Genomic DNA, 56,271 nt, shown 5'->3' with positions numbered 1-56,271 from the left:
TCCACCTTGTCGTCGACATGGAGGGAGTCGATTTCCTCGACTCCACCGGGCTCGGCGTGCTGGTGGGCGGTCTGAAGCGAGTGCGGGCCCATGAGGGCTCGCTGCGACTGGTCTGCAACCAGGAGCGCATTCTCAAGATCTTCCGTATCACCGGCCTGACCAAGGTGTTCCCCATCCACACCTCGGTCGAGGAAGCCGTAGCGGCTACCGACTGATCGGTCACCGGCCCACAGGCCGGTGGCTGAGCGGAAGTGGGGGCCGGGCCGATGGCCCGGTCCCTTCAGAGCACGCCCGTACATCCGAGGGGGATGCATGGCCACCGTCGAACTCCGATTCAGCGCGCAGCCCGAGCACGTCAGAACCGCCCGCCTGGTGGCGGCCGCGGTGGCGCGCAGGGCCGGAGTGGACGAGGCCGTGCTCGACGAGGTCAGGCTCGCTGTCGGCGAGGCCTGCAGCCGCGCCGTCGGTCTTCACCGGAGCAGCGGTATCGCTGCACCCGTTCGGGTACTTCTCACCGAGGAGGAGAAGCAGTTCTCCATCGAGGTCGGGGACGAGGCTCCGCGGAGTGTTCCGGGCGATCAGTCGTCCGGCGCGCCCGGCGGGTCGGACGATCTGGAGGCGGAGGGTGAGGACGACATGGGCCTCGCCGTCATCAGTGGCCTCGTCGACGACGTGGAGGTCACCGCGGACGAGTCCGGTGGACTCATTCGGATGACTTGGCCGACCACGCCGGCGACTCTTCCGTCCTGACGCGGTCCCCCCGGCGTCCACGCAACGCCCCCTGATTCGCCCGCCCGTGGCTCCGCCCGATGGTTCCCCCATGTGATCGTTTCTGGCTCGAGGCCCTGCAGTCACCCCGGTGAGCAGGGCCCTTTTGCATTTCCTAGATCGTCGATCATAATTGGATCAAGCCTCAATGCTTTCAGGGCATTACTGCTTCTTGTGCGCCCATCGTGTTGGACGATCATTCGCCGGGTAGTAACGGATGGCAAATTCCGTTTCTCGCGCACTGTTTTGATCAGGCGCCGCTCCCTACAATCCGTCCACATCTTGAGCTCAGCCCAAGCGTCAAGGAGGACGAATGGCGGGGCTTTCTACCCCTCAAGCGTTTGACCACCCCTCAACCTTCGCAGCCGCGGTCCTGACCGACGACAACCGCCTCATCGTCATGGTGATCGGGATCGTCGCGCTCGCCGCCCTCGTGGTGGCTGCAGTGCTCGTACGCCAGGTACTGGCGGCAGGCGAGGGCACCGACAGCATGAAGAAGATCGCGGCAGCGGTCCAGGAAGGCGCGAATGCCTATCTCGGGCGGCAGCTGCGGACCCTCGCGGTATTCGCCGTCGTGGTGTTCTTCCTGCTCATGCTGCTGCCCGCGGACGATTGGAATCAGCGAGCCGGGCGTTCGATCTTCTTCCTGATCGGCGCGGTGTTCTCGGCGACCACCGGATACATCGGAATGTGGCTCGCGGTGCGCAGCAATGTGCGCGTCGCCGCCGCGGCCAGGGAAGCAACCCCGGCGGAAGGCGAGCCGGAAAAGGATCTCACCGCCGTCTCGCACAAGGCCATGAAGATCGCTTTTCGCACGGGTGGCGTAGTCGGCATGTTCACGGTGGGGCTGGGCCTGCTCGGCGCCTCCTGTGTCGTGCTGGTCTACGCGGCCGACGCGCCCAAGGTCCTCGAAGGATTTGGCCTCGGCGCGGCGCTCATCGCGATGTTCATGCGTGTCGGAGGCGGCATCTTCACCAAGGCCGCCGACGTCGGCGCCGACCTGGTCGGCAAGGTCGAAAAGGGCATTCCGGAGGATGATCCGCGTAATGCCGCGACCATCGCCGACAACGTGGGCGACAACGTCGGCGACTGTGCCGGTATGGCCGCCGACCTCTTCGAGTCGTACGCCGTCACGCTGGTCGCCGCGCTGATCCTCGGCAAGGCGGCCTTCGGCGACTCCGGGCTCGCCTTCCCGCTGATCGTTCCCGCGATCGGCGTAGTGACGGCCATGATCGGAATCTTCGCCGTGGCGCCACGCCGGACCGACCGCAGCGGGATGAGCGCGATCAACCGCGGGTTCTTCATCTCCGCGGTCATCTCGCTCGCCCTTGTGGCCGTAGCCGTCTACACCTATCTGCCGGGGACGTATGCCGAGCTCAACGGCATCACCGACGCGGCGATCAAGGTGAAGGACGGCGATCCGCGGATCCTGGCCCTCGTCGCCGTGGCCATCGGTATCGTGCTCGCCGCGCTGATCCAGCAGCTCACGGGCTACTTCACCGAGACCAGTCGGCGCCCGGTCCGCGACATCGGCAAGTCGTCGCTCACCGGACCTGCCACCGTGGTGCTCGCCGGAATCTCCGTCGGTCTCGAATCGGCCGTCTACACCGCCCTGTTGATCGGTCTCGGCGTGTACGGGGCGTTCCTGCTCGGCGGCACGTCGATCATGCTGGCGCTGTTCGCCGTCGCCCTCGCGGGCACGGGCCTGCTCACCACGGTCGGCGTCATCGTCGCCATGGACACCTTCGGACCCGTCTCCGACAACGCGCAGGGCATCGCCGAGATGTCCGGTGACGTGACGGGCTCGGGCGCGCAGGTCCTCACCGACCTGGACGCCGTGGGCAACACCACCAAGGCCATCACCAAGGGAATCGCCATCGCCACGGCCGTACTCGCGGCCTCGGCGCTCTTCGGGTCCTATCGTGACGCGATCGTCTCCGCCGCCAAGGACGTCGGCGAGAAGGTCGGCGACGGCGGCCCGATGAACCTCGTGATGGACATCTCGCAGCCCAACAACCTGGTGGGCCTGATCGCCGGCGCCGCGGTCGTCTTCCTCTTCTCCGGACTCGCGATCAACGCGGTGTCGCGGTCCGCGGGTGCCGTGGTCTACGAGGTGCGGCGGCAGTTCCGCGAACACCCCGGGATCATGGACTACACGGAGAAGCCGGAGTACGGGCGCGTCGTCGACATCTGCACGAAGGACGCGTTGCGGGAGTTGGCCACGCCGGGTCTGCTCGCCGTTCTCGCGCCCATCGCGATCGGTTTCACGCTCGGCGTCGGTGCCCTCGGTTCGTTCCTCGCCGGGGCGATCGGCACCGGCACGCTGATGGCGGTCTTCCTCGCCAACTCCGGTGGCGCGTGGGACAACGCGAAGAAACTCGTCGAGGACGGGCACCACGGCGGCAAGGGCAGTGAGGCCCACGCCGCGACCGTCATCGGTGACACGGTCGGCGACCCGTTCAAGGACACGGCCGGGCCCGCGATCAACCCGCTTCTGAAGGTGATGAACCTGGTGGCGCTTCTTATCGCGCCCGCGGTCGTCAAGTTCAGCTTCGGGGCGGACGCGAGCCTGGGCGTACGGATCGTCGTCGCCGTGCTGTCGATCGGCGTGATCGTCGGTTCCGTTTACGTCTCCAAGAGGCGCGGCATCACGGTCGGCGACGACGACAACTCCGACCACGTATCGAAGCGGGAGGCGGATCCGGCGGTGGTTTCCTGACCCCGGGTTTCACCTGGTCAGGCACGGCCGCGAGCTCAACGGGCGGGCGGGCAGCGCGTATTGACGCGCTGCCCGCCCGCCCGTGTCAGGTGACGGTTCTTCAGTGAGGCTTATCTCTCTTGGTGCAAATGGCTACAAAAAGCCGATAAAGCACTCGTAGCGGACGTCCGGCATGCGATTGTCGCCCACTTGGCGTGTATGTTCCGGGGCCGAGAGCCATGGAAGGGACCAATCCGGTGAACAAGAAGCTTGCAGCCGCACTGTCCGGCGGTGCGGTACTGGTGCTTGCGCTGTCGGGATGCAGCAGCGACGACGGCAACGAGAAGCTGGACTCCTGGGCCAAGACGGTCTGTGACTCGGTCCAGCCGCAGGCCAAGAAGATCGAGGACGCCAACGCCGCGATCCAGAAGGAGACCTCGGACAACAGCAAGCCCGCGGACGTCCAGAGCACCGACTCGAAGGCCTTCCAGGACATGTCCGACGCCTACAAGGCGATCGGTTCGGCCGTGGACAACGCGGGCGCCCCGCCGGTCGACGGCGGCGACAAGAAGCAGAAGGACGCGGTTAAGGAGCTCAACGCGATCTCGGCCTCGTACGCGGACCTGAAGAAGCAGGTCGACAAGCTCGACACGAAGGACCAGGCGAAGTTCGCCGACGGCCTCAAGGGCATCGCGGGCGAGCTCGACAAGCTGAGCCAGAGCGGGAGCGACGCGCTCAAGAAGCTGGAGGAGGGCGACGTCGGCAAGGCGATGGCGAAGCAGGACAGCTGCAAGAGCGCGTCCGCTTCCCCGGCTCCCTCCAAGAGCTGACGCGGGTGAGCCGATCCCGGGAGTTGGCTCAGGCGAGCTGACTCCGGGGGTTGGCTTCGGGAGTTGACTCAGGCGAGCTGACTCCGGGGGTTGGCTTCGGGAGCTGGCTCAGGCGAGCTGACTTCAGGGTCTGGCTTCGGGTGCGGGCTCAGGCGAGCTGACTTCAGGGTCTGGCTTCGGGTGCGGGCTCAGGTGAGCTGACTCCGTGAGTCGGCTCTGGGGCGAGTCGGCTCTACGTAGAGCTGGCGGTGAGCGGACTCCGGGTGCTGGCTCTGGGGCGAGCTGACTCAGAGGGCTGACGTTTCCCCCGTGTCCCCGGTGCCGTCTTCACGCGGTGCCGGGGACACGTCGTATGTGGGTGGCCATCGGGGGTCCGGGGTGACAATGGGGGCGTGAGTAGCTCCAGTCTGTCCAAGTTGCCGTCCATTGACCGTGACGATGTCGCCGCCCGGCTGCGTGAGTCCCTGTTGGGGGCCGAGTTCACCGCCGACGGCCTGCTCGAGCTGCTCGGGGCGCCTGCCTACGCGGCGCTCGCGCGGAGCGAGACCGTCCCCGCCCTGCGGGCGACCCGCGGGGACAGCCCGCTGGAGACGCTCGTACGGCTGTTCCTGTTGCAGCAACCCGCGGAGTACGCGCGCGTGGCGGCCGTTCTGCCGGTCGAGGAGTGCCTGGAGAGCGGGTGGCTGACGCGCGCCGGTGACGACGAGGTCGCCGCGTCCGTCGACGTACGGCCGTACGGCGGGCCCGACGGCGAGGACTGGTTCATCGTGTCCGACCTCGGGTGCGCCGTAGGCGGCGCCGGAGGCATCGGCAGCCGCGCCGAGGGCGTCGTCCTGGGCGTCGGCGGTGCGTCCACGACGCTGTCCGGGATCACCGTGCGGACGCCCGTGGAGAGCGCACTCGACCTCGGTACGGGTTCCGGGATCCAGGCCCTGCACGCCACCCGGCACGCCACGCGTGTCGTCGCCACCGACCTCAACCCGCGCGCCCTCCACATGACGGCGCTGACCCTCGCCCTCTCCGGTACCGGCCGCGCCGACCTGCACGAGGGCTCACTGTTCGAGCCCGTGGGCGACGAGACGTACGACCTGATCGTGTCGAATCCGCCCTTCGTCATCTCGCCGGGTGTGCGGCTGACGTACCGCGACGGCGGGATGGCCGGGGACGATCTGTGCCGCACGCTCGTTCAGGAAGCGGGGGCACGACTGAACGAGGGCGGGTACGCGCAGTTTCTCGCCAACTGGCAGCACGTCGACGGGGAGGAGTGGACCGACCGGCTCCGGTCCTGGGTGCCGCGCGGGTGTGACGCGTGGGTCGTGCAGCGCGAGGTGCAGGACATCACGCAGTACGCCGAGTTGTGGCTGCGGGACGCCGGGGATCACCGCACTGACCCGGCGGAGTACGCGGCGCTGTACGACGCGTGGCTCGACGAGTTCGAGGCGCGCAAGGTGCGGGGCGTCGGGTTCGGCTGGATCACCCTGCGCAAGGCCCCGGAGGGCGTCGAGCCGTCCGTCACGGTGGAGGAGTGGCCGCACTCCGTCGAACAACCCCTCGGGGACACGGTGCGGGCGCACTTCGTGCGCCTCGACTATCTGCGCACGCACGACGACGCCGCCCTGCTCGGCGCCCACTTCAGGCTCGCGGGCGAGGTCGTGCAGGAGCAGGTCGGGCTGCCGGGGGCCGAGGACCCGGAGCATGTGGTGCTGCGCCAGCACCGCGGGATGCGCCGGGCCACGAAGGTGGACACGATCGGCGCCGGGTTCGCGGGCGTCTGCGACGGCACCCTCAGCGCCGGCCGGATCCTCGACGCCATCGCACAACTCGTGGGGGAAGACCCGGTCTTGCTGCGGGACCGCACGCCCGCGCAGATCAGGATGCTCGTCGAGCAGGGGTTCCTGGAGCTGGCTCAGGTCTGACGCGGGGGCTGACGCGATTCCGCTTTTCTTTCGGAAGATCTCGGGAGATCTTCCGAAAGACCTCAAAGGATCTCCGACGGCGCCCCGTGACATCGTTGCCAAAGGCACACCATGGCGGTCGTTCACCCGAGGTTCGCCCTGTCGTCTCCCGCGCGTGTCAGCCTCACCGGCCTGGGACCCCAGCACCGGGAGGAAAAGCCATGGAAAGCGGACCAGCGATCTTCGCCGGGACCGTGTTCACGCTGTTCGGGGCGGGACTGCTGCTGTGGACCGCGGCGCGTGTCCTGCACCGCGCACCCGTCGCCGACGGTGTGAGCCCTGTCGCATCGGCGACGCTCGCCGGCCTGGCCGCAGTGGCCTCCCTGGTGCTCGGGGTGTGGTGCTTCGGCCGGTTCTGAGCGGCGGCCCGCAGGGGGTGTCCCGGGTGAGGGCCCGGTGGACGTCCCGGACACCCTGTGGGCACTCCGGGCGGCAGGATCGTCGGTAGTCGGGTTACCGTTCGAGTGGCCGTTGCGAGCTTTTCCCGTTTGACACGGGGGCGGGAGGTACCGTCACACTCCGCAGCGACACCGCACGTACCGCAGTGCCGACCCCCACGTCCTGAGGGCGCGGGGGATCCCCAGCGCCGACCGGAGAGAAGAGCGAAGTTGTCCCCGACCAGCGAGACCGCACACGGCGGCCGCCGACTCGTCATCGTCGAGTCGCCTGCCAAGGCGAAGACGATCAAGGGCTACCTCGGTCCTGGATACGTCGTCGAAGCGAGCGTCGGGCACATCCGCGACCTCCCGAGCGGCGCCGCCGAGGTGCCCGAGAAGTACACCGGCGAGGTGCGCCGGCTCGGTGTGGACGTCGAACACGACTTCCAGCCGATCTATGTGGTCAACGCGGACAAGAAGGCGCAGGTCAAGAAGCTCAAGGACCTGCTGAAGGACTCCGACGAACTCTTCCTCGCCACCGATGAGGACCGCGAAGGCGAAGCCATCGCGTGGCACCTCCTCGAGGTCCTGAAGCCCAAGGTCCCCGTCCACCGGATGGTCTTCCACGAGATCACCAAGGACGCGATCCGCAGCGCCGTCGCCAACCCGCGCGAGCTCAACAAGCGCATGGTCGACGCCCAGGAGACCCGCCGCATCCTCGACCGCCTCTACGGCTACGAGGTATCGCCGGTCCTGTGGAAGAAGGTCATGCCGCGTCTGTCGGCGGGCCGCGTCCAGTCCGTGGCCACCCGCCTCGTCGTCGAGCGGGAGCGCGAGCGCATCGCCTTCCGCTCCGCCGAGTACTGGGACCTGACGGGCACCTTCGCGACCGGCCGCTCCGGCGACGCCAGCGACCCGTCGAACCTCGTGGCCCGCCTGAGCGCGGTCGACGGCAAGCGCATCGCGCAGGGCCGCGACTTCGACTCGCTCGGCCAGCTGAAGTCCGCGAACGTGCTGGCCCTGGACGAGACGAACGCCCGCGCGCTCGCCGCCGCCCTGGAGAACACGAACTTCGCCGTACGGTCCGTCGAGTCGAAGCCGTACCGCCGCTCGCCGTACGCCCCGTTCCGTACGACGACGCTGCAGCAGGAGGCGAGCCGCAAGCTCGGCTTCGGCGCGAAGGCCACCATGCAGGTGGCCCAGAAGCTGTACGAGAACGGCTTCATCACCTATATGCGTACGGACTCCACGACCCTGTCCGACACGGCGGTCTCGGCCGCCCGTGCGCAGGTCACGCAGCTGTACGGGGCCGACTACCTGCCGGACAAGCCGCGCACGTACGCCGGCAAGGTCAAGAACGCGCAGGAGGCGCACGAGGCGATCCGCCCGTCGGGTGATCGTTTCCGCACCCCCGCCGAGACCGGCCTGACCGGCGACCAGTTCCGGCTCTACGAGCTGATCTGGAAGCGGACCGTCGCCTCCCAGATGAAGGACGCGGTCGGAAACTCCGTCACGGTCAAGATCGGCGGCACCTCCGCCGACGGCCGGGGCGTCGAGTTCTCCGCCTCCGGCAAGACGATCACCTTCCACGGCTTCCTCAAGGCCTACGTCGAGGGCGCGGACGACCCGAACGCCGAGCTCGACGACCGTGAGCGCCGGCTGCCGCAGGTCTCCGAGGGCGACGCGCTGTCCGCCGAGGAGATCACCGTCGACGGCCACGCGACCAAGCCGCCGGCCCGCTACACCGAGGCCAGCCTGGTCAAGGAGCTGGAAGAGCGGGAGATCGGCCGCCCGTCGACGTACGCGTCGATCATCGGGACCATCCTCGACCGCGGTTATGTGTTCAAGAAGGGGACGGCCCTTGTGCCCTCCTTCCTGTCCTTCGCCGTGGTCAACCTCCTGGAGAAGCACTTCGGGCGGCTCGTCGACTACGACTTCACCGCCAGGATGGAGGACGACCTCGACCGCATCGCCCGCGGTGAGGCGCAGGCCGTGCCGTGGCTGCGGCGCTTCTACTTCGGCGAGGGCGAGGGCTCCGGAGGAGCCGCCGAAGCGGGCAACGGCGACGGCGACCACCTCGGCGGCCTCAAGGAGCTCGTCACCGACCTGGGCGCGATCGACGCCCGTGAGGTGTCGTCCTTCCCCGTCGGTGAAGGCATCGTCCTGCGGGTCGGCCGCTACGGCCCGTACGTCGAGCGAGGTGAGAAGGACGCGGAGGGCCACCAGCGCGCCGACGTGCCCGACGACCTGCCGCCGGACGAGCTGACGATCGAGTACGCCGAGGAGCTCCTCGCCAAGCCGAGCGGTGACTTCGAGCTGGGCGCCGACCCCGTCTCCGGGAACCAGATCATCGCGAAGGACGGTCGCTACGGGCCGTACGTCACCGAGGTGCTCCCCGAGGGCACCCCGAAGACCGGCAAGAAGGCGGTTAAGCCGCGTACGGCGTCGCTCTTCAAGTCGATGTCCCTCGACACGGTCACCCTGGACGACGCACTCAAGCTGATGTCCCTGCCGCGCGTGGTCGGCGCCGACGCCGAGGGCGTCGAGATCAGCGCGCAGAACGGGCGGTACGGGCCTTACCTGAAGAAGGGCACCGATTCGCGCTCCCTGGAGACCGAGGACCAGCTCTTCAGCATCACGCTGGAGGAGGCCCTCGCGATCTACGCGCAGCCCAAGCAGCGCGGGCGCGCGGCCGCCAAGCCGCCGCTGAAGGAACTCGGCGAGGACCCGGTCAGCGGGAAGCCCGTCGTCGTCAAGGACGGCCGCTTCGGCGCGTACGTCACGGACGGCGAGACGAACGCGACGCTCAGGTCGTCCGACTCCGTCGAGGAGATCACGCCCGAGCGCGGCTACGAACTGCTCGCCGAGAAGCGGGCGAAGGGCCCCGCCAAGAAGACGGCCAAGAAGGCTCCGGCGAAGAAGGCGCCTGCCAAGAAGACGGCTGCCAAGAAGACCGCCGCTTCGAAGACGACGGCTGCGAAGAAGACGACCGCCGCGAAGAAGACGACGGCCAAGAAGGCGACGGCTTCGAAATCGACCTCTACGGAGGAGTAGTCCTCCTGTAGTCGTCGTGTAGTCGTCGTGTAGTCGTCCTCTACGGAGGTCCTTCTACGGAGGTCCTTCTACGGGGGTCCTTCTGCGGAGGAGTAGGCACACGGGAGTGTGCACGCGCGCGTGAATGTCATACGGCCGCCGGGGCGAGTGCCCCGGCGGCCGTATGTTCGGGTGGACCTTCGGGGAGTCAGTGGGTCCGGATAGGCTGGACGAATGACGCGAGCCGAGCAGCCAACGGCCAAGAATCCGGCCCCCGACGACGCCCTGGTCGCAGATTCCCGGGAGCGCGCCGTCCGCGCCCTGCTGCGGGTCCCGCAGCTGAAACGACTGTGGAGCGCCCAACTCGTTGGCGGCATCGGTGACGCGCTCGGGCTTCTCGTGCTCGTGGTGCTGGCCCTTCAGGTAGCCGTCTCCGAGGGCTCGTTCGGGGGCGGGTACCGGGGCGTGGCCTTCGCCGTCGCCGCCGTGTTCGGCGCGCGCGTCCTGTCGACGCTGCTCTTCGGAGCCGTACTCCTCGGCCCGCTGACGTCGCTGACCTCCAAGGACGGCCCCCTCGACCGACGCTGGACGATGGTCGGCGCGGACGGCGTGCGGGCCGCGCTCCTCATCGTCGCGCCCCTGTGGATCGACTGGACCCCGGACAACGCTCTGGCGGTTCTGCTCGTCACCGCCTTCGTGGCCGGCGTCGCCGAGCGCTTCTGGACCGTGTCGCGCGAGAGCGCGGCGCCCGCGCTGCTGCCCGCGCCGCCCCTCGAAGGCGCGGCCGTACGCCCGCTGCCCGACCACATGGACGCGCTGCGGCGCCTCTCCCTGCGCACCGGTTTCGTGGCGCTGCCCCTCGCGGCAGCCGCGCTCGTCGTCGTCACTCTCGTGGGGAACCTGATCGGGGCCGGGGTCGACTGGTTCGGCCTGCACCAGGCTGCACTGGCCTCCTACGTAGCGGCCGGTCTGTTCGCCGCCTCGCTCTCCGTCGTCTTCTTCCTCGAACTGCCCGACACGCAGACCCCGCGCGCGCGGTCCCCGCTCGAGGGCATGCGCCGCCCCAAGACCGGCAGCGGTGTCGACAAGGGACGCACGGGAGCCATCCCGCTCCTCGTCCTCGCCTGCGCCGCCGTCGCCGGGGCGATCTCGGCGGCCGTCGCCGTCTCCGTACTGCACGCCAAGGACCTGTCAGGCGGCCCGGTGATGTTCGGGCTGCTCGTGCTCGGGCTCACGGGCGGCACGGTCGTCGGCATCCGCTCGGCGCCCTCCGTGCTGCCGTCGCTGTCGCGCCGCAGGCTCCTCGCGCTGGCGATCGCCCTGACCGGCATCGCCCTGCTCGCTGCCGGCCTGGTCCCCGACGTCACCAGCGTCCTGCTGATCGTCACCCTCGCCGGCGTCACCGCGGGCATCGCCGCCAACACCGGGCACACCCTCCTCGACCAGGAGTCCGAGGACTACCGGCGCGCCCGCACGACCGAGCACCTCCAGGCCGTCGTCCGCGTGTCCATCGCGGTCGCCGCCGTCGCCGCGCCCCTGCTCGCGGCCGCGATCGGCCCGCACCGGCTGGTCAACGGCAAGTTCGTGTTCGCGCACGGCGGCGCCGCCTTCACGCTGATGCTCGTCGGCGCCCTGCTGCTGCCCGTGGCCGCCCTCGTACTCGCCAAGGCCGACGACCGCAGCGGAGTGCCCCTGCGGCACGACCTGCGCGACGCGCTGCTGGGCGGGAACGATCCGGCGCAGGCCCCCGCCGCCACCGGCTTCTTCATCGCCCTGGAGGGCGGTGACGGCGCCGGGAAGTCGACCCAGGCCGAGGCACTCGCCGAGTGGATCCGCGGCAAGGGCCACGAGGTCGTCGTCACGCGCGAACCCGGCGCGACCCCGGTCGGCAAGCGGCTGCGCTCGATCCTCCTCGACGTGTCGTCGGCCGGCCTCTCGCACCGGGCCGAGGCCCTCCTGTACGCCGCCGACCGCGCGGAGCACGTGGACACCGTCGTACGGCCCGCCCTCGAGCGCGGCGCCGTCGTCATCTCCGACCGCTACATCGACTCGTCCGTCGCCTACCAGGGCGCCGGTCGCGACCTGTCGCCGACCGAGGTCGCCCGCATCAACCGCTGGGCGACCGGCGGACTCGTACCGCATCTGACCGTTCTGCTCGACGTCGACCCGCAGGCGGCACGTGAGCGGTTCACGGAGGCGCCCGACCGGCTCGAATCGGAGCCGGCCGAGTTCCACGCGCGCGTGCGCTCCGGTTTCCTCACGCTCGCCGCCGCCGACCCCGGCCGCTACCTCGTCGTCGACGCGGCCCAGGAGCCGGAAGCCGTCACGACCGTGGTCCGGCACCGGCTCGACATGGTGCTGCCGCTCTCCGACGCCGAGGTGAAGGCCCAGGAAGAGGCCCGTAAGGCCGCCGAGGAGGAGGCCCGCAGGAAGGCCGAGGCCGAGGCCGCCCGCAAGGCCGAGGAGGAGCGCGTCGAACGCGAGCGGCTGGCACAGCTCGCCAAGCTGCGCGCCGAGGAGGAGGAGCGCAAGCAGCGCGAGCTGGAGGAGGCGCAGCGGCGCGAGGCCGAGCGCCAGGCCGAAGAGGCCCGCCAACGCGCCGAGGAGTCGCGTCGCCGTGCCGAGGAGGAGCGCGCCAGGCTCCTCGCCGAGGAACAGACCCGGGCCGCCGAGGAGGAGCGCCGCCGCCGTCAGGCGGAGGAGGAGGCGCGCCTGCGCGCGGAGGCCGAGGAACGACGCCTGGAGAAGCAGCGCAAGGCGGAGGAGGCGCTGCTGCGGGCGGAGGAGGCTCGTCGGCTGGCGGCGGCGTCTGCGGCGGCTGCCTCTGCGGCGGCGGCTTCGGCTGCGTCCGAGTCAGCGGCGGCTTCTGCGGCTGGGGCCGGGTCCGAGGGCGCCGGCCGGCCCTCGAGGGCCGACAACGAGACCACCGTTCCCACGCCCGTGATGAATCCCACGGGTGGCGCGGCCGACGAAACGGCCGTCCTGCCGCCGGTCAGGGACGCAGGTACGGGTTCCGGGGCTGGGACTGCCTCTGGTGCTGGGCGTGGTGCTTGGCAGGGTGGGGACAACGACGAGACCACTCAGCTGCCGATGCCGCCGAATCCCGCACAGCAGGCCGGGGCCGCCGACGAGACGGCGGTGCTGCCGCCGGTGCGTGATGACTCCGTCGGTAGTGGTAGCGGTGCTGGTGCTGGTGCTGGCGATGGCGGGTCGGCGGATCGGGTTCCGCCGGGGTACTTCCGTGATGAGCGCCGGACTTCGGCGCCGTCGGCCGGGGGTGCGGGTGCCGGTGCGGGTGCCGGTCGTGGTTCGAATGACCGGACGCGTGAGCTGCCCCAGGTCGACGAGGAGGGCCGGCCCCGTCAGCGGCCGAGGCCCGACTGGGCGGAGGAGACTCCGCTGGACGACCTGCCGACGCTGGCGGACGAACTGCTCGGCGGGCACGACGACGACGGCGACGAGGGCGCCGGCGGCAGGCGCCGGGGGCGGCGCTGAGCCGACCGGGGCCGGCGCCGAGCCGGCCGAGGACCTGTCGCCGTCCGGCGACCGATTGCCGGCCCGATCGCTGGGTGGGTCGCCGGATCGGTCGCCGGACGGCGTTGTCAGTGCCGTCCCGCACAATGAATCCGGTAGAGCGAAGTGCCGGAGTTCGACGGTGAGGCGGTAGTCCATGCCCGTATGGGACGACCTGGTGGGTCAGGAGCGCGTGGCCGCGCAGCTCGACGCCGCCGCGCGGGACGCCGACGCGCTCGTCACGGCCACGGCGACGAAGGCGCCGCTGCCCGAGGCCTCCAAGATGACGCACGCCTGGCTCTTCACCGGTCCGCCTGGTGCGGGGCGGGCGACGGCGGCGCGCGCGTTCGCCGCGGCGCTCCAGTGCGTCAGCCCGGACCGAGCACTGGGCGGAGCCCCCGGCTGCGGATTCTGCGACGGCTGTCACACGAGCCTCGTCGGCACGCACGCCGACGTGGAGATCGTCCGTACGGATCTGCTCTCCATCGGTGTGAAGGAGACCCGCGAGCTCGTCCGCAGAGCACAGCTGTCGCCCGCCGTGGGCCGCTGGCAGGTCATCGTCCTGGAGGACGCGGACCGTCTCACGGAGGGCGCGGGGAACGTACTTCTGAAGGCCGTGGAGGAGCCCGCCCCGCGGACCGTCTGGCTGCTCTGCTCGCCCTCCCTCGAAGACGTGCTGCCCACGATCCGCTCCCGCTGCCGCCACCTGACGCTGCGTACACCCGCGGTCGAGGCGGTGGCCGACATGCTCGTACGACGCGACGGCATCGAGCCGGCCGTCGCCGCCGAAGCGGCCCGCGCCACGCAGGGCCACATCGACCGCGCGCGGCGCCTGGCCACGGATCCCCGCGCGCGGGCGCGCAGAGCGGCGGTGCTGAAGCTGCCCCTGCGGGTCGACGACATCGGCGGGTGCCTCAAGGCCGCGCAGGAGCTGATCGACACGGCGGCGGAGGACACCAAGCAGCTCGCCGAAGAGGTCGACACCAAGGAGACCGAGGAGCTGAGGGCTGCGCTCGGCGGACAGAGCGGCAGCCGGATGCCGCGCGGCACGGCGGGCGCCATGAAGGACCTGGAGGACCGCCAGAAGCGCCGCAGAACGCGTACGCAGCGAGACAGCCTCGACCTGGCCCTCACGGACCTCACGGGCTTCTACCGCGATGTGCTCGCCCTGCAGCTCGGCTCCCGCGTCGCCCTCGCGAACACCGACGCGCAGGACACCCTGGAGCGCCTCGCCCGCGCGGCCTCGCCCGAGGCCACGCTCCGCCGCATCGAGGCGATCGCCGAATGCCGTGACGCGCTCGACCGCAATGTGGCGCCGCTGCTCGCGGTGGAGGCGATGACGATGGCGCTGCGGGCGGGCTGACACGCCCTTCGGTTAACTCGTACGGGGCGCGGTAGCCACACATCGCGACTGACCGAACGCGGACAGTTACGCTCGACTGATGTACTTCAGGCGTCTCCATTCCCCTGTCCGAGGCCTCCGGGCCTGTGGAACCCTGCTCGCCGCCGCCGGGCTCCTCATGTCCGCCTGCTCACCAGGGAGTTCGGGAAGCACACGGACGGCGGACGTCTCGCTGGCCGCGCTGCCCAGGGCAACCCCCGCCAACCTGTCCGCCTACTACGGGCAGTCGCTGAGCTGGCGCGAGTGCGGTGTCCCCGGCTTCGAATGCACCACGATGAAGGCGCCGCTGGACTACGCGGAGCCGGACGCCGGTGACGTCAAGCTGGCCGTCGCCCGCAAGAAGGCCACCGGCCCGGGCAAGCGCCTCGGCTCGCTTCTGGTCAACCCCGGCGGACCCGGCGGCTCGGCGATCGGCTACCTCCAGTCGTACGCCGCCCTCGGCTACCCGGCGGCGGTTCGCGCCCGCTACGACATGGTCGCGATCGACCCGCGCGGCGTCGCCCGCAGCGAACCGGTCGAGTGCCTCGACGGCAAGCAGATGGACACGTACACGCAGACCGACGTCACGCCCGACGACCAGGCGGAGGCGAACGAACTGTCGGCGGCCTTCAAGAAGTTCGCGGCCGGCTGCGAGACGAGGTCCGGCGAGGTGCTGCCGCACGTCTCCACGGTCGAGGCGGCCCGCGACATGGACATCCTGCGCTCGGCGCTTGGCGACGACAAGCTGACGTATGTCGGGGCGTCGTACGGCACGTTGCTCGGGGCGACCTACGCGGGGCTCTATCCGAATCGGGTCGGCCGCCTCGTCCTGGACGGCGCGATGGACCCGTCCCTGTCGGCGCAGGAGATGAACCGCGACCAGACGGCCGGCTTCGAGACGGCGTTCCAGTCGTTCGCGAAGGACTGCGTACGGCGCTCCGACTGTCCCCTGGGCACCGGGAGCGCCGCCGACGCGAGCAAGCGCCTCAAGTCCTTCTTCACCGACCTGGACCGCACCCCCATCCCCACCGGTGACCCCGCGGGCCGCAAGCTCGGCGAGGCCCTCGCCACGACCGGCGTGATCGCGGCGATGTACGACGAGGGGCAGTGGGCGCAGCTGCGCTCCGCGCTCAGCTCGGCGATCAAGAACAAGGACGGCGCGGGCCTGCTCGCCCTCTCCGACAGCTACTACGAGCGCGACGGCAACGGCACGTACGCGAACCTGATGGCGGCCAACGCGGCCGTGAACTGCCTCGACCTGCCCCCGTCCTTCAAGAGCTCCGACGACGTGAAGACGGCCCTGCCGTCCTTCGAGAAGGCGTCCCCGGTCTTCGGTGACGGCCTCGCGTGGTCGGCGCTGAACTGCACGTACTGGCCGGTGAAGGCGACCGGCGAGGCCCACCGCATCGAGGCGAAGGGTGCCGCCCCGATCGTCGTCGTCGGCACGACCCGCGACCCGGCCACCCCGTACCGCTGGGCGCAGGCCCTCGCCGGCCAGCTCGACTCCGGCACGCTCCTCACCTACGAGGGCGACGGCCACACCGCGTACGGCCGCGGCAGCGCCTGCATCGACTCCGCGATCAACGCGTACCTCTTGGACGGCACCCCGCCCAAGGACGGAAAGCGCTGCTCATAAGGGGTGCGGGGGCACTTTTCGACACCCCGGGATGCGCCTCCCGGGGCCTCCGCATGGGGTGTGCGGAGCACCCCCGAAAACTGTGTAGACTTGGCGACGTTGCTGACCGCACCATGGTGCAGACAGCGCGCCGCCTTAGCTCAGATGGCCAGAGCAACGCACTCGTAATGCGTAGGTCTCGGGTTCGAATCCCGAAGGCGGCTCTGTGGAAGCCCCAGGACTCACTCGCCGTGACCTGGGGCTTTTGCTTTTACCGGACGCGGCGCCGACGCCGGGCGCGGGCCGCCTTGCTGTCTAGGGTCTCAGTTCTGGTCTCAGTAGTGGGTTCCGGTTCGGGCATGAAGACGTCCCCGATGCGGCGCATGGCGTCCTTCGAGAGGGTGGACCGACCCTTCACGTAGCGCCGGGTCTGGCTGATCTGCGTGTGCCGGAGGATCTCCATGATCGTCGGCATGTCCACCCCCAACTCGTTCAGGATCGTGCCCGCGGTGTGGCGGCTCCCGTCGTAGAGGCGCCGGTCGCTGATACCCGCCTCTTCGAGTAGCTCCTTGAACTCCTCCCAGTCCGCCCGGGGGTCGAGCGGCCGACCGTCCGGCCGCGTGAACACCGCGTCGTGCTCCTGCCACAGCTCATCCGCTGCGGCCCGGGCTTCGTCCTGCTGAGCCTTGTGCTCAAGCAGGTAAGGGATGAACGGCGGCGGGATCGGCACCTCGTTCCGGCTCTTCTTGGTCTTGGGGCGAGTGAAGGCGAGGCCTCCGCCCTTGCGTTCAGGGCACGCGCTCGCGTGCCGTGTGCAGTCCTGAGTGCAGGGCTGCGGGCACCCTCGCGTGTAGTTCCGGTGCGTCGTGCATTTCGGCGGGCACGGCTTGAACCGGTGCAGGCGCCGGCCGCATTTATGCGGGTCCTCACATCCATGACGCCATGTGAGGCGTTGGAGCTGCCACTGTGGGTGGAACAGCTCTGCGTCGAGGTCGACGTACTTCCAGCGCAGGCCCAGGGTTTCGCCCTGCCGGAATCCCATGCCGACGCCGACCACCCACCGCATGAACGTGGGGCGCTTCGCCGCAGCCAGAAGGAACGCCTTGGCCTCGCTCATCGTGAATGGATTCGCCTCGGTCTCGTCGACCGTTGGCGGGTCCACGAGCGTGGCGACGTTCTCCACGATCATCCGGCGCCGATGGGCAATCTTCAGGGCCCGCGACAGGATGCGGTGCACCTTCAGTACGTGCGAGGGGGCGTGGCCGGCATCGAGCATCGCCCGGTACATCCGTTCCAGGTGTTCCGGCTGAAGCTTGTCGATCCGATGCTTCCCGACGCCCGGAATGATGTCGTTGCGCGTCTTCGACCAGTAGTCATCCAACGATCGCGGCTTGAGCTTCAGGCTCGCGATATCGGTGAGGTAGGTCCCCATCCACTGGGAAACGGTCGGCTTGCGGCCCGCCTTAGTGGCGCGTCCCTCGTCGCGCTGCCGCTCCAACTCCTTCACCTTGCGCTGAATTTCGGGTTCGGTCTTGGCACGGCGGTGGCGGCGGTCGGGGCCACCATCGTTCTTCACGCCCATCGTGACGCGACCGTGCCACCAGCCGTCGGCACCGAAGTAGATAGACGAATCCATGTTGGGCTTGCGGGGACTCATGTGCTCCTCCATGCGAGAGGCGCCCCGAGCGGAGTGCTCGGGGCGCCTCGGGGCGGCGTCTGGTCAGTTGGGCAGCAGGGCGAGGTTCTCCACGTACGCCTCAAGGTCGGTGCGTCGAATCCGGCGGATACGGCCCAACTTGATGTACTTCAGGGAGCCTTCGGCCATCAGCTCGTAGACGGTGGATCGGCCGATGGCGAGTGCTTCGGCCGCTTCCTCGGGCTTGTACAGGAGTCGGTCGACCGGGGCGGCAATCGCGGTGCTCATCCGGGGTGCCTCCAGGGCAGTTCGGCAATGCCAAGGGGAGTTGTGCGCGGGTCCTAGACCGGTGTGTGTCCGAAGCTCGGATTTCTGCGTCACCGCGTCACCTGCGTCATTTAGAGCTCTGACCTGCGGCTTTCGGTGACGCGACGGATCGGTCCTGCGTCACCAGTGCGTCACCATCTGCGTCACCGGGTGACGCAGGTGACGCAGGATGACGCAGAGCCAGCCGTCTGCGTCACCGCTGTTCGCGCAGATCAGCGGCCGTTTTCCGGCCCGGGTGACGCAGGTGACGCAGCGTCTTCCTACTTAGGACAAAGAAGGGGCTGCCTGTGGTACTTGGGCGCGCCTTACAGAGCGAAGAAGGAGCCGCTGCGCGGCGCGGCCTGGGGGCGGCGTTCCGCCGAACAGCAAGAGGAGCACGCCTGGCCGGTGGTGCTCCTCTTGCTTGTCCAGGCGCGTGGGGTCACGGGGTCAGAACGCCCGCGATTGCTCGTGCGGGGCCGGGGGGAGCGTGCGGGTCATTTCGAGATAGCGGCCCGCCTTGGTGCGGCCCGAGTCGATAAGGACGCCTCGGGCGGCCAGCGTCGGCTGGAGGCGCTTGAGGCGGTCAGAGAGGACTTTGCCGGTGGTCGGCCATCCCTTGGGCAGGGGACGGCACTCGTCGCCGCTGTAGAGACGGCTGAGGCACGACAGCCACTCGGTGGACGTCATCTGCTGCGCGGCGCCCGGCTCGATGGTGTCGGCGTGCCTGAGGACGGTCTGCGCGAGGAGATCACCCTCGATCACATCGTCGTTTAGGTCGTCCAGACTCGCCCGGTACGCGGCAAGAGCCCCGAGGCCGGTCGCCGCGTCGAACTGCGCGCACAGGTGCGCGAAGTCCGCCATCCGCAGGTCGGTAGGAGTCTCCGCCTCCACGGCACGGACCTTGACCGTGAGGTCCAGGAGCGAGCCGAGCACGACGGGGAGCACTTCCGCGTAGTCCGCCCACAGTTCGGCCTCTGTGCGCCGGACGCGGGGCCGCTCCAGGCGCAGCGGCAGGAGCCGTTCAGCAAGGTCGGGTCGGATGACACCGACGTCGATGCCGGTGAGGAGCAGGGGCCGGCGGTAGCCGACGCGGAACACGTCCCCGTCGGTGAACAGGGCCCGTTTGACGCTCTCGGCTCCGGTCACGATGCAGCACATCGCGTCGGACAGGTCCGGCGTCATGTGGGACAGGTTGTCCAGGGCGGTGATCCATCCGGCCGCCACTGCCGCGATCAGGTTCTCCTCATCCTTCGGCGCCCGCCGCAGGTCGCCGCTCATCCCCTCGATGATCCTCGTGAGCATCCGGCCCCCGGTGGACTTGCCCGCTCCCTGCGGACCTGTGAGGAACGGCGCGGGTACTGGCACGGACGGACCGAGGCAGCCGATCAGCCATGCAACGGCCAGGCACTCGGTCTCCGCGTTGGCGAAGTTGCACAGCCGCATCAGAAGATCGATGCCCTTGCCGTCGGTGTCCTTGACCGGCAGGGGCAACTCCCCGGTGAGCTGCGTGCGCCTCCAGCACACCTCGCGCGGGTCGGGGGTGAGGACGTCCCAGCCCGAGGGGTGAATGCGGACGGACTGTCCGTCGTCGCGGCCCAGGTCCAGCCACGTCGCCCCGTCGAACCCGGGGGCCACGCGGATGTTCACGGCGTGCGTGTCCGCGTCCAACGCGAGGGCTTCGATCAAGTCCAGCGCCTCTTTCATCGCCGACCCGTTGAACACTCCGCGCCCGTCCTTGAACAGGCCGACCATGAGTTCCTGTCGGTGGCTGCCCGTTGTGCCCTGCGAGCGCATCGGGCGGGCGACGGGGTGGCCGTTGCGCTGCGCGTACACGGTCCCGTCGGCGGTGCGGAAGTACCGGAAGTGGGCCTGTGCGTAGTCCGCGATGATCTGGCGGGCGGGGTTCTTTTCGTCCTCAGACATGGCTCAGTCCCAACGTGGTCAGGGCGTTGGTCCACGCGTCGGTGCAGTGCCGGGGCGACTCACCCTTGGCCTGCGCGGCGGCGAACAACCGGGCGGTGTGGGCGTCGGTGAGGCAGCCGCACCGGCCGTGCGTGGACAGCACTGCGAGGAAGGTCCGGTAGACGGTGGCGTGCACCTCCCCCTGGGCCTCCGTGATGCGCTGCTCCGCCATGGCGATTCCACGGTCCAGATAGGTGGGCGTGCGGTGCGGGCACGCACCGCCCCCGCCCGGTGAGGGAATCGTGACGGCCACCGGTCGGGTCGTGGCCGGCTCCTTCGCGGTCAAGGCGCGCACGACATCTGGCAGGGTCGTCATGGTGCCGATACCGGGACCGAGCCAACGGGCATAGGCCATCGTCGACTTGATGTCGACGCCGGGCCGTACGGCGTTGGCGCCCCGCATGGCGCCCCGGTAGAGCCAGTGCTCGCCCCGGGTCGTCGGCACGATCCGGGTGGCGGGCAGGCTCGTGCGGGCCCACGTGATGGCCTCTGCATTGTCGAGGTCCACGACGGTTAAGCCGGCACCGCCAGGGTGGTAGGCCACCCCGGCCGCTTCCCGCCACGCCCGTCGCCACGCGGGCGAGTTGATGACGCGGGGGTCGGTGGTGGCTGCAGCCCATCCGTGGCACGGGTGCGGGCAGGTGCAGGGGCCGGGGGTCTTCATGTTCGGCCGGCCGCCGCAGGCGTTCTTGGCGCATGCCGGGCAGTTCCCGAACGGCACCTTCCCCGCTCGTAACGGCAGCGCGGGCACGCCGTGGGCCGCGAGGCTGAGGGCTCGCCTGATGATGACGGGTTGAGTCATGCTGAATGTCTCCAGTTCCTTTGTGGGTGCTGGCTGGCAAGGGCGGCCCCGGATCATTGGCGTGAGAGGGGGCCGCCCTTGGCGTAGCTACGGCTTGCAGGCGGGGTGGCCCTCGCCCTTGGTGCAGCGGTTGTAGTCGTGGACGTGGGCCTCGAACTCCTTGCGCTCGCCCTTGGCGGTGCGCACGGTCAGGAAGAAATGGCCGCTCTTGGTCGCCGACGACCAGCGGTAGTCCCGGGCGATGACGACGCCGGCCGGGCCGTCGGGCAGGCCGCATCCAGCGAGCAGCGCCAGAGCGCTTACGGTCACGGCGACCGCGCCAGCGCGGGTGCGGGTTCGGTAGGTCACGTGAACCTCCTTGTCAGCTGTGGAAGCGGGTGGAGTTGGGGTTCCGGTCGCACCAGTCCTCGGCGCACACCTTTTGGACCGGTTCGCGGTCGTGCGAGCGCATCGGGGTGGGCCTGCCGCACAGAGCGCAGGGCAGGTCGCGGGTGGCGTCGAAGTGGCGGGCGTTCCGCCAGTTCAGGAGCGCCATGGCCGTTCAGCCGTGGAACTTGTTGCGCTTGAACACGGCCTTTCGGATGTTGACCGTGGTGCCGCCGCGCGAGCTGCCGAGGACCTGCACGCCGATGAATCCACCGAAGACGACGGCCGCCAGGATGATGAGTTGCTGGATCAGGGCAGCGAGAGCGGCGATGAACGTGGTGAGCAGGACCAGTCCGCCGCACACTGCGCCGAACCCGATCCCTCCGAGGGCGATGTTCACGGCCGTGCGGGAGACGAGCGGCTTGGCCACGGCGGGTTCGGGCTTGGCGGGTTCGATGGCGTAGCCGGTGACGACGCGCCCGTCGGGCAGGACGATGCTCGCCACGGCAGGCACGGTGCCCAGCTGCACGGGTATGAGCGGTGCCGCCTGTATGGGTGTGATGGGGGTGGGCCGGTGGATGGTCACGGCCCGTTCGGCGGGCAGTTGACCGGGGGTCTCGGGGTACATCCGGAATCCCTTCGAGGGGCGGGGCAGGGAGGCGGAAGCACCCCCTGCCGGAATGCGTGTGGAGGGGGTTTCAGGGGTGCTGACCTGCGGGCCTCCCTGACTCCCTGATGGATCATTCGTGCTGGTCAGGGCCAGGGAGGCGGGGCAGGGAGGGGTTCAGGGAGTTCTCCCTGCCTCCCTGACCCGTGCGGGGCGCGGCTCCCTCTACTCAGAGGCAGAAGCGGAACCCTCGTCGCCCTGGTTGGTTAGGGCGCGGGCGACGCGCTCGCGGCCGACGACCATGCGCCCGTCGGACTTGTACGGCTCGGCGCCGGTGCCGTCGAGGACGCGCTTGAGGTCGATGAACGACCACTTGCCGTAGGCGTCCTGGTTGAGAGAGGCGAGCCGCTTGAGGACGTCCTGTGTGAGCACCCGCGAGGCGTCCCCGAGCACGGAGAAGATGTCACGCAGCGGGTCACGCTCCTCGCCCCGCTCGATGACGTGCAGGGTGGTGACCCCGTCCCGCATGGCTTTGGCGCGGTCGGTGATGGCCTCCGCTCCGTCGTCGTCGACGTAGTGCGTGCGCACGGTGATGGACGACTGGCCCTTGGGGATGTCGATGCCGGACGACGCGACCACGAGCGTGCCCTGATCCAGGCCCGGACGCAGCAGGTTCGGAGCGGCGCCACCGTCAACCGCCTTGTCCCCGAGCGCCATGCGGGCCTGCGACTCCGTGCCGAGCGCCAGCGAGGCGCGGGTGTGGGCACCCTCGCGGACCAGCTTGGGAAGGTTCTGATCCGTCGGGTCCTGGGTGCCCTGCCACATCAGGACGTTCACCGCACGCCCCTGGTTGTGAATCTTGCGGACGGCCATGAAGTACCGGGATGTGGCCTTGGAGCCGCCGTAGAAGCGGCCGTCCTCGTCCTTGAGCGGGCACATGAACGCGACCTGCGCCTCGTCGACCAGGACGATGAGCGCGGGGAACACGGTGCCGGGCGGGGCCATCAGACGGCGGTTCATCTCGTCGACGGCGCCCTCGACCATCTCGGTGACCTGGATGACGTGCTCGTCGGTGGGCCCCTGGATGAGGGCGGTGGCGAGGCCGTCGAACATGGCCCAGTCGCCCACGCCCTTGAGGTCCCCCATGAGGAACTGCACCGACTTGTCCAGGGCCAGCCACAGGGCGAGGGAGCGCAGGGCCACGGTCTTGCCCTGGTTGGACAGGCCCGTGATGAGCAGGTGGCGCTGATAGAGGCTCAGCGCGGCGACGTCGCCGCGCAGGTCCTGGCCCCACGGGGCCCGTCCCTTGGCATAGTCGGCGGTCATCGTCTCGTCCGTGACCAGCGGAGACGGGCCGATCGGCTCATCGAGCGCACCGCTGTCGGCGATCCACAGGCGTACTGTGCGGGCGGCCTGGGGGATGGTGATGAACACTTCGTGCTCGTGCCGGGTCAGGTTCTCGGCGAGCTTCCTGCGTCGGTTCTGCACCTCGATCGTCGACACCCCAGACGGAAGCATGACGTCGACTTCTACGCCGCATCCGGCGATCCGGATCGGCCCGAGCATGCCCGCACCGGCGTCGCCCATCTCCTTGATGGCGTTGCGCAGCGCGGGAACGCCGAGGTCACGCAGGGCCTTGACCACGATCGACGGCGTGATCGGCTCACCCTCGTCCGAGCGGATGTTGTCCGGCAGGGCCCATGCCGGGGCGGCCTGCTGCTTGCTGCCGACCGTCCACAGCGCGAGCAGCGCGAGGAAGGGGCCGATCGTGAGGGCGGGACCCCAGACGATCTGCACGATCCGGATCAGCAAGCCGATGAAGTCGATGACGGCAGTGAGCGGGGTGATGACGTCGCCGATGTCGTGATTGTTGATGGCCATCACGATCCCGAGCGCGACCAGCACCCCGACGCTCATACCGGCGCCGACCCCGACGCCCTTGGCGGCATCGACCGGGGAGTGCAGCAGGTCCATGCGGCGGCGGTGCCTGGCCTCGCGGAAGCGCTGCAGGCGGTCTTCCCACTCCTCTGCGACCTCGAAGTTGCCGGCCGCCTCAGCGGCTCGCAACATCCGCTCGTAGCGGGCACCGGTCTTCCCGTCCCACGCGCGGCGGGCCACGATCCGGCCCCCGTTGACGGTGTAGAGGCTGTGGCGGGCCACCGCGCGGGCGGTCGTCTTCGTGGTCTCGTGGGTGACGGCCGTACGGATGGCGCGGCCGGAGCGGACCCACAGCGGCACGGGCTTGGCCGGTGCCGGTTCGGGGACCACGGTCAGCGTGGTCACCGTCGCCGCCTCGGTGGTCGGTTCGGTGTTCTTGTGCAGATGAACGACGTTCTCGGACATGCGGGAATGACTCCTGACTGCCCTGATCGGGGCGGAAGTTGAGGGGTGCCGGGGTGGCCAGGCATGTGGGATAAGCGGCCACCCCAGCGGCGAGATTCAGCGCCTCTGATGGGCGCGGTTCTCGATGTGGTTGAGCTACGACGGCTCGATGCGTGGGCCGTCAACCCAGCAGAACGGGCGGAGACCGGCGGCAGCCTTGAAGGTGCGGATGGCGGCGCCGGATGGGGCGTCGGGAAGGGCGTAGACGCGTCCGCGGTCGAGGGAGGCCAACAGTCGGGCGCCGTGGTGTTCGCACCCGTTCGCCCCCGCGTTGACCGCGTCCAGCACGGTCACGACGACAGGACCGACACAGGACGTGGGGTCTTGCGGATGCGCGGCGGGGCAACGGTGGTGGTCCATGCTCACCACCAGCTCGACTTCTTCTTCGATGCGAGGGACGGGCAGCCGTTGACCATGTGGTCAACGCACTGCGGGCAGTCCTGTCGGGGCCTGAGGTGGCGGTGTGCCCGCCGGTCGTGGGCGTGCTGCCAGCACTGCGGGCACTGGCCGGGAGACGTGTCCTTGCCGGGCATGGTCACCACCAGCCCGACGACTTCTTGGCGGCCTTGGCCTTGGCGGACTCGTTCACGATCCGCTGACGCTCGGTCGTGAGCGCGGCGATCTCCGCGATGAGCCGGGTCTCGGCCGCGCTCCACGCGGTCTCCACCTTCCGTTCCGCGCGGTCGGTGCTCTTGTGCCGCACGACCCGGTAAGAGCCGCCGGCGATACCGGCGGCGACCGCGCGGCGCTCGCGGCCGTCCAGCGGCCACATCTCGCGGTTCTGCACGGCTTGGAGCTTCTGGTTCGCCTGCTGGATGGCGCGGTCCATGCGGCGGGTATCGGGCTTACCCATGTCAGGCACTCCTCAAGGAGTCGGAAGGATTGGGGTAGGCGCAGGTCACGCACATGCCGAGCGAGGTCGGAATGACGTATCCGGCGTCGCGCCGGCACTCGGGGCACAGTCGGCGGGCGGCGTTGGCCTTGGTGAGAGCCGCCCACCGGGCCGGGGTCATCGGCCGCACCGGCATGGCGCGGTCGATGCGGTACAGGTAGGCGATCAGCGGGCCGCGCCGTCGGCGAGGCCGCTCCAACTGCGCCGCTACGCCCTGGCCGCCGGGGCGGAGCCCCAGGGCGCGGAGTTGGCGGTAGGTGGCGTAGCCGTCCGGGGCGAGCCACCACCGGAACACGGGCAGCGTGGCCATCAGGCGACCTGGAGTCCGCGCTCGGAGCGCAGGGTGTCCCGCAGCGTGCGGGCCCTCGCCGGGGACGTGCGGACCTCACGCCGAATGCCCTCGGCCGTCAGCCGCCCATCCGGCCAATCTGCCGTGACGGTGCGGGCCTCAACGAGCAGTTCGGCGGCAGTCCGCTTGGGCCGTGGCGATCGAGCAACCTCCGGCACCCGGCCCGTCGCCCGACGCGGGCGGGTCGACTCGGCAGGCACCGTGCGCCCGATCGCAACCGGTACCGGGATCGGCTCGACTGCGGGGACGGGCTTAAGGGGAACGGTCGACTTCAGGAACCCGACCTCGACCGCCCGGGGCAGCGCTACCGGGTTCGCGGGCACTGGCTCCGGGGTCGATTCCACGAGGTCAGGCGTAGACCGATTCCTCATGGTCTCGATAGATTCCACCGCATTCGCGTCTGCGGCGGGAATCAGGAGGGGCCGGTGATGCAGCACCTTCGCGACCAGATCGGATCCGAAGTAGATCGACCCGACCGGAAGCGACGTGGCGAGCAGCACCAGCGCCCAGTTGGCGGGGTCCCAATCGGCGAGTCGACCCCAGTCGACCGATCGGCCGTGCAGCTCCGGGACGAGGCCGTGCACGTAGTTCAGGACCAGCGAGGCGATCGTGTAGGTGCCCAGCACCCGCAGCGCGAACGTCCGATCCTTCCCGGCTAGGACGAGCGTGGCGATCAGGGCCAGGGCCATCAGGCCGTCGACCACGAACGGATACAGCGTCGCCGCCGTGTGATCGGCGCCGACCGCGCCCGCGATGTCGCGCAGCGCGTTCCAGGACACCCGGAACGCCATTGCGACGACGACAACCAGGGCGAGCACGAGGGCGGTGCGTCCCTTGCGGTGGAGGTTCATCGGTTCGCCTCCCCGCCATCGCGCAGGTCACCGTGCTCCCACGCGAAGGACTCGCACTCGTCGTCCGCGTCCTCATCGCTGACAGCCGGAGTGGTAGCCGGCCGGTTGCGGCGGTGGAGCAGCAAGCCGGCCGTGTGAATGACGGCTCCGGCGAGCACGACGCCGCGCCAGGCCGGTTCGTGCAGCGCGAGCAGGCAAGCGGTCGCGCCCATCATGAGGAGCGAACCGGCGCAGATCACGGCGACAGCAAGCGTGCTGGGCGTGGGGTTCGTGCTCATGCGGCACCACCCGTCACCGCGGCGGCGGCCTGATTGGCGAGCTCGCGGCGCGCGGCCAGGACCCGGCGGCGGGCCCGGCGGATACGGCGCTCGTCCAGCTCGGTCGGGGTGCGGTCCAGGGTGACGATCTGCGCGTCCAGCAGCTCGACGCGGGCCAGGATGACGGGCATCTCGGTCTCGATGGCGTCCAGCTCCGCAGCCGTCGGCTCGCGGTCGAACTCGTCGGCCGTAACGGGCGCCTGAAGTGCAGCGATGTTGCTCATGAGTCGTGTTCTCCCTAGTAGGTATGCGGCTCGAAAGCGGCCCCGGTGTTCGAGCACCGGGGCCGCACGTCATTGATGGGGAAGCGCAGAACTTGGGCCGTCAGCGGTGGCCGCGCTCGTGTCCACTCCGTGAGCGCCTGCAGTCGGGGCACTTGCGTTCCCTGCCCTCGCCCTTGACGAGGTACTGGATGGTGCGCCCGCAGATGGCCTGAGTGGAGCCGACGACAAGCTGTGGGTGGCACGTCGGGCAGTGGAAGTGAATGTCCTGGACAGGCATGACCTTCCCCTCGGGAATGGAGATTCGGGACGATCCCGGCTCCCCTCAGCGCCGCTCGTAGGAGACGAGCAGCGGAGGCAACCGGCCGCCACACGTGCGCGGCGGCGATGTTGAGAAACGCGCGGACCTGAGCCGCGCTGGCCGCCTTTACGTAGGAGGCGACAACCTCGTAACCCTGTTCAGTTCTCAAGGGACGACCGGCAGGGGGCCCGCAACGATCACGAGCTATCCCGAACCTCGGCGCACCAGAAGCAGCCCAAAGAAGACCCCTCCACTCGCTGTCCTAGGACTGCGAAGCGCTTGAGTTAGACCATGGCTCACAGTCCCAGGACTGTCAACAGTCCTGGGACTGTGTTTCACTGGGACCACGTCGAAAGGGGCTCGGAATGGCGCCGAAGTGGCGAGAACTGGCAGATCGACTGGCCGAGCGGATCAGGAACGGCGAACTCGAACCGGGCGCGCGCTTGCCGCACATCCGTGACCTGGTGGACGCGGGCGAGGGCTCTAAGTCCACAGTCCATGCGGCCTACAAGGCGCTCGAAGCCGAAGGGCTGGTCACCTCATCGCGAGGGCACGGCACGGTTGTCCGTGAGCAGATCCCCTTGAGGCGTCTCGGCATCGCGCGCTACGACAAGGCGAAGTGGCGTGACGGCGATGAGGTCGCGTTCATCGCGGACCGAGTCGCTTCCGGTCGCGCGTACCAGAGGAACGAGCAGACGCAGACGGTCAGTCGTCTGGAGGCACCGCGGATCGTTGCTACGGCCCTCGGGTTGCCCGAGGGTGCGGACGTCTATGCGCGCGCCCGACTGGTGAAGGAGGGGGAGCGCCCCACGCACACCCTCACCAGCTATTACCGCCCTGAACATGTCGAGGGCACTCGCATCGTCGACCCGACGCCGGGTCCCGCTGGCCGCGGTGGCGGGTACCGGGTGCTCTATGACGCGGGCTACGAGATCGACCACATGCGAGAGGAGATCTTCGCCCGGACCCCGAGCGCGGACGAGGCCAAGCTCCTACAACTCCCGCCAGGAGAGTGGGTAGTCGAGCTGCATCGCACGACCTACACAGAGGACAACACGGTGGTGGAGTTCGCAATCGGCGTCCATGCGGCTACGCGCTTCGCATGGTCCTACGACTTCAAGGTGCCCGACTCGGCGCAGGAGGAAGGCGACAAGGCGTGATCTCTACCCAGGCATGGGCCGACGCCCAGGAACTGTGGGCCTTCCAGCAGATGGGCCACGAACTCCAGCCGTGCTCGGTAGCCATCGGGCTCGGCAGTCATGATCTCGGCGTAGCTGACGTCACGGTGGACCTGTATCACCGCGGCCTGACGCCTCTGATTGTGTTCACCGGGGCGACCAGCCGGACGACGCGTGAGGCGATGCCGAAGGGTGAGGCCCAGCACTACCGCGAGCGGGCGTTGGAACTCGGAGTGCCGGCCGACGCGATTCTCGTTGAGCCGCAGGCTCGCAACACGGGCGAGAACATCGCGCTGTCCCGGGCGTTGCTCGAGGAGCGAGGGGTGTCCGTCGAATCGGCGCTCCTCGTCAGCAAGCCCTACGAGGAGCGGCGGGCCTACGCCACCGCGTGCAAGATCTGGCCGGACGTGACGTGGGTGAGCGCCTCTGCGCGCATGACGTTCGCGGAGTACGTCGACTCGATCCAAGACGCGCGGCTCGTCATCGACATGCTCGTCGGGGCGCAACAGCGACTCGTGGTCTATCCCGAGCAAGGGTTCATGATCTGCCAAGAGATCCCACATACCGTTATGGAGGCGTTCGAACGCCTCAGGGCTGAAGGATTCACGAGCCGACTGATCCCAGGCCGCGTCGCATGAGGCTGCTCTTCCACGACCTCATAAGCCATCTGAGGGTCAGGGGCGCCTGACGCAGGAGCGCGTCGGCGCAACGCTCTTGAGGCCTGGTCGGTGGCGCGGGCGCGGTACAACTTTCCCTACGTCATCAAGCCCCGGCTGCGCTCCGCTCCGCCGGGCGCGCTTCCCGGCTCTGCTGCGGGCGCCGCTCCTGCCTTCGGCCCGCTCCGCCCGCGCTGCGCTGACGCGCGCCCGGTGTGGCACCAGGGATCGCACGCGGCCGGCCGGACACCAGGACAAGACTCTGATGGGACCTGCGGCCGGGCTCCTGACTTGTTCAATCGAGTCCAGTTCAAGTCTGCTTAACTAACGTCCTTGATCACGCGCGATGTTGTCGATTCAATCGGATTAGGCCATTTGACCCAAATCCCCGACCCGCGGGCCGAGTAACGTTGAGATAGTTCGCAGCACTGCGAGCCACAGATCACAGACATCTCGGGTTGCCAACAAGGATGTTGAAATGTCCAGCAAAGGCGCTAAGCGCCAGGGAATCAAGCGAGCCGCGGCTGCCGTGATTGCCACTGGCGCGCTTTTCGGCTGTGCCGGCACAGCCCTGGCGCAGACCACCCCGGCCCTAACAAGTTCAACAACGATAGTCCCATCACAGGGTGATGACCCGGCTTATGCGGCCGGTTACCAAGCTGGCCTCACATGTGACACTTCAAAGACCAAGCCATCACGGGGGCTAGACACCGCAGACACGAATGGTATCAGCGGCGACGCTTACATGAGCCACTACAGCGCGGGATACTCGGCCGGTTGGAAAAAGAACTGCGAGAGCTACGGGTTCCTCTCCTGGTTGCGTCACGGGTCGAACCCCATCCCACTGCAGGAGCAAACACTGCCGTCCCAAGTACCTGCTGTACCGGGAAATGGCAATAGCAACAGCAACCAGAGCAACAGCAACCAGAGCAACAGCAACACGCAGAGCAACAGCAATCAAAGCAACAGTAACTCGCCGACCAACAACTGCGGCAACATGAACACTGGCGGCGGCGGCAAGTCCGCGCCCCAAATGGCGCCGTCCGACATGTGTCCACCCACTGACAGCGGCGTGCCGACTGACAGCGGCGTGCCGACTGACAGCGGCGTCACGACTGACAACGGCGTGCCGACTGACAGCGGCGTGCCGACTGACAGCGGCGTCACGACTGACAGCGGCGTGCCGACTGACAACGGCGTGCCGACTGACAGCGGCGTGCCGACTGACAGCGGCGTCACGACTGACAGCGGCGTGACGACTGACAGCGGCGTGACGACTGACAGCGGCGTGCCGACTGACAGCGGCGTGCCGACTGACAACGGCGTGATGACTGACAGCGGCGTGATGACTGACAGCGGCGTGATGACTGACAGCGGCACGACCACCGACTGCGAATGTTAGATGGTGCGGGTCCCGACGTACCAGCACGTTTAGCCAAGTCACTACAGTTGCGACTGCTGGAACGCTGGCAGTGCATAGCCCCTGGTTCGTCGGTACGGACCGACGCAGCACACTTCGAGAACATTGCCGTGTGTATCGCCCACAGCGCTCAATGATGCTCGCCCAGACCCCTAGCGGTCCGCGACGCGCAAGAGGCTTGCAGGAGCGGAGTGCAACAACCGCCGTGACCGCAGACAACTGACTCCGGCCCTCGATGGCCGAGCGACCACAGCACACCAGACCTCAATGACGTCCCGGCCAGTAATTCGGGACGAAAAGGCTGTGCCAGAACCGTGCCAGGTCGTGCGGGGAACCACGGGGAATGGCGGGGACGAGGTCGTCGGTGCCCCCCGCCCGACGAGCACCCAACGGTCTGACATCACCAGCGGACATCAACGTCGCCAGACGACGACGGATCCCAACGTCCAAAGGTGGATTCCGATTCGCCCGGCAAGCAGGGCCCAAGCAGCCCGCACGGCCCATGAATCGAACTCCTAAAGCGGGTGTCGCAGGTTCGAATCCTGCCGGGGGCGCTGATCACGGCGAGGAGACTTGGAAAGCGTGCACGCGATCGACTTCCACTCCAAGGAACAGCCCCACCCGAGTTGCGCCAGGACCAAGGACTTGCGGTCTCAGTGGTGGTCTCAATCGCCGCTCAATCCGAGGCGGTCCACTGACATCCATCGGAGTCATGCAGGCCTCCTGACCAGTCCTGCGAGTCACCCGGCAGATGCCAGTGGATGCCCCCGGACCAAGATCCGATAACTCGTAATGCGTTAGGTCTCAGGCTGGAATTTCGAAGACCGAACGCGACGACGGCAACGTGCGCGGGGCGAGCAGTCGGCTCAACACCGATAGGCGGAGAAGGCGCAGATCCGACCCCTTGGGCAGACGGCACTCTTTGACGGCAACGCCGGTGCACGTTGCCGTACTCCGAGGATCTGCCGTGCACCACGCACGGCAGACAGGAAAGCGGTAGCCCGACTGTCAGCCCTCCCGTCTCGACATGGAAAGCGTGGCGGTTCGCGCCGTAGTGGACTGCGCCGCGTTGGACTGCTCCGGGCCTTGCTTTGCGCACGGTCGTGCGTAGGGTTGAGCAGTAGAGCATGGAATTCTATGGCTAGTTGAACCGGACACCTTTTTGGTGGTTAAACCGGGCGACTGGTGGATTGAGCAGCGGCTCGGCAGTGCGTTGCCGGTCTTGCAGTGACAAATACGTGTGCCGCCCTCAATTGATCATGTAGGTCACAGAGGAATCATTCAGCGACACGGCTTGGTTGGACGCACCGCCTTCGATGGACGCATGTCCTGGAAGGAGACCGCCATGCGTGCCAAGCGAGTGTTCATCGTGCTCGGTCCGGGACTCGTGGCCTCCCTGGTGCTCTCGCCGGGCATCGCCGCAGCGGCATCGGCCGCCCCGGCTCCGGCGCGGGTAGCAGTGGCAGCCCCGAGTATCTCCGGCCCCGTCGGGCAAGCGGCCCCTCCCGCCCCTTACCCTTCCGGCTACAGCAACGGCCTCCATGCTGGCATAGCGGCAGCTGAAGCTGGCAAGCCCCGCAGCGCCATTCCGCTCCCCCCTGCCACAGGCCACACTGTCGGTCAGGGGAATTACTACGCGGGCTTCGTTGACGGGTACGCACTGGGTGAATCCCCTGGGACATATGGGGTACGCCAGTCAATAAATGCTGCGGCGCTGCAGTACATGGAGGCAAGACAGGCCGCAATAGACGCCGATGTAAGGATCGAGCCACTGCCTAAGGATCAGCCCGTGCTGCCAGCCTTGACGACTCCCACTCAGACCGGGCAGGGGACGGCTCCTCAGGTTCCGAACACCAGCTCGCAGGGCAGCACGGTGTCCACGACTCCCACCCAGACCGGGCAGAGCCACGACACCGGTTCGCAGGGCACCACCGTGTCCACGACTCCCACCCAGACCGGGCAGAGCCCGGACACCAGCTCGCAGGGCACCACGGAGCCCACGACACCCACCGAGACTGGACAGGGCTCGGGCACCGGTTTGCAGGGCCCCACGGAGTCCGTGACTCCCACCCACGAGACTGGGCAGGTGACGGCTCCTCAGGGTCAGGACACCGGTTTGCAGGGCCCCACGGAGTCCGTGACTCCCACCCACGAGATTGTGCAGGAGACGGTTCCTCAGGGTCAGGACACCGGTGCGCAGTACGACACCACGTTTGAGGACCAGGGGTTTGGTTCGGAGGGAGGTTTCTCGGGCGAGTAGCCCCGCAATCGTCGAGCCCAAGAGCAAGGAGCTCCGCGTGAGGTCACTCCGCTCGGGCTTGCCCCCGCAAGAGATCAAGGCTTGGGCGTGCGTCGGTCTCGACAGGGACCACCGGCGACAGCTCATCCAACTGGTGTCGAATCGAAACGTCACAGGAGCGCTGGCGGTCTCAGTTGCGGTCTCACCAGCACTTCGGTCCAGGACTGTCCGCACTCCTCCGCTGCGGTGCGATAACGCCTCTGAGCTGCGATGAAAGCCACCGAGCGGACTGCCCTGGACGCCTGCGGAACGAGATCCGACAACTCGTAATGCGTAGGTCTCGGGTTCGAATCCCGAAGGCGGCTCTGTGGAAGCCCCAGAACTCACTCGCCGTGATCTGGGGCTTTTGCTTGTTCTGGTGTGGTGGCCCTCCGCGGGATGAAGATCGCGGAGGGCCTTCTGCATGGCATCGCCCAGTGCCTCGCCGCAGGGCGGAGCGGGGACCGGTTGCGTGTGGTGGCCTGGCCGCAGCCGGCCGAAGGAGGATTCTTCGTTCAGGTCGTCACACTCCTGTCTCGGGATCCGTCAGTTCATCGAAGGCAGAGAGACAGAGCTGACGGAGGGCAAGGCATGACTATCCAGGCGCGCATACAGAACCCGGCCCAGCTGATTCCCGGGGTTACGCAGCCCGTGCTGGCGCTTCTCAAGGCCACCCGTGAGGGCGGTGTGCCGGAGAGCACGCTCGAACTGGTGCACCTGCGGGCCAGTCAGATCAACGGGTGCAGTTACTGCGTCGACGCCGGTGTGCGCAGTGCGCGTAAGGGCGGGGAGAGCGACGACCGGCTGTTCGCCATCGCCGCGTGGCGTGAGGCGCCGTACTTCACCGACGCCGAGCGGGCCGCGCTGGCCCTTGCCGAGTCGGCGACCCGGCTCGCCGACTCTCCGGACCCGGTGCCGGACGCGGTCTGGGACGAGGCTGCCCGTCACTACGACGAGCGCGGGCTCGCGGCGCTGACGCTCATGATCGGCGTCACCAATCTCTTCAACCGGTTCAACGTGACCACGCGGCAGCCGGCGGGCGCGAGTTGGTAGAGCGGGCTGCCGCGTTCCGCCTTGGCGCGCTTCGTCATTACGTGATTCCTGGCTCTGTTAGATGAGTTCAGGTACGTGTGTTCAGCTACGTGAGTTCAGGTACGTGAGTTCAGGTACGTGTGTTCAGGGTTCGGTACGCGAGTTCTGACTCCATTGCACGGCCCGGCCCGGCCCGCTCGCCTCGGCTTGAGGTGGGTGGGCGGACCGGGCCGCGTCGTATCTTGCGGCGATCGTAGAGTGCGCGCCGCAGGCTCTCGGGGGATCGCGGCGTCGCTGAAACATCCCGTCCGCCTCACCGCATCTAAAAGGTGTGGGGCGATGAGGGGGAGGGCGTCTGATGAGGCGGTCCAAGGAGAGCGGGTTCCGGGAGTTCGCGGAGGCCCGGACAGGACACCTGTTCCGTTCGGCATGCCTGTTGACCAGTGGCGACACGCACTTCGCCGAGGATCTGGTGCAGGAGACGCTGGGGCGGATGTACGTGGTGTGGGGGCGGTCGTCACGGGTCGGGAACCCGGCGGCGTACGCCCAGACCGTTCTCATACGTGCCTTTCTCGCGCACCAGCGGCGGCGTTCCGCGCAGGAGCGGCCCAGCGACGAGCTTCCGGAGACCTCGGACATTGCGCCGGGCGACGCCTCGCTGCGGATCACTCTTCTCGACGCGCTGCGGCAGCTGCCACCGAAGGACCGGGCGGTGATCGTGCTGCGGTACTGGGAGGACCGATCCGTGATGGAGACCGCGGAGATTCTGAACGTCAGCTCGGCGGCGGTGCGTACGCGGAGCACGCGGGCGCTCGCCCGGCTGAGGGAACAACTGGGCGGCAGCGTGGCCGAGTTCGCCGCGTAATGAGTTTGACCCGATTCGGTGTGAGGAGTGGTGGTTCGGTATGTCAGGAACGGACGAAGACCGTGACCAGGAAGCCTTCGTGGGGGGCCTCGGGGAGGCCCTGCGGATAACCGGTGAGACGTTCAACGCCACGGGTGGGCCGCTGGTCGACGGCGGCATGGCGCGCGGCCGACGCAGGCTGCGGCGCCGGCGGGCCGCGACGGTCACCGGGAGCTTCGCCGCGCTCGCCGCGGTCGGATTCGGCGCGTCATACGCAGCCGGGGCTTTTGGGGCCGAGACCGGGCACGGCAGCCCGGTGGCCGCGCAGCCCGAGCCGGGCAGCACGACGCAGGGGAAGACGAGCGTGCCGGGCGAGGGGCCGCAGTTCTCCGCCAGCCATCTGATCAAGACCCTCGAAGGGCTGCTGCCCGACGGCAAGTTCAGCAGCGAGTCGGGCCGCGGTACGGAGGACAGGCTCGGGCCGCTCGCCTCGGTCGTCTTCGACGACGGCAGGGGCAAGGCGGCGATCGGCCTGAGTCTGGGCCGGGTCGACCCTGAGAGCACGAGGGTCGCGGAGCAGCTCGCCTGTCCCGAGAAGGTCTACACGCCGTACGACTCCTGCTCGAGCAAGACGCTGGCCGACGGCTCCCGGCTGCTGCTCCTGCAGGGCTACGAGTACCCGGACAAGCGCGCGGACACCAAGTGGTGGCACGCGTACGTGGTGACGCCGGAGGGCTACACCGTCGACGCCAGCGAATGGAACGCACCGGCGGAGAAGGGCGAGCCCGTCTCCCGGGACGAACCGCCCCTCAGTACCGCGCAGTTGAAGGCCCTGGTGACCTCCAAGGAGTGGCGTCCGATACTGCGGGCGCTGCCGAAGCCGCAGGACGAGCCCGTGCAGCAGCCGGTCCCGCAGGCTGCGAGCGACGACACCATCCTCAAGAACCTCACCTCGCTGCTGCCGAAGAGTGCCAAGGTGACGACCCGCCAGGGCGATGACGGATTCGCGTACGTCGTGGTGAACGACGGCAAGGGAGCGAGCCTCGTCCAGATCAATGTGCAGCCGAACATGTCGGATGTGGAGGGTGAGCTCTTCGGCTCCGGCGCGCAGACCCTGCCTGACGGCACGAAGGTCGTCACGCATCAGGGACCCGGCGAGAAGGGGGGTCAGGGCGTGGTGATGTGGACCGTGGACACGATCCGCAAGGACGGGTTCCGCGTGGTGATATCGGCGTTCAACTCAGGCGCGCAGAACACCGCGGCCACAAGGACCACACCCGCGCTGACCATGACACAACTCAAGGCGATAGCCACGAGTGGGAAGTGGCGGGGGTAGGGCGCCGGGGGACACTCTTGGGCTCGGGGCTGGTGCCCGGCGACCGGTGAGCAGTATGTGCTGACCAGGGATTGGTGCCCGGCGATCAGCGATCAGCGGTCGTCGGCTGTGGGTTCAGGTGGGTTGTGAGTGGCTCTACCGACGGACGTCACTTCGCGTCGGCATAGCACTTCACCACTGCGGTGGTGAAAGGGAAGTGGACCGGGGTGTCGCCGAACGTGAGGTGGCCGGCCAGCTCTGCGGCCTCGCGGATCGCCGCGGTCACTGCTTCCGCTTCCTCTTCCGGGCAGTGCACGATCACCTCGTCGTGCTGGAAGAAGACCAGTTCCGCCGCCATCCCGGTGCAGGACTGGCGCAGGGCGGCGAGCATCAGGTCGGCCCAGTCGGCGGCGCTGCCCTGGACGACGAAGTTGCGGGCGAAGCGGCCGCGGGCGCGGGAGTTCGAGGAGGCGTAGCCGGGGGTGAACTCGGTGTCTCCCGAGGTCTGTTCGGGCATCGGGTCGTCCTGGGGGATGCCTGCTTCCTCCTGGTCGCCGGCGCCGGCGACCGGTGGGCAGGTGCGGCCGAGCCAGGTCCGCACGAGGCGGCCCTCCTCGCCCGCGCGGGCAGCGTCATCGACGTAGGCGACAGCTTGCGGGAAGCGGCGGCGGAGGGCGGCGAGGTTCTTGAGGCCGTCACCTGACGTCTGGCCGTACACCGCGCCGAGCACCGCCAGCTTTGCCTTGGCGCGGTCACCGGAGAAGGCCCGGTCGGAGACGGACTGGTAGAGGTCGGTCTCCCGCCCGGCGACTTCCATCAGGCCGGGGTCGCGGGAGATGGCGGCGAGGACGCGGGGTTCCATCTGGTCCGCGTCGGCGACGACGAGCCGCCAGCCCGGGTCGGCGACGACGGCACGCCGGATGACCTTGGGGATCTGGAGTGCGCCGCCGCCATTGGTGACCCAGCGTCCCGTGACGGTACCGCCGGGCAGGTACTCGGGCCGGAAACGGCCGTCGCGGACCCAGTCCTGGAGCCAGGACCAGCCGTGCGCGGTGTAGATCCGGTACAGCTTCTTGTACTCGATCAGGGGCCGCACCGCCGGATGGTCGATCGACTCGATCTCCCAGCGGCGCGTGGACGTGATCTTCACGCCGGCCTGGGCGAACGCCTTCACCACGTCGGCGGGCAGATCGGGGCGTACGCGCCGGCCGAAGGCCTCGGACACCTCGTCGGCCAGTTCCGCGAGGCGGCGAGGTTCGCCACCGCCCGCGTAGCGCTCGCCGAGCAGTTCGTGCAGTACGGAGCGGTGCACGTCGGCGCTCCAGGGGAGGCCCGCCGCGTTCATCTCGGCCGCTACGAGCATGGCGGCGGACTCGGCGGCGGTGAGCAGCCGCATCCGGCCCGGGCGGGCCGTGGCGTCGTGGCGGCGCTGCTGATCGGCGTACACCTCTATGAGGTCTTCGAGGGGGACATGAACGGGTTGTGGTTCGAAGAGGGAGGACTGGGAGCCGGGGGTCGCGGCGCGTTGCGGGGGGTCCAGGGGGACGGCCGTCCCGCGGATTCTGGCCAGGGCGGCGGCCGCGGAGCGGGGTTCCCCGAAGCGGCCGGCGTGACCGAGGAGGAGGGTCTCGGCGTCCTCGATGTCGTAGCAGCGCGGCACACGGACGCCCGCGGCGAGCAGACTGGGGTAGACGGCCGCTGTAGATCGCCAGATCCAGCGTGTGACGTCAGGACGGGAGCGGACCGCTTCCGCGAGGCTGGGCTCCTGGCGGACCGGGGCGGCGGGTGTGCCGTCGGCACCGAGCGGCGCGAGCTGGGATCCGCCGTCCTCGGTGGCTGCGATGGCCCACTTCTCGGTCATGCCGGTGAGTCTTACACCCGGCACTGACAGCGCCGGGTGCGTCGGGAGCCCGCCTGGGCGGGGGACCGGGCCTGGGTGCGGGTCAGCTGTCGCCGCCCTCGTCGATCAGGCGGCGGACCTCGCGTTCGATCAGGCCGAGGCGGGCCTCTGCGACCAGAGGGACGGCTCTGCGCTGCCGGCGGGCCTCGTGGAGGTCGATGTCGATTGTCACCAGTGCTGGTTCCCACTTGGGGGCCTGGGTCACGACCGTCCCGCGTGGGTCGACCACGCGGGAGCCACCCCAGAAGGAGGCACCATGTTCGTTACCGACGCGGTTCACGAAGACGACCCAGCACTGGAGCATCTTCGCGGTGTAGGCGAGGAGCGTGTCCCAGTACAGGCCCGTGTCCATGGCCTCAGGGTCGAGCGTCGCCGCGCTGTTCGCGGGGACGATGACGACCTCAGCGCCGTCCTGCACGGCGAGCCACGGCAGGACCGGCTGCCAGGCGTCGTTGCAGACGAGGGTCGCGGCGCGGCCGTGCCCGTGTGGCAGGTCGTACGCGCGCAGATGCTGGCCGGGGCTGACGTGCTTGCGTTCCTCCCAGGCCAGGTAGTTCGGCAGGTACAACTTGCGGTGGGCGTGGCGGAGTTGGCCATTCGCGTAGTAGGCGGAGGTGTTGTAGGCGCGCAGGCTGGTGTGTTCGTGCAGGCCGATCACGACATCCGCGCCGAGCGTCGAGAGGGCGGCCAGTCGCGGGTCCGTCACCGGGAGGGAGGCGTCCTGGTGCAGGGCGCCGAGGTGATAGCCGTGCAGGCTCAGTTCGGGGAACACCACGAGGTCGGCGCCCTGGGCCGCCGCCTGCTCGGTCTGCTCCCGGGCGACGGCCAGATTCGCGTCCACGTCGCCGAGCACACAGTCGGTCTGCGCAAGCGCCACTCTCATCCCCCGAGCGTGGCAGCGTCCGGCGGAGTCGGCATCCGCAGGGGCGGGTGGCGTCCCGGTTGGCGGAGGCGGGTCCCCGTGGGCGGCTGGGGCGGGTGCGCCGGCCTATCCCGGGGCAGCAGGGAGGCCACACCCCCCAGGGCCATCAGTGCCACCAGGGCCATCAGGGTCATGGGGGCCACCGGGACCACTTGGCCCACCGGGACCATTGGGAGCACTTGGCCCACCAGGACGACCGGGACCGCCAGGACGACCAGGCCCACCAGGACTACTTGGACCACCGGGATCACCAGTCGCGTCACCCCACCAGAAGCACCAGCTTGCCCCGCACGTGGCCCGACTCGCTCAGCGTCTGCGCCTTGGCCGCGTCGCGGAGGGGGTACGTGTCGGCGATCGAGATGTGGAGCTTGCCGTTCGCGGCGAGTGCGGCCTGGTGGGTGAGGCCCTCGCGGGCCTTGGCGCGGTCGCTGCCGCCGGACGCGAAGGCCACGTTGTATTTGGCCGCGTCGGGGTCGGCGATGGTGACGACCCGGTCCGGCGTGCCGCCGCGCAGTTCGACCGAGTCCGCCAGCGCGCCCTTGCCCGCCGCGTCGAACACCGCGTCCACCCCCTGCGGGGCCACCGCGCGCACCCGTTCCACGAGCCCGTCCCCATACGTGACGGGGATGGCGCCGATGGAGCGCAGGTACTCGTGGTTGGCGGGGGAGGCCGTGCCGATCACCGTCGCGCCGAGCGCCACGGCCAGCTGTACGCCCATGGAGCCGACCGCGCCCGCGGCGCCGTGGATCAGCAGCGTCTCGCCGCTGCGTACGCCGAGCAGGTCGAGTACGCGCTGGGCCGTCTCGCCTGCGATGGGGAGGGTCGCCGCCTCGGCGGGTTCGAGTCCGGTGGGCCGTGGGGCGACGGCGGAGGCCTGGGCCAGGGCATAGGCCGCGTAGGCGCCGGTCTCGGTCCAGCCGAGGACTTCGTCGCCGACGGCGAGGCCGGTGACGCCCTCGCCGACCTCGTCGATGGTCCCGGCGAACTCGTTGCCGGGTACGGCAGGCAGGACGGTCGGGAAGACCTGCTCCATCCAACCGTTCCTGATCTTGTACTCGATGGGGTTGACCCCGACGGCCGCGACCTTCACCCGGACCTGGCCGGGACCCGCGTGCGGCTCCGCGACGTCGTCCTTGAAGCGCAGTACCTCGGGTCCGCCGAACTCCTCGAAAACGATGGCTTCCATGCCGGTGTCTGCCTCTCACTGCTCCGTCGAACCAGGCGGGGGCTGGTCCTGCTGGTGTTCTCTGGAGTCCCTGGCGATCTCGTACGTTCTCCCACGCTCTCCAGAGTTACGTTCTCCAGAGTCGATCGTCGCCGGGGGCGGGCCGCCCCGCCCTTCGAACAGTTCGGCCTGTCCGAAAGACCACCCGTCCGAGACGGTCATGGATTCCGAGGCAGGTATGGGGCCGAGGCGGGCATGGAATCTGCGGCTGCTGCGCCGGCAGACGCGGGGCGGCGGACACGGGGCGGCGGACTGCGGGTTGCGGGTGGCGCGACTCGCACCCGCCACCCTCGGTCCCACCCGCGCCCTCTCACCTGCGCCCGTTACCCCGCCCCCTCACCCACCCACACCATTCCGGCGCCCCCATCCCGCGCCGAGCACCCCCGCCCCCACAGCAACCACCGCGCACACGCCCACGGCCGAACCGACGACGTTCCACGGCACCACGACCCCAGCCCCAAGTCCCGCCCCCGCCCCCGCACCAGACTCCGACGAGAGGAGGCCGAGCGCGGCCGCGAGTCCGCCCAGGTTGAGCGCGGTGACGGTCAGTCCGAGGGCCGTGCCCGCCGCGACCGCGACCAGTGCCTCGCCGGCGAGCATCCACCTGACCTGCGCCCGGGTGGCCCCCGCCCGGCGCAGGGCGCGCAGTTCCCCGTCCCTTACGGACGCGGCCATCAACTGTGTTCCGGCGAGCGAGATCGCCGTATAGGTCAGGGCGATGCCCAGGAGCAGCAGCATCCCTTGCCGGGTCTGGGGTTTGACCCTGGGGTGGGTGGCGTCGAGCCAGGCGGCTGCGGTGCGTACGCGCACGTCGTGCCCGGACGTGGCCGCTCGCAGCGCATCCGTCACCGCCGCGGGTGAGGCGCCCGGTGCCAGGCGTACGTCGATCCGGTCGACCGGTGCCGCGCCGGCGTTGGCCGTGGTGACGTATGCGCCGTTGTCGCCGGTGCCGCGCGCCAGGACGGCTGCGACCCGGAGTGTGGTGCGGCGGCCGTCGCCGAGCCAGACGGTCAGGCAGTCGCCGACGCGGTGGTGTTCCCACTCCTCGTTGACGACGATGGAGCGGTCGTCGAGGTGGCGTATGTCGCCGGAGACGACGGGGAGGCGGCTCGTCGCGGCGAGGGCCACGGGGTCGCTCACGGCTCGCGCCTCTGAGCGGAGGAGGGCGGTGCCCTCCTCCCGTACGAAGACCGCGGTGGAGGCGGACGGGGACACGGCCGCCACGCCCGGCCCCGGCCGCCGCGTAAGGCTCAAGTCATCACCCGTGGCGATGAGTTGGGCGTTCGTCTGCTCGCTCGCCTCCAGTGCCTTCGCCGCGCTCACCGACTCCGCCGAGCCCATCAGGGAGCCCGCGAGTGCCACTGTCACCAGTACGGGTGCGGCGACCGCGGCGGTGCGGCGGACGGAGGCGGCGGCGTTCTCGCGGATGAGGAGACCGACGGCTCCCGGCAGCCGGATCAGCCGCAGCACCGGGCGGACAAGGGGCGGGGCGAGTGCGGCCGCCGCGGTGATGAGGATCATCGGCTGGGTGGTGTACGTCTTGCGTTTCAGGAGCGCCGACGGGTCGGTCCAAAGGGTGTGGATCGTCAGGCCGAGCCCCAGGGCGAGGAGCGCCGCGCCGACGATCCGGCGGCTCCACGGCATGACGTCCGTGTCCACGTCGGCGTCCCGCAGCGCTTCCACCGGGCCGATGCGTCCGGCACGCCGCGACGCGGCCCATGCTCCCGCGACCGCCACGAACAGGCCGGTCCAGAAGGCGAGTTGAAGCGGCCATGAGGTCCAGTAGGTCCAAGAGCTCCAAGAGCTCCAAGAGCTCCAAGAGCTCCAGGAGGTCCAGGAGCTCCAGGAGGTCCAGGAGGTCCAGGAGGTCCAGGAGGTCCAGGAGGTCCAGGAGGTCCAGGAGGTCGACTGTGACGTACCGGTGCCGCTCACTGTGAACCACGGGGGCGCGATGCCGTTGTCGATCAGCGCCCGGGCGAGCAGCGGCGCGGCCCAGGAGCCGAGGGCGCAGCCTGTGGCGCTCGCCGCGACACCCACCGCGAGGGCCTCGGTGAAGAGCTGACGCCGTACGCGTCCCGGAGTGGCGCCCGCGAGCCGCAGCAGCCCGAACTCCCGCCTGCGCAGGGCGACCACGAACGCGAACGTCGACGCCGTGACGAAGACGGCGACGAACGCGGAGACCCCGCCGGCCGTGCCCAGCATCGCCCGCACCGCGACGACCGCCTGCGCGTCGCGCTCCGCGCCCGGGTCGGCCAGATGCCGTGCCGCGCCGGTCAGGACCTGCGCCCGGTCGCCGACCACGTCGCGTACGGCGGCGGCCGAGGCGTCGACACCGACTGCGTCCGGCGCGAGATGATCACGGTGGACGGTACCCAGCTCGGCGAGCTCGCGCAGCAGTTCTTTATCCACAGGCTGTGGATGGGGAATCTTCTTCGAGTCGTGGGCGCGGTGCGGGCCACGGTCGACCTCAACGGTCAGGGTGTCGTGTGGCATGACCACGACGGGTTGTGCGGCGAACCGCTGAGGCTTGCCCGCAGGTGGGTCGTCGGCCGCCGCGAGCCCGAGCCCCATGCTCGTGACCAGGGCCACCCCGAGCGCGACGGCGACGAACGCCCCCGCGAAGAGATGCCGGCGCGTCCGCAGGTTCGCCCAGGCGGAGGTGAGTGTGGTCAGCATGCGTCGACCCCCTTGCCGGGCGCGTTGCCGCCGGACAGGGAGCGAGCGGCGGCGGACGTGTCATCCGCACCCGAACCAGCACCCGCACCCGAACCAGCACCAGCACCCGCACCCACACCCACACCCACACCCACACCCACACCCACACCCACACCCACACCCACACCCACACCCGCTTCCGAATCCCTAGAACACCCCGAACCCCCCGCACCCCCGTCCGAACCCCCCGAACCCCCTGAACCCCCTGAACCCCCCGAACCCCCTGAACCCCCCTCAAGCCCCGTCATCCGCGCCGCGACCGTCTCCGCGTCCGGTGTCAGGAGCTCGTCCACGACCCTCCCGTCGACCAGGAACACCACCCGGTCCGCGCGGGCCGCGGCCACCGGGTCGTGTGTCACCATCACCGTCGTCTGACCCTCCCGGTCGACCAACTCCCGTAGCAGGGTCAGGACTTGACGGCCGGTCGTTGTGTCGAGCGCACCCGTCGGCTCGTCGCCGAAGAGGACGGCCGGCCGGGTGATCAGTGCGCGGGCCAGGGCCACCCGCTGCTGCTGGCCGCCGGAGAGCTGTGAAGGGCGATGCCCCGCGCGCTCGGCGAGACCTACGCGGCCCAGCGCCTCGCGCACCTCCGCGTGCGAGGGTCGCCGACCGGCGAGCCGCAGGGGGAGTGCCACGTTCTGCGCGGCAGTGAGCGACGGCAGCAGGTTGAAGGACTGGAACACGAAACCGATCCGGTCCCGGCGCAGGAGTGTGAGCGCCCGTTCGCCGAGTCCGGTGAGGTCGGTCCCGGCGACGGTGACCGTGCCCGACGTCGGACGGTCCAGGCCCGCGGCGCACTGGAGCAGCGTCGACTTCCCGGACCCGGAGGGCCCCATCACGGCGGTGAAGGTCCCGGCGAGGAAGTCGAGGTCGACCCCGTCGAGGGCGGTGACGCCGCGGTACTCGCGACGTACGGCGGTGAGCCGCACAGCAGGTGTGGTCATGCCTCAACCCAACCGCCGCGGCGCCCCGCGAACACGACCACTGGGGGGCGTCCCGGGGGTATGGCCAGCCCTACCCACCGTATCCGCCTGAGACCATGGAAGAGAAGACACGGCAGACGGCACGGCGGACCGCACGGCGGACCGCATGGCAAGCCGCACGGCAGACCAGACAGGCAAGGAGGCGGCGTCCCCGCATGACGGAACGTACGACGCGGACCGCGGTCGAGCAGGCCTTCGCCGCCGCCCTGTACGGGGAGGGCGCGGAGGCCGGGCTCGACACGGGCGCGTCCCTGCTCGCCGCCGACCCGTCCGCCGACACCCAACTCGCGCTGCGTGGGCAGGAGTTCATGCGCCGGGCCTGGGAGCGCGGCTGGCAGCCCGCCGACGTCATACGCATCGTCGTACGCGACCTCGAAGAGGCCCCGCACGGACACGTCGCGGCCCGCCTGATCCGAGCCGAGACCGCACGTTACGAGTACCTGCCACCGCGCTGGGACGTGCAGCTCGCCGACCTGCCGCAGGACACGAGTGCTGGTGGGGGCCCGCGTCTGGACCGCTTCTCGTACGCCACCGCCGTCCTGGAGCTGTACCGCCTGCTCCTGCGGCTCCCGCCGATCGAGGCCGTGGGGCCGGTGCCGGGCGAGTCCGTGGCGCGGCCCGTCGCGGGGGAGCCGCGCGAGCTCGCCCGGATCCGCGCGCTGCTTGCGAAGGCCGAGGCGACCGCCTACCCGCCGGAGGCCGAGGCGATGGCTGCGAAGGCGCAGGAGCTGATGACCAGGCACAGCGTCGACGCGGCGCTTCTCGCGGCCCGTACGCACGCGAAGGACACGCCCGTCGCGTGCCGGATCGGCGTGGACGCCCCGTACGAGACGGCGAAGGCGGCCCTCCTGGACGCGGTCGCGTCGGCGAACCGCTGCCGCGCGGTGTGGAACAGCGGCTTCGGCTTCTCCACGGTCGTCGGCTTCGAGTCCGACCTGGAGGCGGTGGAGCTGCTCCATACGTCGCTGCTGGTGCAGGGCACGGCGGCGATGACGCGGGCCGAGGCCGAGCAGCGCGCCGGGGGACGAAAGCGGACCAAGACCTTCCGGCAGGCGTTCCTCGCCGCGTACGCGCACCGCATCGGCGACCGGCTCGCGGCCGTGGCGGAGGAGGTGACAGGCCGGAGCCAGGAGGGCGGGCTGCTGCCGGTCCTGGCGGCGCGCGATGTCGCGGTGGCCGGCCGGACCGACGACATGTTCCCGCAGACCGTGACGACCCGGGTCCGGGGCGTCAGCGACGGCGTCGGCTGGGCGGAGGGCGTGGCGGCCGCCGACCGCGCCCACGTCTCGGACCGCGCCCCGGACCGCGCCGGCGTCTCTGGCCGCGCCGAGGTGCGCGGCGGCGGCACGCCGCGCTGAACTGAACGCTCCCGCGTCACCAACCGCGCCCGCGTCACGGACGGTGCCCGGGTCACCAACGGCGCCCGCGTCATTCGGACGGCGCCCGCGTCACCAACGGTGCCCACATCACGGACGGCTCCCGCGTCTCCGGCCGCGCCGAGGTGCGCGGTGGCGGCACGCCCTGGTGAACCGAACCACCCCGACCTATATGCCCGACTCGCCCGTATCCTGACGGAGTGAGCTGGTTCCGGGCGCTGAAGGACACCGCCCGCTCGGGCCTGAGTGTCGAGCGGAAACGCCTGGAACCCCTGGTCGCGCTGCGTGGCGCCGCCGGTCTGGCCATCGTGATCACGGTCAGCCTCACGTTCTTCGGCCCGGCGGTCGCGGCGAGCTCCGCGTTCGGTGCGTTCCAGGCGGCGATCGCCACGTTCCAGCGCAGCTGGCGCCCCCGCCCCGAGCTGGCCGTGGCCTCCGGCGCGAGCCTCGCCGTCTCGACCTTCCTCGGCTACCTCACCGGTGGCCACCTCGCCCTCTTCCTCGCGCTCCTGGTCCTGTGGACGTTCCTGGCCGGCCTGGCCTGGGCGGCGGGCCCGACGACCGGGATCATCGCGTCGTCGAACGTCGCGATGATGCTGGTCACGATCACCTTGCCGACGTCGGTCGCGAACGCCGCCGGGCACGCCGCGATGATGGTCTTCGGCGGTCTCGTCCAGGCCGCCCTCGTGATCCTCTTCCCGGTACGCAGATGGGGCGCGCACCGCGACGCCCTGGCCGACGCGCTCGCCGCGGAGGCCGACTACGCGCGCCGGCTGCGCCACGACCCGGTCGCCCCGTTCGACGGCGAACCGCTGATGCTGGCGCGCAACGCCGCCGCGCTCACCCCGCGCCAGGCCCGCACCCGCCCGGCCCAGCTGCGCGGCGCCCGCGGCATCGCCGAACGCATCCGCCCGGTCCTCGCCTCGCTCGCGGACCCGGCGGTCGGCGTCCCGGACGAGGGGCCCGAACGCGAGCGCGTCCTGGAACTCCTGGGCGCGACAGGCTCGATCCTGGACGCGGCGGCGCGGGCGATCCGCCACGGCGCCCCGGTCAAGGTGCCCCCGGCGGCGGTCGCCACGTTCAAGACGCCCGACACGGAGGCGATCCTCTCCGGCCCGGCGAAGCGAGCCGCGGCACGCCTCGGCTCGCTCCTGACGGACGTACTGGAGACCGCGGGGGCACGGACGGACACCCAGCACCCCGAGCCCCGCAACGAGAACGCCCAGCTCAGCCGCCCCACCCTCGGCCGGCTGCTCCCCATCGTGGCGGGAGCGATGCGCAGGGAGCTGTACCGCGGGTCGCCCATCCTCAGGCACGCCATCCGGGTGTCGGCCGTCGCGGCGGTCGGCTACCTCATCGGCACCGCCCTCCCCTTCGGCCACGGTTACTGGGCGCCGATGGCCGCCGTCATGGTCATGCGCCCCGACTTCTCGCAGACGTACTCGCGCGCGGTGGCCCGTTTCGGCGGCACACTCATCGGAGTCGCCCTCGCCACCGGGCTCGTCCAGGTCGCCCACCCGGACACCGGCCTCTCCGCGACGCTCGCCGTGATCTGCGCGGGCCTGATGTACCTCGTGATGCGCACGGGCCAGCTCGCCGCGCAGGCCTGTGTCGCCGCGTACGTCGTGTTCCTGCTCGGCATGGGCGGCGAGGCGTGGGACCAGACGGTCCCCGAGCGGGTCGTCCTCACGCTCGTCGGCGGCCTCCTCGCGATGCTGGCGTACGCGGTGTACCCGGCCTGGGAGACGCCCCGCCTGCGCACGCGCCTCGCGGACTGGCTGCTCGCCCTCGGCCGGTACGGCGCCGCCGTGATCGGCCGCTACGCGGAGCCCGGCGGCGGGAACCTGCCCGATGTGCGCGAGGCCCTGCTCGCCGCCCGCACGGCCGAACTCGCCTGGCAGGAGGCCGCGTCCAGGGCGCGGACCGAACCGGTGCGCCACCGCGGCCTCTCCCGCGCCGCGGCCGACGACGCCGAACACGCCCTGCGGCACATCGGCCGGGTCGAGATGCTGATGGAGGCGCACCTCCCCGAACGTGACGCGACCCCGGTCCCCGCGGCCGCCCGCCTGGCGAAGGCGCTGCGCACCGCCACGGAGGACGGCGCGCGTGCGGTGCGCGAGCGCCGGGTGCCGCGCTGGCAGGCGGTACGGGACGCTCTCGCGGACTGGGACGGCGAGGGCGTACCGGACCGGGTCGTACGCAGGGGCGCGGGCCTGCTCCTCGAGGCCCTGGAGGATCTCTCGGACGCACTCGACACCGACGTACCCCCGATCACCCTGAAGCCCGACGGCCCGCACACGCACGACAATCCGAAGCCCGACAATCCCGAAGCCCGGCGCCCCGAAGCCTGACGCCCCGAAGCCCGGCGCCCTGAAGCCCGGCGCCCCGAAGCCCGGCGCCTCGAAGCCCGGCGCCCCGAAGCTCGGCGCGCGGAAACCCGAAGGGCCGCCCGGTCCGGAGGATCGAGCGGCCCAATAACGGGGAGCAACGACGAAGAAACCGCCCGAGTCGCCCGAGTCGCCCGAGTATCCCGAGTCGCCCGACTCGGCCGGGTCAGCCCCGCGTCAGGACTTGGGCAGCCCCATCGTCGGGAACCCCGACGGCAGCTTCCCGTCGTCCGTCTTGCGGAACGTGTCGTCCCCGAAGCCTTCCCACGACACCTTCATGGTCGTGGCGTCGACGGACTTGACCTGCCCCATGTTCCGGTCGGTGTTCCCGTCGGCGCACTTCAGGGTGAGCATCTGCATGCCCGTCTCGTCGCCGGCGGTCCCGCTGCACACGTGCTCGCCGACCAGGGCCGCCTTCTTGCCGCTGACGAGCAGGGCGACGCTCTTGCCCTGGGACGTGGTGACCCAACTCCCCTGAAGGCTCCCGGACTTCCCGCTGGAACCGGAGCCGGAACCGCCGGTGTCGGCTCCCGCGGACGCGCTGTCCGAGGCCTGCGGCGTCTCCTTGGACTTGCCGCCGCCGCTCCCGTCGCCCCCGTCACCGCTGTCGCTGCTGCATCCGGTGATCACGAGCGTCGCGGCAACTCCCGCCGCGGCGGCACCGATCCGTACGCGCTTGAGCACAAGATCCCCCTACGTTGCGGATGTGACTGCCGGTACGTGGCCCGGCCCGCAGCAAGCTACCAGCCGCCCCTCATTTCACCAGGAAGGCTTCCGCACTCCGGGCAGGAAGCCCGCGTGCGCCTGCTCGCGCAGGTTCACCCGGGAGAGACCGAAGGCGCGCAGGTATCCGCGCGGCCGGCCGTCGACACTGTCGCGGTTGCGTACGCGCGTGGCGCTCGCGTCCCTCGGCTGACGTGCCAACTCCCTTTGTACGGCGATCCGTTCCGTCTCGGTGGACGACAGTCGGCGGACGATCTCGTTGAGCTCGGCCCGGCGCGCGGCGCAGCGTGCGACGACCCTCCGGCGCTTCTCATTCTTCGCGATCTTGCTCTTCCTGGCCATCAGATCCTCACTCCACGGGCACGAATCCTGGCGACGGCGGCCTCGACGCCGATCGCGTCGACGGTCCTGATCGCCCTGGCGCTCAGCCGCAGCCGTACGTGCCGGCCCTCGCTCGGCAGCCAGTAGCGCTTGCGCTTGGCGTTGGGGTCGAAGCGGCGTGACGTGCGCCGGTGGGAGTGGGAGATGCGGTTGCCGAAGGCGGGGGCGGCCCCGGTCAGCATGCAGTGCGCGGACATGACGACGTACCTCTCTCGGTGGCTGTGGCCCCGCAAGCCGGTGCTGTGACCCGGATCATTTTGGAAACGGGATTCATTTTCATATACTAGCCACATGGCACGCAACGAACTCCGCCCAGTGATCAAGCTCAGGTCCACCGCGGGTACGGGCTACACCTACGTCACCCGCAAGAACCGCCGTAACGACCCCGACCGCGTGACCCTGCGCAAGTACGACCCGGTCGCAGGCCACCACGTCGACTTCCGAGAGGAGCGCTGAGCCCCGTGCGAAAGGACATCCACCCCTCCTACGGCCCGGTCGTCTTCCGTGACCGTGCCGCGAACCACGCCTTCCTGACCTGCTCGACCGCCACCAGTGACAAGACCGTCGAGTGGGAGGACGGCCACACCTACCCCGTCATCGACGTCGAGATCTCGAACGTGAGCCACCCCTTCTACACGGGCAACGCGCGCGTACTCGACACCGCCGGGCGCGTGGAGCGCTTCGAGCGGCGCTTCGGGAAGCGCGGCGGTCGGTGACCCGGCTGCCCGTAGTGATCGTCGGCGGCCTGCACGCGCAAGCGCGCCGGGCCGCCGACGAGGGTCTGCTCGCCACCGGGATCCGCGCCACCGGCGAGGCGGTCCTGGAGGGCCCGCCCCGCGCGTTCGGCCCGCTCCTGGAGGTCTGAACGCGAGCGGGGGCGTCAGAACGGGAACTGGCTCCGGCCGTGCTGCACGGAGATCCACTTCTGCGTGGTGAACGCCTCGATGGTTGCCTCGCCGTTCAGCCGGCCGAGCCCGGACCGCTTCTCGCCGCCGAACGCGACGAGCGGCTCGTCGTGCACCGTCCCGTCGTTGACGTGGATCATCCCGGTGTCGATGCGCCGCGCGAACGCGACGCCCCGCTCCACGTCCCGCGTGTGCACGGCCCCGCTCAGCCCGTACGGGGTGTCGTTCGCGACGGCCACCGCCTCCTCGTCCCCGTCGAAGGGGATGAGGAGCGCGACAGGACCGAAGATCTCCTGCCGCAGCACCGGGGAGTCGGCCGGCAGGCCCGTCAGGACGCTCGGCTCGACCAGATTGCCGACGGCCTTGCCGTGCAGCAGCGCGGTCGCGCCTTCCGCGAGCGCCTGGTCGACGACGCCCGAAACGGCTTCCGCCTGCGTGGAGTTGATGACCGGGCCGATGACGGTCGACGGGTCGCGGGGGTCGCCCACCTTGAGGGACCTGACCTTGGCGACGAACTTCTCGGTGAACTCCTTCTCCACCTTGCGGTCCACCAGGATCCGGTTGGCGGCCATGCAGACCTGGCCCTGGTGCACGTACCGGCTGAAGACCGCCGCGTCGACGGCGTAGTCGACGTCCGCGTCGTCGAGCACGGTCAGTGCGCTGTTGCCGCCCAGCTCCAGGACGGCGTGCTTGAACTGCGAGGCGCACACCGTCGCGACGTGCTGGCCCACCGTGTCGGAGCCGGTGAAGGAGATGACCTTCGGCACAGGGTGGGTGAGGAGCGCGTCGCCTATCTCGGCGATGTCGGTGATGACGACGTTGAGCAGGCCGGCCGGCAGCCCCGCGTCCTCGAAGATCTTCGCGACCAGGGAGCCACCGCAGATCGGAGTGTTCTGGTGCGGCTTGAGGACCACGCCGTTGCCGAGGGCCAGCGCGGGCGCGACCGACTTCAGCGACAGCAGGAACGGGAAGTTGAAGGGGCTGATGACGCCCACGACGCCGACGGGAACGCGGTAGACCCGGTTCTCCTTGCCGTCGACGGGCGACGGGATGACCCGCCCCTGCGGGCGCAGCGCCAGCTGGATCGACTCGCGCAGGAACTCCTTGGCGAGATGCAGCTCGAACCCGGCCTTCAGCCGCGTACCGCCGAGCTCGTCGACGATCGCGTCGGATATCTCGTCCTCGCGCTCCTCGACCAGGCGCAGCGCCCGCTCGAATACCAGGCGTCGCGTGTAGGCGTTGGTGTCCGCCCAGCTCTTCTGCGCCCGCTCGGCCGCGCGGTAGGCCTCGTCGACCTCGTCGGCCGACGCCACGGTGATGGAGGCCAGCTTCTCGCCGTTGTACGGGTTGAAGTCGATGATGTCCCACGCCCCGCGGCCGGGACGCCATGAACCGTCGATGTATTGCTGGGCCAGTTCGGTGAAGTAGGACATGAGATCCCTTGCTGCTGCCGGCAGACACCTAATGGCTCGTCATCTTACGTCTGTACCAGTCGAGTTGTGGCCTGGTTAGGACGCCTGGCCGATCGCCGCCGATCGGAAATCGGGCCGGAAGGAGCGGTTCTCGGCCAGCCTTGGTCGGTGGGTATTGGACAGCGGGTATTGGACAGCGGGTACTGGACAGCAGGTACTGGTCAGGCGGCCTTCGCCAGCAGGCCCCGGATGATGTCCACGCTCTCCGCGGGCGTCGGGCACTCCGACTGAAGCTGCTCCATCGCCCGGGCGTACTGCGTGACGTCCTCGCGCTTGTCGAGGTACAGGGCGCTGGTGAGCTGCTCCATGTAGACGATGTCCGAGAGGTCGGACTCCGGGAAGCTGAGCATCGCGAAGGCGCCGGTCTCACCCGAGTGGCCACCGAAGCCGAACGGCATGACCTGAAGTGTGACGTTGGACCGCTCGGAGATGTCGATCAGATGCTGGAGCTGACCCTGCATCACCTTCGGTCCGCCGTAGGGGCGTTGCAGCGCCGCCTCGTCGAGCACCACGTGGAACTCGGGGGCGCGCTCGGAGACGAGGAGCTTCTGCCGCTCGAGGCGCAGTGCCACGCGCCGGTCGATGTCCGCCTTCGGTGCGTCCTTCATGCCCCGGGCGACGACCGCGTGCGCGTACCCCTCGGTCTGCAGGAGCCCGTGCACGAACTGCACCTCGTAGGCGCGGATGAGCGACGCGGCGCCCTCCAGGCCGACATAGGTGGGGAACCAGCCGGGCAGGACGTCCGAGTACGTATGCCACCAGCCCGCGACGTTGGCCTCCTTGACGAGGGAGAGGAGCGCGCCGCGCTCCGCCTCGTCGGCGACTCCGTACAGGGTCAGCAGGTCCTCGACGTCCCTGGCCTTGAAGCTCACCCGTCCCAACTCCATGCGGCTGATCTTCGATTCGGATGCGCGGATCGAGTAGCCGGCCGCCTCCCGGGTGATGCCACGCGATTCGCGCAGGCGCCTCAGTTGCGAGCCCAGCAGGATGCGTCGCACCACCGAGCCGCTCGACTCTCCCGCACTCACGTCGCTCCACCCTCCCGATCGCTCCAGCAGCCGAAGTCTGCCATTAAAACGCTCCGGCCCGTACTCGTTCGGTTACAGAAACGGAAAGGTTGCGAAAGGTCTCCACAAGAAGTCGCGGGAAGAAATGAGCAACAAGTGGTACGCGGGGGGACAGGCCGGGCGCGTGCACGTGCATCTGCCCTTGCATCTGCTGTACGCATTCGGAACGATGGCCCACGCACCACCGCTCCACTCGCTATGTACCGCGAATCCCGGGAGTGCCTCGGATGGGGACGAATGGACCGGCCATGCTCGAGCCGTTAAGGCAGGGGCTTCCGCCACTCGACCCTTCGGCCGTTTCCAGCTCCGCCTCCTGCGCACTTCCCGCACGGTACGAAGCGGTGGGCAGCGCCCGTAAGTTCACGCGCGGGACGCTCGACGGCTGGGACGTGGCGGAGAGATTCGACGACGTCTGTCTCGTCGTCTCCGAACTCGTCACCAACGCCCTGCGGCACGCACTGCCCTCGGACACCCCGCGCCCGCAGGACCCACCGGTGCGGCTGCACCTGATGCGCTGGACCTCACGCCTGGTGTGCGCGGTGCGCGACCCCAGCGACGAGAGCCCCGTCGCCCGCGAGGCCGAGGACGACTTCAACGCCGAATCAGGCCGCGGCCTGTTCCTGGTCGACTCGTTCAGCGACAGTTGGGGCTGGCATCCGCTGGCCGGCACGCTGAACGGGAAAGTGGTGTGGGCGCTGTTCCGGCTGTGAGGCCCGGCAACTGACCGTCGCTATTTGAGAGTTGGCGACTGGTGACTGACGGCTGTCACCTGTCATCCGACGATGATCAGCTGACAGATATCGTCATCTGTCATCTGTCATCTGTCATCTGTCATCTGTCATCTGCCAGTTGTCACCCGTCAGTTGTCATCCGTCAGGTGTCACCCAGCAACTGTCGCCGGCAACTGTCACCCGTCGGCTATCAGGTGGTCGAACTCCCCGTCCTTGACGCCCAGCAGCATCGCCTCGATTTCGGCGGGCGTGTAGACGAGGGCCGGGCCCTCCGGGAAGTTCGAGTTGCGCATCGCCACCCGTCCCCCCGGCAATTTCGCGAACTCCACGCAGGAGCCCTGCGAGTTGCTGTGCCTGCTCTTCTGCCAGACCACACCGTGAAGTTCCGTGGCCGCCATGCCGTTGTACACGTGGTGCACAGGTCGCTCCCCGGTCGTGCTGTGGCCTATGAGGCTCATGTGGCCAGTGAGTCAGGTGTAGTGGTCAACTGTCCTGGATCATAGCTGCGTTCACATGCCGATGCATGGGCAGATGCACGTGCACGGGGGGTGTTCCCACGGTTACAGCTCTGCGAGCGTCTGCCCCAGCGCCCGCATGACATGCGAACGCCAGCCCCCGTCCATGATCTTCCGCGCCATCATCTGTGCCGGATCGTCCGGATCGAATCCGTCGTGCACTAGGAAGAGACGCGTGCCACGGCCTTCTGGCTCCAGGTTCCACGTAATGGTCCAGTCTGCAGAATTGGCCGGATCCCGGTCCTGCCACCGGACGCTGAGCATCCGCTCCTCCTCGTACGCGATGACCTCGACGTCGACGGTGCCGAAGAAGCCGGTGTTGGGTCGCGGCACGGTCGTCATCACGTACCGGTGGCCCACCTCGAGGCGGAAGTCCTCACTGCCCGGCATCAGCCACTGGGCGATCAGCTCGGGTTCGGTGAGGGCGCGCCAGACCTTGGAATGGGGTCTCCCCTGCTCGAGCGAAGTCGAGAGCTTGGGGATGGGTGGGGGAGGAACTGGTCGACGGTGATGCTCGTGAGGCTCATGACCCGTCATCGTCGGGCATGCGGTCGAGGAGTTCGGCGAGCCCCTTCAGGCGGCCGCGCCAGAACCGCTCGTACGGATGGAGCCACTCCTGCACCTCGGCCAGGGGGGTGGCCTCGAGCCGGTAGATGCGCTGCCGCCCCGCGCGCTCCTCCGATACGAGGCCGGCCTCGCGCAGCACCTTGAGGTGCTCCGAGAGGCTGGGCCGGCGCATCGCGAAGTGGTCGGCGAGGGCCTGGACGGGCTGTGGGCCCTCGTCCCTGAGGAGGCGGAGCACCTCGCGACGCGTCCCGTTGGCGAGCGCGGCGAACAGCCGGTCCTGGCCGGCGGTGTCGGTCGCGCTCGTGGTCGCCATCGGCGTCAGAAGCCTTCCTTCTCCGTGATGAGCATCAGTGCGTTGCCGTCCGGGTCGCTGAAGGAGGCCATGCGCCCCCACGGCACGTCGTCGGGGCCCGTGACCTCGGCTCCGGCGGTGGTGAGCCGCGCGCAGTCGGCGTCGACGTCGGTCGTCACCAACATGATCCCCCGCGCCGAACCCGGGGTGAAATCCCCCATGCCCGGTCCGGCCAGCGTGAAGACGGTCTGCGCGCCCGCAGGCGCGACCTGGAGCCAGCGGCCCTGCGGCATCTCACGGTCGGCCGTGACGTCGAAGCCGAGTGCGTCGACGTAGAAGCGCAGAGCGCGGTCCTGGTCGGCGACGGGGAGGGTGATGAAGGAGGCGTGCGTGATGTTCGTGTGGCTGCTCATGCCCCGACTATAGGTAGGAATTTCCCTACGCGTCAAAGGTTGGAAAATTCCTACGCGATGCGTTCCCGAGTGGTGCCGCTTGGGGACAGAAGTCGACCGCAATTCCCTCTACCTTCGTCCGTACAGGCGGCGGAACCGACGGAAGGCGGCCCACGATGGCGACGCAAGGGAACGCGGAGATCCGCGGCGACGAACGCGGCACGCTCCTGATCTTCCTGGCCGGGCAGCGCGGCGCCGTCCGCCGGGCCGTGCTCGGGCTGACCGACGAGCAGGCCGCGACGACGCCGAGCGTCAGCGCCCTGTCGCTGTCCGGGCTGGTCAAGCACGTCGCGGAGACCGAGCAGGGCTGGGTGGCGCGGGCCCGGCAGGTCGCGCCCGACATGCAGCGCACCGAGGCGGACTGGGCCGACAGCTTCCGGCTCGTGGGCGACGAGTCCGTCGAGTCGGTCCTCGCCTACTGGGACAAGGTGGCGCTGGCCACCGAGGAGTTCGTCCGGTCGGTGCCGAGCCTCGACGACACGTTCCCGCTGCCCCGCCATCACTGGTCGCCGGACGAGGAAGAGGTGTCCGTGCGGTGGCTGCTGCTCCATCTGATCCGGGAGGCGGCCCGGCACGCGGGGCACGCGGACATCATCCGCGAGTCCCTGGACGGGAAGACGGCGTACGAGCTGGTGGCGATGGCGCGGGAGTGACGTCCTACGCTGGGGCCCATGTCAGCGATCCGCCTCCTGGTCCTCGGGGCCGTACGCCAGCACGGCCGCGCGCATGGTTACCAGGTGCGCAACGACCTCGAGTACTGGGGCGCGCACGAGTGGTCGAACGCCAAGCCCGGGTCGATCTATCACGCGCTCAAGCAGATGGCGAAGCAGGGATTCCTCGTCGCGCACGAGATCGCGCCCTCCACGGCCGGCGGCCCGCCGCGCACCGAGTACGAGATCACGGACAAGGGCACCGAGGAGTTCCTCACGCTGCTGCGGGAGGCGCTCGTGACGTACGACCAGAAGCCGGACATCCTCTCGGCCGCGCTCGGCTTCATCGTCGATCTGCCGCGGCGGGAAGCGGTGGAGCTGCTGCGGCGGCGCGTGGACGGCATCGAGGAGTGGCGGCGCGCGGTCACCGAGTACTACACCCCCGAGGACGGGCCCGAACGGCTCGGCCACATCGGCGAGATCATGAATTTCTGGGTGCACTCGGCCGACACGGGCGCGGAGTGGACGCGGGGGCTGATCGGCCGGATCGAGGGCGGCGCGTACACGTTCGCGGGGGAGGGTGAGCCCTTTGTCGGGGTGCTCGCCGAGGGGCAGGAGAACCCCTACGCCACGGGTGAGCCGCACCCCGAGGACCCGCGTTAATCAAGTTTGACCAATGGTGAGGGCGGGGATACCTTTCCCGGGGTAGTCAAATTTGATTACTGGGGGTTTCGGTGAGAGGAGCCGGATGACCGACGCGATCATCGTCGAGGGCGTACGGAAGCGGTACGGGGACAAGTGGGCGCTGGACGGGCTCGACCTCACGGTCGCCCGCGGCACCGTCCACGGGCTGCTCGGGCCGAACGGCGCGGGCAAGACGACGGCCGTCCGCACCATGACGACGCTGCTGCGGGCCGACGAGGGCCGGGTCGAGGTGGCGGGTTACGACGTGCGGCGGCAGGCGGGCGAGGTGCGGCGGCGCATCGGGCTCCTCGGCCAGCACGCGGCGGTGGACGAGGAGCTCGGCGGGTGGCAGAACCTGGAGATGTTCGGACGCCTCCACCACCTGGGCGCTCGGCGCGCGCGGGTGCGGGCCGGTGAACTTCTTGAGCGCTTCGGC

Annotated in this window: 54 protein-coding genes, 2 tRNA genes and 1 pseudogene (2 of these 57 cut by a window edge); 27 read left to right on the top strand and 30 right to left on the bottom strand. The window is 69.5% G+C overall.

Annotated elements, in window-relative coordinates; translation table 11 throughout:
* The 11 genes from bldG to OHA58_RS15845 all read left to right on the top strand — a co-directional run.
* Positions 1-215, top strand: partial view of an anti-sigma factor antagonist BldG gene (gene bldG / locus OHA58_RS15895; RefSeq protein ID WP_003975386.1) — the 3' portion only. 127 nt of this gene lie to the left of the window's left edge; 215 of the gene's 342 nt are visible here — the last part of the coding sequence; its start codon lies beyond the left edge, outside the window; it ends in the stop codon at positions 213-215.
* Between the two features lie 97 nt (positions 216-312).
* Complete coding sequence (locus OHA58_RS15890; protein WP_405479332.1) at positions 313-750, top strand: ATP-binding protein; 438 nt, start codon at positions 313-315, stop codon at positions 748-750.
* Between the two features lie 331 nt (positions 751-1,081).
* The gene (locus OHA58_RS15885; RefSeq protein WP_405479331.1) at positions 1,082-3,487 is read left to right on the top strand and encodes a sodium-translocating pyrophosphatase; all 2,406 of its coding nucleotides are present in this window, start codon (positions 1,082-1,084) and stop codon (positions 3,485-3,487) included.
* A gap of 218 nt (positions 3,488-3,705) precedes the next feature.
* Entirely contained in the window at positions 3,706-4,296 is a 591-nt protein-coding gene (locus OHA58_RS15880) for a small secreted protein (protein WP_405479329.1), read from the top strand.
* A 392-nt stretch (positions 4,297-4,688) separates the two neighbouring features.
* Positions 4,689-6,212: a methyltransferase gene (locus OHA58_RS15875; RefSeq protein ID WP_405479328.1), complete on the top strand. Its 1,524-nt coding sequence runs from the start codon at positions 4,689-4,691 to the stop codon at positions 6,210-6,212.
* Positions 6,213-6,412: 200 nt separating this feature from the next.
* Positions 6,413-6,610 (top strand): hypothetical protein, encoded by a 198-nt coding sequence (locus OHA58_RS15870; RefSeq protein ID WP_405479326.1) that lies wholly within the window; start codon positions 6,413-6,415, stop codon positions 6,608-6,610.
* Positions 6,611-6,859: 249 nt separating this feature from the next.
* Entirely contained in the window at positions 6,860-9,682 is a 2,823-nt protein-coding gene (gene topA / locus OHA58_RS15865; RefSeq protein ID WP_405479325.1) for a type I DNA topoisomerase, read from the top strand.
* A gap of 213 nt (positions 9,683-9,895) precedes the next feature.
* The gene (tmk, locus tag OHA58_RS15860; protein WP_405479324.1) at positions 9,896-13,156 is read left to right on the top strand and encodes a dTMP kinase; all 3,261 of its coding nucleotides are present in this window, start codon (positions 9,896-9,898) and stop codon (positions 13,154-13,156) included.
* 175 nt (positions 13,157-13,331) lie between these two features.
* Entirely contained in the window at positions 13,332-14,537 is a 1,206-nt protein-coding gene (locus OHA58_RS15855) for a DNA polymerase III subunit delta' (protein ID WP_405479322.1), read from the top strand.
* Between the two features lie 79 nt (positions 14,538-14,616).
* Positions 14,617-16,191: an alpha/beta hydrolase gene (locus OHA58_RS15850; protein ID WP_405479321.1), complete on the top strand. Its 1,575-nt coding sequence runs from the start codon at positions 14,617-14,619 to the stop codon at positions 16,189-16,191.
* A gap of 129 nt (positions 16,192-16,320) precedes the next feature.
* Positions 16,321-16,394 (top strand) — tRNA-Thr (locus OHA58_RS15845).
* 47 nt (positions 16,395-16,441) lie between these two features.
* On the opposite strand, the gene OHA58_RS15840 is transcribed toward OHA58_RS15845, so the two are convergent.
* The 15 genes from OHA58_RS15840 to OHA58_RS15770 all read right to left on the bottom strand — a co-directional run bounded on the left by OHA58_RS15840 (position 16,442) and on the right by OHA58_RS15770 (position 26,867).
* Complete coding sequence (locus tag OHA58_RS15840; RefSeq protein WP_405479319.1) at positions 16,442-17,827, bottom strand: tyrosine-type recombinase/integrase; 1,386 nt, start codon at positions 17,825-17,827, stop codon at positions 16,442-16,444.
* A 63-nt stretch (positions 17,828-17,890) separates the two neighbouring features.
* A complete protein-coding gene (locus tag OHA58_RS15835; RefSeq protein ID WP_405479318.1) occupies positions 17,891-18,094 on the bottom strand; it encodes a helix-turn-helix domain-containing protein in 204 nt (67 codons plus the stop codon).
* Positions 18,095-18,562: 468 nt separating this feature from the next.
* Positions 18,563-20,038 (bottom strand): ATP-binding protein, encoded by a 1,476-nt coding sequence (locus OHA58_RS15830; protein ID WP_405479317.1) that lies wholly within the window; start codon positions 20,036-20,038, stop codon positions 18,563-18,565.
* A complete protein-coding gene (locus tag OHA58_RS15825) occupies positions 20,031-20,879 on the bottom strand; it encodes a bifunctional DNA primase/polymerase (protein ID WP_405479316.1) in 849 nt (282 codons plus the stop codon). The genes OHA58_RS15830 and OHA58_RS15825 overlap by 8 nt, the downstream gene beginning before the upstream one ends.
* A gap of 87 nt (positions 20,880-20,966) precedes the next feature.
* A complete protein-coding gene (locus OHA58_RS15820) occupies positions 20,967-21,227 on the bottom strand; it encodes a hypothetical protein (protein WP_405479315.1) in 261 nt (86 codons plus the stop codon).
* A gap of 13 nt (positions 21,228-21,240) precedes the next feature.
* Positions 21,241-21,414 carry a hypothetical protein gene (locus tag OHA58_RS15815; protein WP_405479314.1) on the bottom strand — a complete coding sequence of 58 codons (174 nt, stop codon included), beginning with the start codon at positions 21,412-21,414 and terminating at the stop codon, positions 21,241-21,243.
* Positions 21,415-21,420: 6 nt separating this feature from the next.
* Complete coding sequence (locus OHA58_RS15810) at positions 21,421-21,873, bottom strand: hypothetical protein (protein WP_405479313.1); 453 nt, start codon at positions 21,871-21,873, stop codon at positions 21,421-21,423.
* 204 nt (positions 21,874-22,077) lie between these two features.
* The gene (locus OHA58_RS15805) at positions 22,078-24,195 is read right to left on the bottom strand and encodes an FtsK/SpoIIIE domain-containing protein (RefSeq protein WP_405479312.1); all 2,118 of its coding nucleotides are present in this window, start codon (positions 24,193-24,195) and stop codon (positions 22,078-22,080) included.
* Positions 24,196-24,330: 135 nt separating this feature from the next.
* On the bottom strand, positions 24,331-24,594 hold the full coding sequence (locus OHA58_RS15800; RefSeq protein ID WP_405479311.1) for a hypothetical protein: 264 nt from the start codon (positions 24,592-24,594) through the stop codon (positions 24,331-24,333).
* A gap of 2 nt (positions 24,595-24,596) precedes the next feature.
* Positions 24,597-24,767 carry a pRL2-8 gene (locus OHA58_RS15795; RefSeq protein ID WP_405484994.1) on the bottom strand — a complete coding sequence of 57 codons (171 nt, stop codon included), beginning with the start codon at positions 24,765-24,767 and terminating at the stop codon, positions 24,597-24,599.
* A 2-nt stretch (positions 24,768-24,769) separates the two neighbouring features.
* The gene (locus tag OHA58_RS15790; RefSeq protein ID WP_405479309.1) at positions 24,770-25,087 is read right to left on the bottom strand and encodes a hypothetical protein; all 318 of its coding nucleotides are present in this window, start codon (positions 25,085-25,087) and stop codon (positions 24,770-24,772) included.
* Between the two features lies 1 nt (position 25,088).
* Complete coding sequence (locus OHA58_RS15785) at positions 25,089-25,436, bottom strand: RRQRL motif-containing zinc-binding protein (RefSeq protein WP_405479308.1); 348 nt, start codon at positions 25,434-25,436, stop codon at positions 25,089-25,091.
* Entirely contained in the window at positions 25,436-26,326 is an 891-nt protein-coding gene (locus tag OHA58_RS15780) for a DUF2637 domain-containing protein (RefSeq protein ID WP_405479307.1), read from the bottom strand. The genes OHA58_RS15785 and OHA58_RS15780 overlap by 1 nt, the downstream gene beginning before the upstream one ends.
* Positions 26,323-26,604, bottom strand: a complete 282-nt coding sequence (locus tag OHA58_RS15775) for a hypothetical protein (RefSeq protein WP_405479306.1) — start codon at positions 26,602-26,604, stop codon at positions 26,323-26,325. The genes OHA58_RS15780 and OHA58_RS15775 overlap by 4 nt, the downstream gene beginning before the upstream one ends.
* A complete protein-coding gene (locus OHA58_RS15770; protein ID WP_405479305.1) occupies positions 26,601-26,867 on the bottom strand; it encodes a DUF6284 family protein in 267 nt (88 codons plus the stop codon). The genes OHA58_RS15775 and OHA58_RS15770 overlap by 4 nt, the downstream gene beginning before the upstream one ends.
* 663 nt (positions 26,868-27,530) lie before the next feature.
* On the opposite strand from OHA58_RS15770, the gene OHA58_RS15765 reads away from it, so the two are divergent.
* The 3 genes from OHA58_RS15765 to OHA58_RS15755 all read left to right on the top strand — a co-directional run bounded on the left by OHA58_RS15765 (position 27,531) and on the right by OHA58_RS15755 (position 30,401).
* Complete coding sequence (locus OHA58_RS15765; protein ID WP_405479304.1) at positions 27,531-28,325, top strand: GntR family transcriptional regulator; 795 nt, start codon at positions 27,531-27,533, stop codon at positions 28,323-28,325.
* Positions 28,322-28,981 carry a YdcF family protein gene (locus OHA58_RS15760; protein WP_405479302.1) on the top strand — a complete coding sequence of 220 codons (660 nt, stop codon included), beginning with the start codon at positions 28,322-28,324 and terminating at the stop codon, positions 28,979-28,981. Before OHA58_RS15765 ends, OHA58_RS15760 begins: the two co-directional genes overlap by 4 nt.
* A gap of 496 nt (positions 28,982-29,477) precedes the next feature.
* Positions 29,478-30,401 (top strand): hypothetical protein, encoded by a 924-nt coding sequence (locus OHA58_RS15755; RefSeq protein ID WP_405479300.1) that lies wholly within the window; start codon positions 29,478-29,480, stop codon positions 30,399-30,401.
* 1,857 nt (positions 30,402-32,258) lie between these two features.
* On the opposite strand, the gene OHA58_RS15750 is transcribed toward OHA58_RS15755, so the two are convergent.
* A complete protein-coding gene (locus OHA58_RS15750) occupies positions 32,259-32,420 on the bottom strand; it encodes a hypothetical protein (RefSeq protein ID WP_405479299.1) in 162 nt (53 codons plus the stop codon).
* A 514-nt stretch (positions 32,421-32,934) separates the two neighbouring features.
* Here OHA58_RS15750 and OHA58_RS15745 point away from each other — a divergent pair.
* The 4 genes from OHA58_RS15745 (at position 32,935) to OHA58_RS15730 (ending at position 35,909) form a co-directional block, all read left to right on the top strand.
* Positions 32,935-33,023 (top strand) — tRNA-Thr (locus OHA58_RS15745).
* A 271-nt stretch (positions 33,024-33,294) separates the two neighbouring features.
* Positions 33,295-33,750, top strand: a complete 456-nt coding sequence (locus tag OHA58_RS15740; protein WP_405484992.1) for a carboxymuconolactone decarboxylase family protein — start codon at positions 33,295-33,297, stop codon at positions 33,748-33,750.
* A gap of 337 nt (positions 33,751-34,087) precedes the next feature.
* Complete coding sequence (locus OHA58_RS15735) at positions 34,088-34,594, top strand: SigE family RNA polymerase sigma factor (protein WP_375986117.1); 507 nt, start codon at positions 34,088-34,090, stop codon at positions 34,592-34,594.
* 40 nt (positions 34,595-34,634) lie between these two features.
* Complete coding sequence (locus OHA58_RS15730; RefSeq protein ID WP_405479298.1) at positions 34,635-35,909, top strand: hypothetical protein; 1,275 nt, start codon at positions 34,635-34,637, stop codon at positions 35,907-35,909.
* 148 nt (positions 35,910-36,057) lie between these two features.
* On the opposite strand, the gene OHA58_RS15725 is transcribed toward OHA58_RS15730, so the two are convergent.
* From OHA58_RS15725 to OHA58_RS15705, 5 genes and pseudogenes are all read right to left on the bottom strand, one after another.
* Positions 36,058-37,749, bottom strand: a complete 1,692-nt coding sequence (locus OHA58_RS15725) for a bifunctional 3'-5' exonuclease/DNA polymerase (protein WP_405479296.1) — start codon at positions 37,747-37,749, stop codon at positions 36,058-36,060.
* 82 nt (positions 37,750-37,831) lie between these two features.
* On the bottom strand, positions 37,832-38,671 hold the full coding sequence (locus tag OHA58_RS15720; protein WP_405479295.1) for a nitrilase-related carbon-nitrogen hydrolase: 840 nt from the start codon (positions 38,669-38,671) through the stop codon (positions 37,832-37,834).
* Between the two features lie 298 nt (positions 38,672-38,969).
* Positions 38,970-39,896: an NADP-dependent oxidoreductase gene (locus tag OHA58_RS15715; RefSeq protein WP_405479294.1), complete on the bottom strand. Its 927-nt coding sequence runs from the start codon at positions 39,894-39,896 to the stop codon at positions 38,970-38,972.
* A 375-nt stretch (positions 39,897-40,271) separates the two neighbouring features.
* Entirely contained in the window at positions 40,272-42,611 is a 2,340-nt protein-coding gene (locus OHA58_RS15710; protein ID WP_405479292.1) for an FtsX-like permease family protein, read from the bottom strand.
* A gap of 272 nt (positions 42,612-42,883) precedes the next feature.
* Positions 42,884-43,594: pseudogene (locus tag OHA58_RS15705) on the bottom strand (ABC transporter ATP-binding protein); the annotation flags it as partial.
* Positions 43,595-43,788: 194 nt separating this feature from the next.
* Here OHA58_RS15705 and OHA58_RS15700 point away from each other — a divergent pair.
* A complete protein-coding gene (locus OHA58_RS15700; RefSeq protein WP_405479291.1) occupies positions 43,789-44,991 on the top strand; it encodes a DUF2786 domain-containing protein in 1,203 nt (400 codons plus the stop codon).
* A gap of 218 nt (positions 44,992-45,209) precedes the next feature.
* The gene (locus OHA58_RS15695; RefSeq protein ID WP_405479289.1) at positions 45,210-47,360 is read left to right on the top strand and encodes an FUSC family protein; all 2,151 of its coding nucleotides are present in this window, start codon (positions 45,210-45,212) and stop codon (positions 47,358-47,360) included.
* 213 nt (positions 47,361-47,573) lie between these two features.
* Here the strand turns inward: OHA58_RS15695 and OHA58_RS15690 are convergent, their stop codons facing one another.
* The 3 genes from OHA58_RS15690 to rpmB form a co-directional block, all read right to left on the bottom strand.
* Entirely contained in the window at positions 47,574-48,080 is a 507-nt protein-coding gene (locus OHA58_RS15690) for a hypothetical protein (protein ID WP_405479287.1), read from the bottom strand.
* A gap of 75 nt (positions 48,081-48,155) precedes the next feature.
* Entirely contained in the window at positions 48,156-48,461 is a 306-nt protein-coding gene (gene rpsN, locus OHA58_RS15685) for a 30S ribosomal protein S14 (RefSeq protein WP_405479286.1), read from the bottom strand.
* Positions 48,461-48,697 carry a 50S ribosomal protein L28 gene (gene rpmB / locus OHA58_RS15680; protein ID WP_405479284.1) on the bottom strand — a complete coding sequence of 79 codons (237 nt, stop codon included), beginning with the start codon at positions 48,695-48,697 and terminating at the stop codon, positions 48,461-48,463. The genes rpsN and rpmB overlap by 1 nt, the downstream gene beginning before the upstream one ends.
* A gap of 94 nt (positions 48,698-48,791) precedes the next feature.
* Here rpmB and rpmG point away from each other — a divergent pair, with 94 nt between their 5' ends.
* The 3 genes from rpmG to OHA58_RS15665 are packed head-to-tail and all read left to right on the top strand — an operon-like array spanning position 48,792 to position 49,365.
* Positions 48,792-48,956 carry a 50S ribosomal protein L33 gene (gene rpmG, locus OHA58_RS15675; RefSeq protein WP_227296576.1) on the top strand — a complete coding sequence of 55 codons (165 nt, stop codon included), beginning with the start codon at positions 48,792-48,794 and terminating at the stop codon, positions 48,954-48,956.
* A gap of 5 nt (positions 48,957-48,961) precedes the next feature.
* Positions 48,962-49,216 (top strand): type B 50S ribosomal protein L31, encoded by a 255-nt coding sequence (locus OHA58_RS15670; RefSeq protein WP_405479283.1) that lies wholly within the window; start codon positions 48,962-48,964, stop codon positions 49,214-49,216.
* Positions 49,213-49,365 (top strand): hypothetical protein, encoded by a 153-nt coding sequence (locus OHA58_RS15665; protein WP_405479282.1) that lies wholly within the window; start codon positions 49,213-49,215, stop codon positions 49,363-49,365. The genes OHA58_RS15670 and OHA58_RS15665 overlap by 4 nt, the downstream gene beginning before the upstream one ends.
* Before the next feature lie 15 nt (positions 49,366-49,380).
* On the opposite strand, the gene OHA58_RS15660 is transcribed toward OHA58_RS15665, so the two are convergent.
* Positions 49,381-50,838, bottom strand: coding sequence for an aldehyde dehydrogenase family protein (locus OHA58_RS15660; RefSeq protein WP_405479281.1), 1,458 nt, complete (start codon positions 50,836-50,838; stop codon positions 49,381-49,383).
* A gap of 200 nt (positions 50,839-51,038) precedes the next feature.
* Positions 51,039-51,905, bottom strand: coding sequence for a helix-turn-helix domain-containing protein (locus OHA58_RS15655; protein WP_405479279.1), 867 nt, complete (start codon positions 51,903-51,905; stop codon positions 51,039-51,041).
* Between the two features lie 266 nt (positions 51,906-52,171).
* Here OHA58_RS15655 and OHA58_RS15650 point away from each other — a divergent pair, with 266 nt between their 5' ends.
* Positions 52,172-52,654: an ATP-binding protein gene (locus OHA58_RS15650; RefSeq protein ID WP_383528696.1), complete on the top strand. Its 483-nt coding sequence runs from the start codon at positions 52,172-52,174 to the stop codon at positions 52,652-52,654.
* A gap of 197 nt (positions 52,655-52,851) precedes the next feature.
* On the opposite strand, the gene OHA58_RS15645 is transcribed toward OHA58_RS15650, so the two are convergent.
* From OHA58_RS15645 to OHA58_RS15630, 4 genes are all read right to left on the bottom strand, one after another.
* Entirely contained in the window at positions 52,852-53,094 is a 243-nt protein-coding gene (locus OHA58_RS15645) for a DUF397 domain-containing protein (protein WP_100597687.1), read from the bottom strand.
* Positions 53,095-53,235: 141 nt separating this feature from the next.
* Complete coding sequence (locus OHA58_RS15640) at positions 53,236-53,727, bottom strand: SRPBCC domain-containing protein (RefSeq protein ID WP_405479277.1); 492 nt, start codon at positions 53,725-53,727, stop codon at positions 53,236-53,238.
* The gene (locus tag OHA58_RS15635) at positions 53,714-54,070 is read right to left on the bottom strand and encodes an ArsR/SmtB family transcription factor (RefSeq protein ID WP_405479276.1); all 357 of its coding nucleotides are present in this window, start codon (positions 54,068-54,070) and stop codon (positions 53,714-53,716) included. The genes OHA58_RS15640 and OHA58_RS15635 overlap by 14 nt, the downstream gene beginning before the upstream one ends.
* A gap of 5 nt (positions 54,071-54,075) precedes the next feature.
* A complete protein-coding gene (locus OHA58_RS15630; protein ID WP_405479274.1) occupies positions 54,076-54,462 on the bottom strand; it encodes a glyoxalase superfamily protein in 387 nt (128 codons plus the stop codon).
* A 155-nt stretch (positions 54,463-54,617) separates the two neighbouring features.
* Between OHA58_RS15630 and OHA58_RS15625 the strand changes: the two genes are divergently transcribed.
* The 3 genes from OHA58_RS15625 to OHA58_RS15615 form a co-directional block, all read left to right on the top strand.
* Positions 54,618-55,154, top strand: coding sequence for a DinB family protein (locus OHA58_RS15625; protein WP_405479272.1), 537 nt, complete (start codon positions 54,618-54,620; stop codon positions 55,152-55,154).
* A gap of 18 nt (positions 55,155-55,172) precedes the next feature.
* Positions 55,173-55,814 (top strand): PadR family transcriptional regulator, encoded by a 642-nt coding sequence (locus tag OHA58_RS15620; RefSeq protein ID WP_405479271.1) that lies wholly within the window; start codon positions 55,173-55,175, stop codon positions 55,812-55,814.
* Between the two features lie 85 nt (positions 55,815-55,899).
* A protein-coding gene (locus OHA58_RS15615) for an ATP-binding cassette domain-containing protein (RefSeq protein WP_405479270.1) crosses the window boundary here: on the top strand, positions 55,900-56,271 show its beginning. It continues 606 nt past the right edge of the window; the window shows 372 of its 978 coding nt (coding positions 1-372); it begins with the start codon at positions 55,900-55,902; its stop codon lies beyond the right edge, outside the window.

This window comes from Streptomyces sp. NBC_00009 (assembly GCF_045040855.1).
GTDB classification, from domain to species: domain Bacteria; phylum Actinomycetota; class Actinomycetes; order Streptomycetales; family Streptomycetaceae; genus Streptomyces; species Streptomyces aureus.
The sequence above is the reverse complement of the archived record's forward strand: the minus strand, read 5'-3'. Positions and strand labels throughout refer to the sequence as shown.

Coding starts and splice junctions, on each gene's coding strand:
- OHA58_RS15835 (WP_405479318.1), bottom strand. CDS start 18,094: ATGAGCACCGCGATTGCCGCCCCGGTCGACCGACTCCTGTACAAGCCC.
- OHA58_RS15785 (WP_405479308.1), bottom strand. CDS start 25,436: ATGGCCACGCTGCCCGTGTTCCGGTGGTGGCTCGCCCCGGACGGCTAC.
- OHA58_RS15730 (WP_405479298.1), top strand. CDS start 34,635: ATGTCAGGAACGGACGAAGACCGTGACCAGGAAGCCTTCGTGGGGGGC.
- OHA58_RS15830 (WP_405479317.1), bottom strand. CDS start 20,038: ATGTCTGAGGACGAAAAGAACCCCGCCCGCCAGATCATCGCGGACTAC.
- OHA58_RS15805 (WP_405479312.1), bottom strand. CDS start 24,195: ATGTCCGAGAACGTCGTTCATCTGCACAAGAACACCGAACCGACCACC.
- OHA58_RS15725 (WP_405479296.1), bottom strand. CDS start 37,749: ATGACCGAGAAGTGGGCCATCGCAGCCACCGAGGACGGCGGATCCCAG.
- OHA58_RS15815 (WP_405479314.1), bottom strand. CDS start 21,414: ATGGCGCTCCTGAACTGGCGGAACGCCCGCCACTTCGACGCCACCCGC.
- rpmG (WP_227296576.1), top strand. CDS start 48,792: ATGGCACGCAACGAACTCCGCCCAGTGATCAAGCTCAGGTCCACCGCG.
- OHA58_RS15775 (WP_405479306.1), bottom strand. CDS start 26,604: ATGAGCACGAACCCCACGCCCAGCACGCTTGCTGTCGCCGTGATCTGC.
- OHA58_RS15840 (WP_405479319.1), bottom strand. CDS start 17,827: ATGAGTCCCCGCAAGCCCAACATGGATTCGTCTATCTACTTCGGTGCC.
- OHA58_RS15825 (WP_405479316.1), bottom strand. CDS start 20,879: ATGACTCAACCCGTCATCATCAGGCGAGCCCTCAGCCTCGCGGCCCAC.
- OHA58_RS15765 (WP_405479304.1), top strand. CDS start 27,531: ATGGCGCCGAAGTGGCGAGAACTGGCAGATCGACTGGCCGAGCGGATC.
- OHA58_RS15795 (WP_405484994.1), bottom strand. CDS start 24,767: ATGCCCGGCAAGGACACGTCTCCCGGCCAGTGCCCGCAGTGCTGGCAG.
- OHA58_RS15720 (WP_405479295.1), bottom strand. CDS start 38,671: ATGAGAGTGGCGCTTGCGCAGACCGACTGTGTGCTCGGCGACGTGGAC.
- OHA58_RS15880 (WP_405479329.1), top strand. CDS start 3,706: ATGGAAGGGACCAATCCGGTGAACAAGAAGCTTGCAGCCGCACTGTCC.
- OHA58_RS15800 (WP_405479311.1), bottom strand. CDS start 24,594: ATGGACCACCACCGTTGCCCCGCCGCGCATCCGCAAGACCCCACGTCC.
- OHA58_RS15630 (WP_405479274.1), bottom strand. CDS start 54,462: ATGAGCAGCCACACGAACATCACGCACGCCTCCTTCATCACCCTCCCC.
- OHA58_RS15810 (WP_405479313.1), bottom strand. CDS start 21,873: ATGTACCCCGAGACCCCCGGTCAACTGCCCGCCGAACGGGCCGTGACC.
- OHA58_RS15715 (WP_405479294.1), bottom strand. CDS start 39,896: ATGGAAGCCATCGTTTTCGAGGAGTTCGGCGGACCCGAGGTACTGCGC.
- OHA58_RS15700 (WP_405479291.1), top strand. CDS start 43,789: ATGACGGAACGTACGACGCGGACCGCGGTCGAGCAGGCCTTCGCCGCC.
- OHA58_RS15770 (WP_405479305.1), bottom strand. CDS start 26,867: ATGAGCAACATCGCTGCACTTCAGGCGCCCGTTACGGCCGACGAGTTC.
- OHA58_RS15735 (WP_375986117.1), top strand. CDS start 34,088: ATGAGGCGGTCCAAGGAGAGCGGGTTCCGGGAGTTCGCGGAGGCCCGG.
- OHA58_RS15650 (WP_383528696.1), top strand. CDS start 52,172: ATGGGGACGAATGGACCGGCCATGCTCGAGCCGTTAAGGCAGGGGCTT.
- OHA58_RS15870 (WP_405479326.1), top strand. CDS start 6,413: ATGGAAAGCGGACCAGCGATCTTCGCCGGGACCGTGTTCACGCTGTTC.
- OHA58_RS15790 (WP_405479309.1), bottom strand. CDS start 25,087: ATGGGTAAGCCCGATACCCGCCGCATGGACCGCGCCATCCAGCAGGCG.
- OHA58_RS15640 (WP_405479277.1), bottom strand. CDS start 53,727: ATGACGGGTCATGAGCCTCACGAGCATCACCGTCGACCAGTTCCTCCC.
- OHA58_RS15850 (WP_405479321.1), top strand. CDS start 14,617: ATGTACTTCAGGCGTCTCCATTCCCCTGTCCGAGGCCTCCGGGCCTGT.
- OHA58_RS15620 (WP_405479271.1), top strand. CDS start 55,173: ATGTCAGCGATCCGCCTCCTGGTCCTCGGGGCCGTACGCCAGCACGGC.
- OHA58_RS15635 (WP_405479276.1), bottom strand. CDS start 54,070: ATGGCGACCACGAGCGCGACCGACACCGCCGGCCAGGACCGGCTGTTC.
- OHA58_RS15890 (WP_405479332.1), top strand. CDS start 313: ATGGCCACCGTCGAACTCCGATTCAGCGCGCAGCCCGAGCACGTCAGA.
- rpsN (WP_405479286.1), bottom strand. CDS start 48,461: ATGGCCAGGAAGAGCAAGATCGCGAAGAATGAGAAGCGCCGGAGGGTC.
- OHA58_RS15855 (WP_405479322.1), top strand. CDS start 13,332: ATGCCCGTATGGGACGACCTGGTGGGTCAGGAGCGCGTGGCCGCGCAG.
- tmk (WP_405479324.1), top strand. CDS start 9,896: ATGACGCGAGCCGAGCAGCCAACGGCCAAGAATCCGGCCCCCGACGAC.
- OHA58_RS15710 (WP_405479292.1), bottom strand. CDS start 42,611: ATGCTGACCACACTCACCTCCGCCTGGGCGAACCTGCGGACGCGCCGG.
- rpmB (WP_405479284.1), bottom strand. CDS start 48,697: ATGTCCGCGCACTGCATGCTGACCGGGGCCGCCCCCGCCTTCGGCAAC.
- OHA58_RS15625 (WP_405479272.1), top strand. CDS start 54,618: ATGGCGACGCAAGGGAACGCGGAGATCCGCGGCGACGAACGCGGCACG.
- OHA58_RS15780 (WP_405479307.1), bottom strand. CDS start 26,326: ATGAACCTCCACCGCAAGGGACGCACCGCCCTCGTGCTCGCCCTGGTT.
- OHA58_RS15755 (WP_405479300.1), top strand. CDS start 29,478: ATGTCCAGCAAAGGCGCTAAGCGCCAGGGAATCAAGCGAGCCGCGGCT.
- OHA58_RS15660 (WP_405479281.1), bottom strand. CDS start 50,838: ATGTCCTACTTCACCGAACTGGCCCAGCAATACATCGACGGTTCATGG.
- OHA58_RS15885 (WP_405479331.1), top strand. CDS start 1,082: ATGGCGGGGCTTTCTACCCCTCAAGCGTTTGACCACCCCTCAACCTTC.